The sequence below is a fragment of the Massilia sp. CFBP9012 genome, assembly GCF_034045115.1.
Taxonomy (GTDB): Bacteria; Pseudomonadota; Gammaproteobacteria; order Burkholderiales; family Burkholderiaceae_D; genus Telluria.
This window is the reverse complement of record NZ_JAXCWM010000007.1, coordinates 287,433-343,591: the sequence shown is the minus strand read 5'-3', so window position 1 is coordinate 343,591 and position 56,159 is coordinate 287,433. Positions and strand designations below refer to the sequence as shown.

The window sequence follows — 56,159 nt, the reverse complement described above, 5'->3', positions numbered from 1 at the left end:
AAGACCCCTCACTGCGTTCGCGCGGTTCAGGAGCCGGCGTCGTGTCCAGCGACTACTTCCTTAACAAGCTTGCTAGCGCTGGTCTCGAACCCGTATGGGTGCTGGCCGGCGAGAAGAACGTGTATGCAGGCCAAGATATCAGCGTCTCTAGCGGTGGATTCGGAGGGCGCCTGTATCACACCACGGCCTTCGCGATGGATGCCGGTATCTTGACGTCATTTGGCACGCGGACTGATTTTCATACACCCAGTGTGGATCAACTTGAGAAGCTGAAGGGTTGATGGGCTATCAGCTAAATCGGAGAGTGGCGGAGGTTAGTGAGAACAGGTGGCGGCACCCGATGGATGATCTCGCCCGTCACCCAACCGTCATCGCTCGACGCGAGAAAGGCAACGATCGGCGCGATGTCCTGCACCTGGCCGACGCGGCCGAGCGGTGTCCGTTCCTCGTTCCAGGCCTGGAAGTCGGATCCGATCGCCCCTGCGGTGTGGGTGCCTTCGGTGTCGACCAGGCCGGGATTGACGGCATTGACCCGGATGCCGCGCGGGCCGAGTTCGCGCGCGAGCACACCGGTGATGGTGTCGATCGCGCCCTTCGTGCCACTGTAGATGGCGCTCTCGGCCGGGAGAACGCTCGTGACGTTGGAACTGATGTTGATGATGCTGCCGCCCTCTCCAAGATGCGGCGCGGCGGCGGTGCTGACCAGCAGCGGGCCGAGCACGTTGATGTCGAACTGCTTGCGATAAAGTTCTTCGGTAGTCTCTTCGATCCCGGCGAACTGGTAGACGCCGGAGTTGTTCACCACGATGTCCAGGCGCCCGAAATGCTCGATCGCCGCATTGACCAGAGCCTCGACCTCCGTCTTTTTGGTAACGTCCGCGCCCACCGCCACAGCAATCCCGCCAGCAGCTTCGATGTCGGCGACCACCTTGTCCGCACCACTCCTGCTCGAGGCGTAATTGACCACGACCTTCGCGCCATCGGCCGCGAGCCGGCGGGCGATGCCCGCGCCGATCCCTTTCGACGCGCCCGTCACGATGGCGACCTTGCCTGATAACTTGTTCATGTCTTGCGATCCCGGATGAGGCCAGCCCGGAATGGGCAGGCACGGTTGAAGCGCCATGGTGACCTCTACAATATTGTTTGAGAACTGCCATCCATGTATATTCCAAGTACATTTTTGAACGGGTATCGACGACATGGAGTGGAATGACGTCCGCATCTTCCTGGCAGTCGTGCGCAGCGGATCGTTCGGCGCAGCCGCCAGGACGCTGGGTGTGAGCCATCCGACCGTCGGTCGCCGGATCAAGGCGTTGGAGGACGAGGCGGAGCAGGCGCTGTTTCGCCGCACCAGGGATGGACTGGTCCTCACTGACGCCGGGGATGGCGTGCTGGCGCTGGCGGAATCCATGGAAAATTCCGCGATGGCCATGGAAAGACGTTTGGCGGGCAATCACGAACGACTCGAAGGCATTTTGCGGATATCTTCAGCAGAGTGGTTTGCAGGCTATGTCCTGACGCCAGTCCTGGCCGAATTGACGCGCCGCCATCCGGCCGTCGTGCCGGAAGTCATCGCCAGCTACCGCTTGCTCGATCTGTCGCGGCGCGAGGCCGATGTGGCGTTTCGTCTCGTCCCTTTCAGCGAACCGGACATCGTCCAGCGCCGCCTGATGAGCATTCCATATGGCCTGTATGGCTCGGCAGATACCGCATCTGCACTGCAGGCCGATCCGGCTTCGGTGGGGCTGATTCTGATGAATACGGCGCAGTCCCATTTTCCCGATGTCGCCTGGCTGCTCGACAGGTTTCCTTCGTCGCGGAGGGTCTTCACGAGCACGAGCCGTGCCGTCCAGGCGCAGATGTGCCTGCGCGGCATGGGCATTGCAGTGCTGCCAAGGCCGCTTGGCGATGCCCTATCTGGATTGCAGCGCATCGACCTGCCGGATCACCCCCCGAGCCGGGATATCTGGGTGGGCTACCACCACGACTTGCGGCATATGGACCGCCTGCGCGCGATGCTGGATATCGCCGATACGGTGCTGTCGCATATCGCGACCGCGACGCCATGATCGGATCGTGCTGAAAACAGCACGAATGATCAATGACCGTGCCGGACCGTATAGGTAACCTTCTCTCATTTCAATCCATCGAATGGGGAGCAGCAGTGAAATGATCGAATTTCCCGAAGACCTGGATCTGCGACGGCTCATCCGCTTTTCACCAGACGACGGCTCGATCTGGCTGTCTGAAAGCCGTATGCTGTTGCTCCATGCGGCTTCCTTGGGCGGCTTGCGCGAAGAAATGATGAATTCGGTCGGCAAGGAATTCACACGGCGCATGTTCACCCGCATGGGATTTGCGTCGGGCACGCGCGATGCTGAACTGGCGCGCAAGATTCGTGGCAACCTGACGATCGAAGAAGCGTTTGCAACGGGGCCGCAGATGCACATGCTCGAGGGCGGCGTACAGGTCATTCCCGTGCTCGGCCATATGGACGTCGACAAAGGCGAATTCCATGGAGAGTTCATCTGGCGTAACTCGTGGGAGGCAGATGCCCACGTCAATTCCTTCGGTCCGCAACAGGACGCCGTATGCTGGAGCCTGATCGGTTACGCCTCCGGCTATACGTCTGCCTTCATGGGACGCTTTATCCTGTTCAAGGAAACCAAGTGCATAGGCTGTTCGGACGACGAATGCAGGATCGTGGGCAAGCCTGTGGAGGAATGGCCTGACGCGCAAGACTTCACGCCTTACTTCGAGCCTGAGTCCATCGTGTCTCAGCTGCTCGAGCTTTCATCCCAGGTCGACATGCTGCGCAGTAGCTTGAAGACATATCGCAGCCTCGAGGACATGGTCGGCGAATCGCCAAGCTTCAGGCAGGCCTATCGCCTTGTCGAGAAAGCTGCCGAGACCAATGTAACGGTACTGTTGTCAGGTGAAACCGGTGTCGGCAAGGAACGCTTCGCGCGCGCCATCCATCACCGGAGCCGGCGTGCAGACAAGGCTTTCGTGACGATCAATTGCGCCGCGCTTCCGCACGACCTGATCGAGGCGGAGCTGTTCGGCGTCGAGAGGGGCGCTTTTACGGGCGCCACCAGCTCACGCGCGGGCAAGTTCGAACGTGCCGACGGAGGGACGCTCTTCCTCGACGAACTCGGCGAGCTGCCACTTGCCTCGCAGGCGAAATTGCTGCGCGCGCTGCAGGAAGGTGAAATCGAGCGGCTCGGCGACGAACGCCCGCGCAAGGTGGATGTGCGTATCGTCGCGGCCACCAACGTCGACCTGCCGGAGGCTGTCAAGGCTGGACGCTTCCGCGCTGATTTGTACTATCGCTTGAGCGTCTACCCCATCCTCATCCCCCCATTGCGAGACCGCCGCAGCGATATTCCGTCGATGGTTTCTATGATGGTCGACAAGTTCTGCGCGCTGCACGAAAAGCGCGTTGCAGGCGTGACCGACCAGGCAATGCAGGCACTGGTCGCATACAGCTGGCCTGGCAATGTGCGAGAACTTGGGAACATGATCGAACGCGGGGTCATCCTGGCGGCGCAGGGCGATTGGATCGAGAGCCGCGACCTGTTTCCAAACTTCGTGCTTCCGGACATGGGGCGGGTTGCAGTCGACAAAGCCGGGGCACTTGAAAACCCTGAGCAAGAACGTAAAAGCAATCTGTGTGACCAGATTCTCCAGAGTCAAATGTCGCTTGAAGACATAGAGGATATGGTGTTGCGCGAAGCGGTCGTACGCTGCAAGGGCAACCTGTCCGGCGCCGCGCGGATGCTGGGCATCACCAGGCCGCAGCTCAGTTACCGGCTAAAGCGTTCCAGAATCGACAGCGCCGAAGATCCCGTACAAATGTGAGTTCACCGGACCGGCAAGCGTTTCAAACGGGTGGCGCCTTGTCGAAATATTCGGTGAGGAGGTCGGTCAGGATGCGAACCTTCTGGGTCGTGCGCTGGCCAGGCGGGCGCACGACATAGGCGCCGGCTGGCGGCAAGGGATGCCGACGCAGGACCGGTACCAGCGCCCCCGCATCCAGATGGTCGCGCACGAGCCCTGTGGGAAGGCAGGCGATGCCCAGTCCGGCCAGCGTGGCAGCAAGCAGGGCGAAGCAATTGTCGGCTTTGAAGCGTCCTTGCGGGCGCACCGTGACGTCGGTGTCTCCATCTCTGAGATGCCAGGCTTCCGTTCCCTGCATGAGGGCCTGGTGGTGGTGGAGTTCTTCCAGTGTCTCGGGGGAGCCAGCCTTCTCGACGTAGGCCGGGCTGGCCACCAGCGTCCTGTAGATCGGGCCGATGCGTCGCGCGACCAGGTTCGAGTCTTGCAGGTAGCCGAGCCGGATCGCGCAATCGTAGCCCTCCCCGATGAGATCGACGACCTGGTCGCTGTAGCAGGTGTGGATGTTGAGCAGTGGATGGCGCCGCGCCATGTCGGCGATTACCGGCGCGAAATGTGTCGAGCCCAGGGACAGCGGCGCGGCAATACGCAAGCGTCCGCACAGCTCGCCCGCCGGATGAATCGCTTCCCGGGCCAGATCGATCTCGGCACAGGCCCGGGACGCATAGTGCATGAAGGTCGCGCCTGCTTCCGTCAGCGCCGCGCCACGGGTCGTACGCGACAGCAGTTGCAGCCCCAGCTCGTCTTCAAGACGGGCGAGGCGGCGGCTCACGACCGATTTTGACAGGCTGAGCCGCGATGCCGCCGGCGATATACCGCCTGCGCCGGCAACTTCGACGAAGGTCTGCAGTACGTCGATGTCCACTTTCATGCTCCCGTCTCGTCCACGCCGCCTTGCCCACCATTGAGGATCAGCATGCTGCTCACTTGCCCTTGCCAACTTCAAATGCCGGCGCGTCCGGATCGGTCTTGACGATCCAGCTGCCGCTTTGCCGGAACGACGCTGCGGACGCATAAGTGTCTTCCATGAACTGGAAATACTGGATTTGACCGTTCCTGACTTTCGCGAGGATCGAGAATGGTGAACGGAACGTCGTGCCGACCGCCACCGAACGGTAGGTGAACGTCCCGAACACGGCGACGCTCTCGCCGCTACCAAACATGTCGGTGACCTTGAAGTCCTCGATTTTCCAGTATTTGGCCACGCGGCTGAAGGTGTCGCTGAATCCTTCCGGACCTTTCGACGTTCCCGCCCAGGGCTCGATCTTCTTCAGCTCCGGGTTGTCGAAGTTCAGCGAGACATAGGTTGCGTCGGGGGCGACCAGGCGCCTGGCTGCGGCGCCGACCTTGTCAGGTGCGGTATTTTCAAGAAACTCCTTGACGACATCGAGCGCCACTCGCTGTTCCTGGGCGAACGCGGCAGGTGGGACGAGCAGGACACCGATGGCAATCAGGCCGGCGCCGATCGACGCCACGTTCGCTGGGAATGCGCTCCGCGCAGGGCCTGTGCTGGCAGTCACGAGTAATGTGTTCATGTTGGTTCTTTCGTTGCAGATTAAAGTTGGGTATCGCCCAGGTCTCTATTGCAAACGTCGTGCCAACATTGCTTTTGTGTGATGCAGCATGCCATTTTTTGCGGTGAAGATATCCTCGCAACGTAAAAATATGCTGCGCCGCAGCATCGCACTGCCCCAAATCGGTTTAACCATTTGGTTAATTTTTCCTGCTGCCGAGCGCGAAAGTCTTCTAGATGATCAAACGCGCTTTCCGTTCAGGCGATCGCGCCCCCATCGGCGGTGAGGATCGCTCCGGTGATCACGCTGGCTGCCGGACTGGCCAGGAACACTACCGCGTTCGCGACTTCCTTCGGCTCGCCAAAACGTCCCAGGGCTGTCATGCCGCGTTGGAAATCGGCGGCCGGGCCGTCGGCGGGATTCGCATCGGTGTCGGTAGAGCCGGGCTGCACGAGATTGACGGTGATTCCCTGCGGACCGAGTTCACGCGCGAGTCCGCGGGTGAACGAGACCAAGGCCGACTTGGACATCGCATACGCGGTCACGCCCGGAAACGGCACCCGTTCCGCCAGCCCCGAACCGATGGAGACGATGCGGCCGCCCGCGCCCAGATGCGGGATGACGGCCTTGGCATATACGAGCGGACCGCGTACGTTCACATCCATCATCGCCTGGTAGGCATCGATGTCGAGGTCCGCGATCATTCCATTGAGGCCAACGCCTGCGCTGTTGACGAGGATATCCAGTCCACCGAGTGCGCCAACGGCCAGGTCGACGGAGCGCGCAATCGCTTCAGGATCGGCACTGTCAGCCTGGATGGCGAAGGCGCGGCGGCCCAGGCCTTCGATGGCGGCGCTCATCGCGTTCGCCTTGTCGGCTGCGTGGCGGTAGGTGAACGCGACGTCGGCGCCATTTTCGGCCAGCGCCAATGCGATTGCCGCGCCGATTCCGCGCGAGGCTCCGGTTACCAGTGCACGCTTCCCTTTTAAATCAATCATTCTTCAGCTCCCATATCGCGTTTGTCGGACTGCGGGCCCATGCATCATCGATTCATACGGCCACGGAGCATCCTAGCGTTCTGCAACATGCGCACCTAGCCACGGGACTGGCCAAACTGTGTTGCGAAGATCCGAACGTTCGCGATCGGGTTGCATGTCGGGCTACGCACCTTCGCCTCGGATAGCGCTACCGCAACGTGGTGATGAACCGCACAATGGCCAATCACGCAATGCCGTGTTCGTGCGGCCTGTCCCGCAGATCCACCCCGTTACTACAAGGAGCGCCAAGACCATGACCACCGAAAAAATCCGCAATCCACATACCGATCACCTCCTGACGCCCCAGAATGCGGCGCTGATCATCATCGACTACCAGCCGGTCCAGGTCTCGTCGATCCGCTCGATGCCGCGCGACGAGTTGGTGTTCAATATCGTGAGCACTGCCAAGGCGGCGTTGAACTACGAGCTGCCCATCATCCACTCGACCGTCAATGTCGCAACCGGCCGCAACAAGCCGCCGATCGCCGAGCTGCAGGAGGTGCTTGGCCACCTGCCGACCTACGACCGTACCTCCATCAACAGCTGGGAAGATATCGAGTTCAAGGAGGCGGTCAAGGCGCTCGGCCGCAAGAAGCTGATCATGACCGCGCTCTGGACCGAGGCCTGCCTGACCTTCCCGGCGCTCGACGCGATTCAGGAAGGCTACGAAGTCTACGTGCCAGTCGATGCGGTGGGCGGCACCTCGCTCGGTGCGCACGAGGCGGCCTTGCGCCGCATGGAGCAGGCCGGCGTGAAGCTCATCAGCCGGGTCCAGATGTACTGCGAGCTCCAGCGCGACTGGTCGCGCGCTGCGACGGTGCCGGGCTTCATGGGCGTGTTCGAGAACCACGACGGCTTCAACGCCGAAAAGGCGATGCACGACGCGGCCAAAAAGTAAGCCGCCAGTCCGATGGCGGCCGTACGCGAGGCCGCCCCGTGATCGAACATCAAGGAGTGAAGCGAATGAGCGAATTATTCATCGTCGTCGGAATCACGGCGAAATACGGCAAGGAAGACGCGCTGCGCCGCGACCTGGCCAGCCTGGTCGAACCTTCGCGCAAGGAGGACGACAACCTGCGTTACGACCTGTTCGAAGACAAGGACACGCCAGGGCACTTCGTGTTCGTGGAAGAGTGGGCATCCACCGAGGCGCGCGACCGGCATCATGAGCACGGCCCGCACATCGTGCGTTTCCACGAGAACGGCGTGGACAACGTCGAGAGGACGGAATTCGCACGCGTGCTCAGGCGCGTCGCCTGAGCTCCCGCACGCAAGAGCAGAATCGTGCTATCTCCAGCAGGAACGGTCAGTGACTGTGCTGGACCGTATAGGTAACCTCTTCCCCATCAACCGCTGCCCAGTCCGGTTTGCCGACCGGACCCGCGCAGCGTGGTGTTCTTATAAATCCACAACTGGGGAATGACAGTGACACGAATAATCCTGATCGGATGCATGCTGGCGGCCGGCCTGGCTAATGCTTACGCCCAAGTCAAACAAGAAACGTCAGGCGCCGACCTGATCGTCCACAACGCCAAGATTCACACCGGCAATCCGGCCCAACCCGAAGCTTCCGCCGTGGCCGTCAAGAATGGCCGCATCTATTCGGTCGGCACCGATGCCGAAGTGCTGGGCCTGAAGAACGCCAACACGAAGATCATCGATTCGCGCGGCCGCCGCCTCATCCCGGGCATCATCGACGCCCATACCCACGTCCTTAATGAACTCGGATACAACTACACCTTGCGCTGGGACGGCGTGCCGACCTTGCGCGAGGCCCTGGCAATGCTCGGCGAGCAAGCCAAGCGCACGCCGGAAGGTCAGTGGGTGAAGGTGGTTGGCGGCTGGTCGCCCTACCAGTTCAAGGAGAACCGCTACCCTACCATGGACGAACTGAGCAAGGCCGTCCCCAATCGCCCGCTGATCGTGCAGTATGCCTACAACCGCGCCTTCATGAACCAGCAGGCGATGGATGCTTTCGGCGTGGGCACCGACAAGTTCCCCAATCTGCCAGGCACCGTGCTGGAGCGGGATACGCAAGGCCGCTACACCGGCGTGGTCGAGGGCTACACGTTTACCTTCATCGCCATGGAAACCATGGTCCCGCAGCTTTCCCGCGAGGAAGAAGTCAGCTCGCTGGTCCAGATCGTCAATACCCTCAACCGCGTCGGGATCACCTCGATCGTCGATGCCGGGACGGGTTTCCGCGGCTATCCCAAGGCCGTGCCCACCGTGGACGCTCTGGCCCGCGACAACCGCCTCAACATCCGCATGCCCTTCATGGACATCCAGTTCGGCGAAGGCGCCGACTTCAATGTGGTGGACGCGCAGATCACGGCGATCACGAAGACGGCGCCGATCGGTCCCGGGCATAACCTGCACCCGCACCTGGACCACGGTTTCTCCTACCAGGGCGCCGGCGAGCTGCTGTCGGTCGAGGTGCACGATCACGAGAACTTCGACCGTCCGACGCTCGTCATCGAGCCGGCCAAGATGCGCCAGCTGGTGGAGCGTGATATTTCCAAGCTGGTCCAGCGCCGTATTCCCTTCCGCGAGCACATCACCTACGACGAGAACATCACGCCCTTCCTCGATGCGCTCGAAGAGCTCAACAAAAAGACGCCGCTCGACGGCCTGCGCTGGAGTCTGGAGCACGCCGAGACGATCAGCCCGGCGAACATCGCCAGGGTGAAGGCGCTGGGCGGCGGCATCGCGCTGGACACCAAGATGGCCATGCATGGCGACAGCTTCGTCAAGACCCATGGCCGCGACAAGGCCTTGCAGACGCCGCGCCTGCGCCACCTCGTCGACAGCGGCGTGCCGCTGGCCATGACCACCGACGCCTTCCGTGCAGCCTCGTTCAATCCGTGGATCGGCATCAGCTGGATGGTGTCGGGCAAGTCCATCTCCGGCGCTGAAATCCTTGCCAAGGACAATCGCCTGACGCGCGCCGAAGCGCTGGGACTGTTCACCCGCAAGGCGGCGTGGTTCACCAGCACCGAATCCGAAATGGGCATGATTGCGCCCGGCTATCTCGCCGACTTCGCGCTGCTGGACAAGGACTATTTCACGGTGCCGGAATCCCAGATCAAGTCGGTCTCCTCGGTCCTGACCATCATGGATGGCCGTGTGGTGTACGGCGCCCAGGATTATCAGGCGCTGTCGCCGGCATTGCCCGAGATCCTGCCCGCGTGGTCGCCGATCAAGCACTTCGGCGGCTATTACCAGGCTCGGTGAGGTGAACCTGCGCGCGGCGTGGCTCGGCCTCCCCTTGCTGCTGGCGGCCGACGCCGCGCTGGCGCAGTTCCGGCCATTGCGCTTCGACGACGATGTCAGGGCCCAGCGCCAGGGATGCGCCGAGGACGGCAGCCGCGCCGCATGCTGGAAGGACCGTCCGCTCGCCGATCACGTGCGTTTGACGATGGGCGGCGACCTGCGCCTGCGCTACGAGCACACCGGCAATCCGCGCTACGGGCTGCAAGCCCAGGACCGCTGGGGTGTGCTGATGCATCGCAGTTCCGTCTTCGCCGACCTGCGCCTGGGAGAACACTGGCGCGGCTTCGCCCAGCTGGCTAGCTCGACCACCAACGGCCGCGCCGCAGGCCCGTCCCCGGTGGACGAGAACCGGCTCGACCCGACCAACCTGTTCGTCGAATGGCAGTCAAGCGGGGAAGGCGCAGGCCGCGTCGGCATCCGGGCCGGCATCCAGGAGCTGCAGTTCGGCACGGGGCGCGTCATCGATGCGCGCGAGGGGCCCAATGTGCGGCGCAGCTTCGAAGCCGTCCGCGCCTATGCGGCGGGCGGCGCCTGGCGTGTGGATGCCTTCGCCGCGGCGCCGCGCCAGAACCTTCCGGGCGGTTTCGATGACACGCGCTCGCCGACGCAGAAGCTGCGCGGCGTGTACGCGACCCGCACCGGCGGCCTCACTTCCTGGGACCTCTACGCCCTGCATTATGAAGACACCGCTGCCCGTTACGTCCAGGGCCAGGCGCACGAACGCCGCTGGACGGTCGGCGCCCGCCTGTTCGGCGGCCGCGAAGCCTGGGACTGGAATTGGGAGTCCGCATTGCAGGGCGGGCACTTCGGCGATGCCGATATCCGCGCCTGGTCGCTCGCCACCGACACCGGTTACACCTTCGATGGCGTGGCCGGCCGGCCGCGGCTGGCGCTGCTCCTCGCCGTCGCCAGCGGCGACAAGGACCCCGACGACAACCGCCTCGGCACCCTCAATCCCATTTACCCGCGCGGTAATTATTTTGGCGACGAAGCGACGCTCGGCCCGCGCAACTTCTTCAACATCCATCCGGCGCTGACGGTGCAACTGGCGCCACGGGTCCAGCTGAACGCCAGCCTCGACTTCTTCTGGCGCCACAGCACCCGCGACGGCGTGTATGCTCCCAATGGCATGCTGATCGGGCCGGCCGGCGATAGCCGTGCGCGCTACGTGGCGACCATCGCCTCGCTCGGCGCCACCTGGACGCTGGCCCCGGGCTGGTCGTCGACGGCGGTTCTCGCCTACGGACAGCCAGGCAGCTTCCTGCGCGAGACCGGCGCCGACGATGCGCTGAGCTTCGTCAGCATCGGCGTACAATACCGGTGGTGACCCATATGTCGAACGCACATGACCTTCCCGAGAATGTGGCCGGGCTGACGTCCTCCAACCATTGCTGGAATGGCGTCCACGTCGAGCGGCACGAGTACACCTGCACGGGCAGGGTCCTGTTTCCGGTCGAGCGCAATCAGGCATTGACCTGGCTTGGCGCCCAGCTCGAGGAAGTCGGACGAGATTACATCGAGGCCAGGCTGGCGCCCGATACCCCCAATCCACATGACTACAAGGTGCGGCCCCTGTATATCGCGCCGGCGGACATGGCGCTATGGGCGCATTCCTCGGATGCGCGCTATCTGAAGTGTGCGACGTTCAGCTTCGATGCCAACCTGCTCCAGGAGAGCCTGGGAATAGCCGACTCGCTGCGCGTGATCGACGTTCCCCGGTTCCGCTTTTCGGATGACCGCCTGTGGACCTTGATCGGCTTGCTGACGAATGCGATCGGCGACCCCGATCCCACCGCCCAGCTGTACGGCGACTCGCTCACCGCGGCGATTGCGGCAACGCTGTTCGAACGGCCCAAGGAGGCCAAAGGCAGCCAGCCCGGGCTCTCGGCAATCCAGCTCAAGGATGCGATCGGCTATCTCGAGGTCAAGATGCCGGCGCGGGTCGAGCTCGCGGCACTCGCGCAATTGGCCGGTTTGTCGCAGTCGCATTACTGCCGCGCCTTCAAGGCGTCGACCGGGCTGGCGCCGTATCAGTGGCAGTTGCAAAAGCGTGTCGAGCGCGCCAAGAACCTGATGTTGAACACCAACGGCTGCCTGGAGGATGTCGCTGTAGCCACCGGTTTCGCGGATGCGGTGCACTTCGGCCGGACCTTTCGCAAGATGACCGGCGCGACGCCAGCGGCATGGCGGCTGGACAAGCTTACATAGCTGCCGCGTTGCGCATCGCGCGACACGACATCGCCACTTTCGTGGCTAGATCGCGCTCAGGCAGGCAAGGATAATGACCCTGAACTACAAGGAGGATAGCCCAATGTTCGAACGAACGATCGATCGTGTCACCAGCATTCCCCCACTGGGCCCCGGTTTCGACGGCGAGCGGCACAAGGCCGCCCTGGTGGTGGCGCCCGGCAACCTGCCCGCCACCGATCCGTTCTTCCTGATGGCCGATGACAATATCACGCAGGGAGGGCCGTTTGGCGAGGCGCACCCCCATGCCGGCCTCGAGACCGTCACCTTCATGTTGAACGGCACGATGGAAGATACCGGCGGGCGGCTGGAGGAAGGCGATGTCGAATGGATGACGTCCGGCAGCGGCATCGTCCATGCCGAAGACACGCTGGTGTCCAGCGGCATGCGCCTGTTCCAGCTGTGGCTGATCCTGCCCGAGGCCCAGCGCAATATGGCGCCGCGGGTGCAGGTCCTGCGGCGCGCGGCGATGCCGGTGCACACCGAGCCTGGCGTCGTGGCGACGGTCTACAGCGGCAGGTCGGGCGACGCGGCGGCGCCGACATTGAATGCGGTTCCGGTGACCCTGATCGACATCCGGCTGGCGCCGGGGGCGGTCTTCGCGGCGCATGTTGCCGCCTCGTATAACGCCTTCGTGGTGGCGCTCGAGGGAGATCTGGAAGCCGGCGCGACGTCCAGGAAACTCGCCAAGGGTACGGTCGGCTGGACGGGCCCGATGGGCGACGGCGACAGCGCGCTCCAGTTGCGCGCCGGGGACGATGGCGCGCGCCTGCTGCTGTATGCGGGCCAGCCGCAGAACATCGCGGTGGTGGCGAAAGGTCCCTTCATCGCCGGCTCCACCGAAGAACTGGCCGGCTATTACGCCGCTTACCGCCACGGTAAATTCCCCCATGCGGGTACGATGCGGCCCATTGCTTCTTACGCATAGTTGCGCTTGGTGCGCAAAGCCTGGGGTTTTGCAATGCTCGTGCACCACGCATAGTTCTGGGAAGAACTAAATCCTGTATAGTCGGGTTCCTGACCGACTGCTTTCGCGCGTCCACGTCACCAGGGGCGCCGCGCCGTGCCTGCCGGTGTCTGGATTGCCATTGTCACGCCATGAACACCGAGAACCCCGATCTGATGTACCGCCTGCTCGTCCAGGGGGTGGTCGACTACGCCATCTACATGCTCACGCCCGCCGGCGTCGTCTCCAGCTGGAACGCCGGCGCCCAGCGCGCCAAGGGCTATAGCGCCGGCGAGATCGTCGGCCGCCACTATGCCTGCTTCTACGGCGCCGAGGACCGCGACGCCGGCCTGCCCGACATCAACCTCGAGATCGCCACCCGCACCGGCCGCTTCGAAGACCAGGGCTGGCGCGTGCGCAAGGATGGCAGCGCGTTCTGGGCCCACGTCGTGATCGACGCCATCCGCGGCGACGACGGCGCCCTGGTCGGCTTTGCCAAGATCACGCGCGACATCACCGAACGCCACCAGCAGCAGCGCAAGCTGGTCGAGGCCAAGGAGCTGGCCGAAGCCTATAGCCGCCAGATGGCGTCGCTGTCGGACTTCCTCGATTCGGTGATCGCCAACATCCCGGCCAGCGTGCTGGTGCTGGACGTCGCATCGCGCACCATCCTGCTGGCCAACCAGCAGGCGCAGCGCCTGTTCGCCCAGGCCTATGTCGACCTGAAGGGCCTGCCCGTCGGCGATTGCCTGAGCCCGAGCGTGGCCGAGTATGTCGAGCGCCAGACGGCGCATGCGGCGCCCACCAGGGTCGGGCTGGACGACGCCGTGCTGGTGGAGACCTCGGTCGGCCCGCGCAGCCTGCGCAGCCGCACGGTGCCGGGCAAGCAGCCCAATGGCGAGGGTGAGTACGTGCTGATCATCACCGAAGACGTGACCGACGAGCTGGCCGCCTATGCGCAAATCCACCACATGGCGCAGCACGACGGCCTGACCAATCTGCCCAACCGCAACCTGTTCAACGAACGCCTCAACAATGCGCTCGCGTCCAGCGCGGAGGATGGGTCCGGCGTGGGCATCCTGTGCCTCGACCTGGACAATTTCAAGAACATCAACGACGCCTATGGCCATGGCTTTGGCGACAAGATCCTCTTGACGCTGGCCAGCCGCCTGCGCAAATGCCTGCGCGACCAGGACACGCTGGCGCGCCTGGGCGGCGACGAATTCGCCGTGGTCCTGCCCCGCATCAAGCGCCTGGAAGAAGCGCAGCAGGCCGCGCAGCGCCTGATCGAGGCGGTGGCGCCGGCATTCTCGATCGACGGCCACAGCTTCGCGGTCGGCATCAGCGTCGGCATCGCGCTGTCCACGCCCGCCGGCAACACGGCCGAGCAATTGCTGCAGTACTCAGACATGGCCTTGTATGAAGCCAAGCGCAACGGCCGCAACCGCCATGAGGTGTTCCGGCCCGAGATGGAGGCGGCGGCGCGGGTGCGGCGCCAGATCGAGATCGACCTGCGCCGCGCGCTGCACCGCGGCGAGCTGCAGATGCACTACCAGCCGATCGTCGAGAAGGCGGGCAACCGCATCTCGGGCTATGAGGCGTTGATGCGCTGGCACCATCCGGAACGCGGTCCGATCGCGCCGATGGACTTCATCCCGATCGCCGAAGAAACCGGCCTGATCCACGAACTCGGCGCCCGCGCGCTCAACCTCGCTTGCCAGGAAGCGGCGACCTGGACCAATGGCGAAACGATCGCCGTCAACCTGTCGCCGATCCAGTTCAAGAGCAGCGAACTGGTGAGCATGGTGGCGCTGGCGCTGGCCGATTCGGGCCTGGCGGCCGAGCGGCTGGAACTGGAGATCACCGAGTCGGTGTTGCTCGACAATAGCGACGGCAATATCCGCACCCTGAAGGCCCTGAAGAAACTGGGCGTGCGCATTTCGCTCGACGACTTCGGCACCGGCTATTCCTCGCTGAGCTATCTGCGCTCCTTCCCCTTCGACAAGATCAAGATCGACAAGTCGTTCGTGCAAGAGATCGGACAGAGCCGGGAAGCGATGGCGATCATCCGCGCCATCACCGGCCTCTCGAGCAGCCTGCTGATCGAGACGACGGCCGAGGGTGTGGAAACCGAGGAGCAGCTGCGGCGCCTGATGGAAGAAGGCTGCTCGCACTTCCAGGGCTATCTGTTCGGGCGTCCGGAAGCGGCCGAGAACCGGATGCAGCAGCTCGACTGGCCGGTGGTCTGAGCTGGCCGGCAGGCGCGACAACAGGTCACCACCACCACCACCACATCGAAAGGAGCAAGACCATGAGTCTGATATTTCTGGAACCGGGCGACCCCGAGCTGGTGTTCGGTGCCGACAGCAACGGCAGCCTGATCGATGCCCAGTGGCGCGATCAGGAAGCGTTGAATGGTATTGGCCCCTGCATCGAACTTGTTTCCATGCACCAGGGAATGAAACAGCAGATGACGACCGACGTGTCCAACTCGGCGCGTACCTCCGGCCGGCCCGTCATCACCGAATTCACCTGCGTGAAATACGTCGACATGACCTCGGTGAAACTGTATGAGCTATGCCTGCGCGCTCAGCCGCTCGATACCACCGGCAAGCAACCGACCCGGCTGCACCTCCTGCGTCAGACGGACGACCAGCTCCGCAAGCTGATGACGATCGAGTTGCGCAGCGCCATCATCAGCGAGATACAGCTGCAGACCCACCCGAACGACATGCCGACCGAGCAATTCAAGCTCAATTTCACCGAAATCATGTGGTTCCATACCGAGCAGCAGCGGGGCGGGACCGATGCCCCACTCAAGCGCGCGGCCGGCTGGAGCCTGGCGCGCAATCGTCCGATCGGCGCCTTTACCTCCTGAGGGTTGTCATGCACCCATTGCCTGAACGCACCCAGCCCGAAGGCTGGGGCGTGCATACGCTCGAGATCGACCGCGCCGCCCTGGCCGAGGGCACGCTGCGGGTGACGCGCCTGGAATGCGTGCTGCCCGACGGCACGCTCGTGACCCATCCGCATGCGGACGACAGCGGGCCGCTGTCGCTGTCATTGGACGAGCGCGGTTTCCCGCAGCGTATCCACGTGACCAGGCGTACGCGTGTCGAGCTGGTGGCGGCCGCGCCGGATGCCGCCCCGCCTGAGGCGTCGCGCGGCTGTCCGCTGCTGCAGATCGAGCGCGACGAGCAGGGCCGGCCCAGGCTGGCCGTTTATCACCCGCCCATGCTGCGGCTGGGCGCCGCCGATTTCCATGGTGAGATGGGACTGCATCATCGTCTCGATGCGCTGGTGGAGCGTCTGTGGAATAGATTGCAGGACTTGTGCCACGCCGACGAGGCGCCGCCGGAAGTCGAGCTCAGCGGCATGGCTGCGCGTCATCGCGCTGCCGCGATCGCCCTCGCCGCCGCCGTGCCGCCGCTCGGGGCTTGCGTGACCGATCCTGCCACGCATCCGCGCGCGGCCTACCTCGCCCTGGCCGGGGCGGCCGGCGCCCTGTCTGCGCTCGACGGGCGTCCCGTGCCCTACCGGATGCAGCCCTATCTCCACAGCGACTGCATCGGCTGTTTCGCCGATGCCCTGCGCTACCTGGATGCGCGCCTCGACACGGTGCGCAGCATCTCGGAGCGGACGCGCTTCAGCATCGTCAAGGGTGGCTTCGCGCGGCGCCTGCCGCAGGATGCCGGCAATGCGCTGATCGTCGAGCTGCGGCCGCAGCCGGGCCAGACCGTGGCCGATGCCGGCCGCTGGCTGGCCAGCGCCAGCATCGCCGCCAGCGACATGCTGTCCACGGTCCAGCGCCTGCGCCAGCGGCCGAGCGTGCGCCAGGTGAGCGAGGACGAGGCGCGCCGCCTTGGCCTGCCGCTGGACGCCGCGCTGTTCTGGATCCGGAACGACCGCATCCACAGCGAAGGGCGCGACGCCTTCCAGCCGGGCGAGACCCTGCTGATCCAGGGTGAGGATCGGCGCGGCATGCCTGTCCAGCTCTTCCTGCTCCAGTTCAGAAACGTGATGACGACAACGCAGTCCATCCCATCTTTCGCACAGACACAGGATCGTCCATGATCGACCAACACCTCATCCAGCGCGCCGAGCAGGCCTTGTCCAAAGCCTGCGGCATGCCATTCGAACAACTGCTGGCGCCGATCGAGGGCAATGTCATCGCTGGCCGTACCGGGCGGGCTGCCGCCGACGGTGGCGTCGCCAAGGCGATCCGCCAGTGGCGCGCCCCTGACAACCCCGACTCGCCGATGGCCATGCAGCAGCGCGAAATGGGGGGGCCAAACTGGGACAGGGCGATGCGCATATCCTGTGACGCCCTGGCTCACCATGGCAAGGACCTGCAGGTGGCGGTCTGGCTGCTCGAAGCCCAGATCCATCGCCACGACTTTGCGGCGGTCGCCGGCGCCTTGCACCTCATGGTGCGGCTGTGCGAGCGGTACTGGGAAGACCTGCATCCCCGCTCGGACGATGGCGCCTATGCGCGTCGCGCCAATCTTTTCAGCTGGATCAACCACAAGCTGGCGCCTGCCGTGCGCGAGGCGCCGCTGGCCTTCGACCGCCAGGGCCAGCCCTATGCGCTGATCGATTGGGTGCGTGCGCGTCGCCATGAGCAACAGCGCCAGGCCGATCCGGGCAGGGTGGGAGATGGCCCGACCGGCGCCCAACTGGCCGATGCGCTCGCCACGCTGCCGGACGACGCCTGCGCCGACATGGAGCGCGACCTGGCCGACGCCCTCGCGATGGTGCAACACCTGTCCGATATGCTCAACCCGAAGCTGGCCGAGGACGCTGTGTCGTTCACCCTCTTCGCGGGCGTGCTCGAGCAGGCGCGCGGCCTGCTCGAGGAGGAACTGCAGCGGCGCGGCCTGCCGCGCCATGCGCGGCCGACCGCCCCGCCGCCGGCGCCACCCGCCGCCGCGCCGGAGGATGCCAGCGAAGCCCGCGATGCCGGCAACGCAGGGCCGGCGCCGCGCGTCATCCGCGACCGCGCCGAGGCCTATGCGCTGCTGGAGCAGGTGACCAGCTTCCTGCAGGAGACCGAGCCGCACAGCCCGGTACCCTGCCTGGTACGGCGCGCCGCCGAATGGGGGCAACTGAGTGCCGCCGAGCTGTACCAGGAGCTGTTCGTGCGCAGGGGCGGTCACGTCCACATCTTCGATGTCATGGACCTGGACGCTGCCGGGCAGGCCGGCAAGGAACGCTGAAAACAGCGATGGCACGGCCGTCATGACGTTCCACCAGCGCGGACTCGGTACTACTACTGAGTCCGCCACAGGTCGAATACTGAGACGGCCAAGTTTACCGACAGTGGTCCGCGCAAGCCTGATTTGTTTGGGCTATACTCCGCTCAGTCCTCTATAGGACTTCCCGCTCAATGGACGCCAGGGATATCGACTGGCCTGCCTGACAACCCATGTCAGCGCGTCATATCCGTGTTGCCTGCAAGGCCGGTCTGACTGTCATGCAGTTCACCGTTGCCTCGCCTTCGCACTGCGTCGGTTGCCGAGTTTTGTTGCTGTTCTCCAGGATCGCGACAGGTCCCGACAACCCGTTCCTTATCGGTGCTTCGATACCGCCAGCAGGCGGTGTGGAAACATTCCTTTACCGAGCCGTTGAACTTTTTAAATCTGATTGCATGCCAGGCCATCGCAAACATTTTTCAGGTGATACTCGTATGCGTAGCTCGCTTCTAGTTGTCCTTTCTTGCTTCATCGTTGCATCTTGCAGCAAAGCACCCGCTCCTTCCAATGACAAGCCGGTCGATGTCGTCCTGATCGGCGCCGGCGTCATGAGCGCCACCCTCGGCACCATGCTCAAGGAACTCGACCCCGAACTGACGATCGAGATGTTCGAGCGCATGGATTCGGTCTCGGCCGAAAGCTCCGACGCGATGAACAATGCCGGCACCGGTCACTCCGGTTTCGCCGAGCTGAACTACACGCCCGAAATGCCGGACGGCACCATCGACACCAAGAAGGCCGTCGACATTAACGAACAGTTCGAGATCTCGAAGCAGTTCTGGGCCTACCAGGTCAAGAAGGAATACCTGGGCGCGCCGAACACCTTCATCAACAACGTGCCGCACATGGCCTTTGTCTGGGGTGACGACAACATCAACTACCTGCGCAAGCGCTACGCCGCGCTGCAAAAGGAAAACCTGTTCAAGGGCATGCTGTTCAGCGAAGACCACGAGACGATCCGCAAGTGGGCGCCGCTGGTCATGAACGGCCGTGACGCGAACCAGAAAGTGGCCGCGACCCGCATGGACATCGGTACCGACGTCAACTACGGCACCCTGACCCGCAGCATGGTCAAGCACCTGACCGGCACCCACGGCATGACCCTGAACCTGCGCAGCCAGGTCGAAGACATCAAGCGTGGCAAGGATGGCCTGTGGAATGTGACCGTCAAGAACCTGGCGGACAACCAGCTCAAGACCGTGAGCGCGAAGTTCGTGTTCATCGGCGCCGGCGGCGGCGCGCTGCCGCTGCTGGAAAAGACCGGCATTCCTGAAGCCAAGGGCTACGGCGGCGTCCCGGTCGGCGGCCAATGGCTGGTGACCACCAACCAGTCGCTGATCGAAGCGCACCACGCCAAGGTGTACGGCAAGGCTTCGGTCGGTTCGCCGCCGATGTCGGTTCCCCACCTCGACACCCGCATCATCGACGGCAAGAAAGCCCTGCTGTTCGGACCGTTCGCGACCTTCTCGACCAAGTTCCTCAAGAACGGTTCGTGGGTCGACCTGCCGGCCTCGATCGGCACCGGCAACGTGCGTCCGATGGTTCAGGCTGGCATCGACAACATCCCGCTGACCAAGTACCTGGTCGAGCAGGTGATGAACTCGCAGGAAGACCGCGTGGCCACCCTGCGTGAGTACCTGCCGGAAGCCAAGCTGGAAGACTGGGAACTGGTCAACGCCGGCCAGCGCGTCCAGATCGTCAAGGACGACCCGAAGAAGGGCGGCCTGCTGCAGTTCGGTACCGAAGTGGTTGCCTCGGCTGACGGCTCCGTGACCGCCCTGCTGGGCGCCTCGCCAGGCGCCTCGACCGCCGCGCCGATCATGCTCAAGGTGCTCAAGGCATCGGCCTTCCGCGACAAGCTGGAAACGCCTGCATGGCAAGCGAAGATGCACGAAATGATTCCTTCGTACGGCCGTCACCTGAACGACGACCCGGCCTTCGCCAACCAGATCCGCCAGCAGAGCAGCGCTGCGCTGGGCCTGAAGGCGTTCACGCTGGATGTGCCGGCGGCAACGCAGGAGTAATGGTGTAGCAGCGATTAAGTTCGCTGCAAAAAGCCGTCGTCCCCGCGAAGGCGGGGACCCAAGTTTGCAAGAGCTGTCGAAACGCTTGCAAGCTTCGCTGCACTAAACACGTCGTCCCCGCGAAGGCGGGGACCTAAGTTTGCAAGAGCTGTCTAAACGCTTGCAGAACTTGGGTCCCCGCCTTCGCGGGGACGACGTGTTTATGCCAACTGGTTTTTCTTATTTGCGCGCGCGCAGCGTTTCGAGTTCGGCGCGCAGATTGCTGCGCTCGGTGCGCGAGTTGTCGAGCGTGGTGCGCAATTCCTTGACCTCGGCCGCCAGGTTGTCGCGTTCGGTCGTGACGCCAATCAACTCCATCTGTGCGCGCAGGCGCGCATCCGATTCGCCTGCGGTGGCCGCCACATTGCGCTCGAGCTGCTGGCGCAGGTCGGCCAGCTGGGCATCCTTGCCGTCGATCGCCAATTGATCCTTGGCCTTGCCGACCAGCGCGTCGGCCGCGATCTGGCGCGCATTGCGCAGCTCGGCCGTCAGGCGCTCGATCTCTTCGTTGCGTTCGTCTGCGATCAGCTGGGCCTGTTCGCGCGCGACCCGCGCATCGCTCAGTTCAGTGTTCAGGCCATCGCGTTCGGCTTCGAGTTCATTCCCCGCCGCGAGCAGCGCATCCATATCGCTTTCGGCGCGTGCCAGCGCATCGCGCATGCCGGCGCCGGCATCCTGCGCATACTGCTGGGCCCAGCGGCCCAGTTCGGCCAGCAGCTCGGGCGGCATCTCGGCCCTGGGCGTCTCGACCGGTTTGGCATGGCTGGCGCGCCAGGTGGCCAGGTGCTGGTGGATGGTCTTGGTCGAGCCGGCGCCGATCAGGCCGCGCACCGCCTCGATCGTGACTTGCTGCTTGTCGTTCTGGAGCGTGTCGGCCGCCTCGATGACGTCGCCGAGCGTCACGTCCAGGTGTGCCATATCCGTTTTCATACCGCGTGAGGATGTTCGTTGTAGGGCTGTCCATCATACGCTAGACAGTGGTTTAGTTGCTCGAAAGCATCGCACGATGCGGCCGAGTGTCGCGGATTTGCCGCTATCCGAGGCCTAGGCCGGGTTTGTCGATGTCATGGTGGCAAAATTCTCATCCAGCCAGGCGCCCAGTGCCTCGTTTCCCGGGCCGTCGAGATGCGGCAGCATCGCCGCGTACCAGGCGCGCCCGTCCTCCTGGCCCAGCACGGCGCGAACGATGGGCAGGCTGTTCTGCAGGAAGATGCCGAACAGCGGCACCCGGCGCACGAACAGCAAGGTCGCGTCAAGGCAACCCAGGCCCGTATAGAGCGCGCGCATCTGTTCGAGATACGGCATCGCCCGCGCCGCCTGGCCGGACTGGGTCAGGGCCGAGATGAAGCTGGTTACGAGCTGCGGGTCCGGCATCTCGCGCGAGGTGGCATTGCGTTCGCGCGCCCAGGCGATCCACTCTTCGCCGCGCGCAGTGTCGCCCGTCATGGCGCAGCAGCATCCGGTTTGCATGGCATTGAAGGCGCTCGGCTCTTCGTCGCACAAGGCATTCCAGTAGCGCTGCGATTCGGTCCAACGCCCCAGGCGCGCGCTGGCCATCGCGCACAGGCGGATCGCATCGATGCGCAAGCCGTCCTGCGTGGCAGCGACATGGGGCGTGGCGCCGGCCAGCGCTTCCTCCAGGCGGCCGGCGCCAAGATGGTCGATGGCGTCGACCAGTTGCGGCGGGTCGGCCGGCGCCTGTCCGGTTTCCATCGCGGCCGGTGCGCTGCATTCTGCAACGATCCGTTCTGCATCCATGCCCGGCAGCCGCAGGTAGGCGATGACGGGGCGCGTGGTCTTCTTGTCCTTTTTTTCGCCAGGTTCGACCTGCACATTGTCGATCGAGACGAACGGGTCGCCTTCGGTGCGATACAGCGTCACCGCGCTGTAGCGTGCGGCGTCCGCCTCGACGCCGGCGCCGAGGATCGAAAACAGTTCACCGGGCGCGGTCTCGAGCCGGTGCACGACGACGTGCGGCTCCTCGATCCAGGCGAATCTGCTCGGCAGCTCGAACGGCGTCGCCCAGCCGCCGGTCAGTTCACAGAACGGTTCTTCGGCCGCGCCGCGCGCCAGCGAGCGGGGCAAGGTGGCCAACAGGATGAATTCGACGATCCAGCTGGCCACGAGCGCGCTGCCCTCGATCCGCATCCCCGCGACGTGGCGTACTTCGTTCTCGGCCAGCAGCATCCCGAAGCGCCACATGTCCAGGGGAGCCGCGAGCAGCGAGGCGAAGCTGCCGGCGTCGGCGATGGCAAGCCAGGCGGCCCAGTGGGCGTACCAGCCCGCGACGCCGATCGCCAGGCCCAATCGGCCCATCCACATGGGGTTGCGCGCCTTGGCCTGGCGCGCCACCTGGCGCGCGGCCACGCCCATGACGACCGCAAACACGCACATGGCGAACCAGTTGAGCAGGACGAGCGGCGAGTGGATCGTCAGCCAGGCATACAGCCAGGCCGGGATCACGACCAACAGCGCGCAGGCAGCCGTCGCGACGATCGCTTGCGCCGGCAGGCGGCCCGACGGCACGTAGTAGGCTGAGCTCATGGCGTGTCCTCTCGCTTGGGCGCGGGGCGGACCAGGGCCAGCGCGCGCAAGTCCGGCGTGTCGTTGCCCACGCAGAGCAGCGGCGCATCCTGTTCGAGCGCGGCGTGCGCGGCCAGCGCCAGCGCGGCGACGAAGGGCACGGCGCCGCATGCGCCGCAGGCCGGGCCGAGGCGGACGATGTCGCTGGCGTTGTCGAGGTGTGGCGTGGTGGCGCCGCCGAACTCCATCAGTTCGAGCGCGTGGCGCGTGTCGGCGCCGGTATCGGCGACGACCATCGCGATGGCGGCCGGTGCGATCGCCGTGCCCTGGAGCAGGCGCCCGGCGAGCGTGTTCAGGCGCTGCGGCGACAGGCGTTTGAGGCTGGTGGATGCAAGATCGCAGGCGTCGGCTTCCAGGCTGACGTGCGCGATGCCGGCGCCGTCCGCGGCCGGCGCCAGCAGCAGGCCGGCCGCGCCTTCGCCGGGGATGCGGCCGCGCGGGTGAAAGGAGGTAAACAGCGTGCCGTTGGCCGACCAGCGATCGACCGTCTGCTGGCCGACGTGGGAGCAGAAGGCGAGCAGGATCGTCGCGGCGGGCGCCGACGTTCTTTCCGCTTGCTGCGCCAGCCGGGCAATGAACGGCGCCGGGGCTGCCGGCTCGGCCACGTCGATGCGGGCTGCAGGCCAGCCAGCCTGCGCCAGCACCTGCCTGTACCACATCGATGCCGCCTGGCGTCGATCCACCTGCCAGTCATCCGGCAGCGCCAGGGCCAGTTGCAGCGTGAAAGGCGCGCCTTCGTCTGGCGCCGGCAGCCCTGCCGCGCGGTCGGCGAGCTCGCGCAGGACCGCCGTGCCAAGGACGAGTGCGCGCCACATCTCGTCGCTGAAACGCGGCGCCGGCGTGGCATAGCTGTCCAGCCAGCCGGCGATCTCTTCGCGCACCGCTGCGTCCCCGGCCTGTTCGCAGCGCGCGCTCATGACCGGTAAACCGTCGTCGTCGACCAGTTCGCGGTCAAGGTCGGCATCGACCTTGTTGGCGGCAAGCGCGGCGCCCAGTTCGTCGGCGGAGGCGCCGTGCGGCGTGCGCAGCGCGCTGGCGAGGATCGACAAGGTCGGGCAAGCTCGTTCCAGGACGGCGTCCTGCTGCACTGCCGGGGCGGCGGCGGACTGCGCGACAGGCTGGCGCGCTAGCAGCCTGCCGCCGATGCGGTTGAACCAGCCCGGGGACGGCGCTGCCGTGGTCGTGGTGGTGGACATGGGCTCAGACCTGGTCGATGGTGGTTTGCTGGCCGGCGATCAGCGTCGCGCCGCAGGCGGTCTTGTCGCCATGCCGCGCCGCCGCCTTGCCGTCGACGATCAGGGTCGCATCGCCTTCGATGATCGGCCCGGGGCCGTGCTTGGGGCAGCTCGTCCTGTCGCCCATGCGGGCGATGCCGACGCCGTCGATATCGCTGTGGGGCGAGGCTTCCAGTACGACGCCGCCGTGCGAGGTCTTGTCGCCTAGTCTGATCAGTGCTCCTGCCATGGTCGCTTTCCTCCTTTTTCAGGACATCACCGCCAGCAGCTCGAGCCTGAGCTCCTTCATGCCGGCCGGGACGTAGATCGAGATCGACTGCGCCTTGAGCATGCGCTCGTACATCGGCCCTTTCGCCTCGAGGATGAAGTAGCAGGTATCGGGCCGCACGGGGATCGCCGCCGGCGGTTGCGGCGTGTACTGCAGGCGCACGCCGGGCAGGGCCGAGAGCACGAACTTCTCGACGTCGTCCGGTGCGCCGACCTTGAAGCGCAGCGGCGCCACATCGACCAGTTCCACCGCCGGGATGTCGGCCGAGACGGCGATGTAGAAGGTGGTGTCGTCGTCGATCTTGCCCGAGTCGAGCATGCCGATGTGGTAGCAGGGCCGCACCTCGTTGAGGGCAATGCCGAAGTACTTGGCCGAGATGACCGTGTCGAGCAGCTCGCGGATGATCTGGTGCAGCCTGGCGAAGGCGGGACCGGGATCGTGGTGCTGGTAAGAAGGCAGGTCGGACAGGGTCCAGCTCTTGGAAAAGGTCATCAGGCCGCCGGCCACGTCCAGCAGCGCCTCGAACACGCGTTCCGGGTGCAGCGCCGGGTGGTTGAAGTGGTGCGACAGCGCCGCATAGGCCGAACTGGCCGTGTGCAGCAGCCAGAACGACGACATGTCGCCCGAGCGGAATTCGATGACGTTGCGGGTCGGCTCGCGGTGGTGGCCGTACAGCGCGCCGACCTTGGCCTGCAGCGCGTCGAGCAGGCGGCGCAGCTGCTGGAACAGGGCCGGGGCGGCGCCCAGCGACATCGACGGCGGCACCAGCGCCGGATCGAGCTCGAAGCCGCCGGTGGCGCTTCTGCGCACGCGCAGCAAGGGAAAATGGATGTAGGCGTCGCGCGGCTCGAATTCGGACACCAGGCGCAGCGCGCGCTTCAGGTAGGCCAGCTGCACCGGCGCCGCCTGCGTGTAGAGGTCGGGCGTCTCCTCGTTGGCCTGGATGAAACGTGTCGTGCTGGCGGACTGCGTGGCCACTTGCCCCGGCTGGACGAAGTTGGCATTGAAGGGCTTCAGTCCCGGCAGCGCCGCGTAATACGTCACGGCCTGCACCGACTGCTGCAGGCCGCTCAGGTCGACGGTGCCGGGCAGCTCGTCGAGGCCGGGCGCTTCATACAGCTCGCCGTCCTGGAAGCGCAGCGATAGTCCCAGCACGCGCAGCATGCCGCTGGCGAGGGCTTCGCGGTCGATCTCGAGCCCGTCGACCCCCCATGCATACGGATGCGCCGCCTTGACGCCCTTGTACAGGCAATGCTCGTGATAGGCGTCCTGGCGCTGGAAGTGCTGCGGGCGCAGCAGCAGACCTTCGCCCCAGAGAACTTTGCTGGTCATGGCTGTCGTTCCTTCACCTTGTTCTGTGCGAAAGGAAACGATAACGACGAGATGGTGTTGCGCATGTGAACTTGATCAAAGGTTGGCGCTGAACATCGTGGCAACATGCGATTGGTTTTCAGTGCGCAACACCAGCGTGTGCCAACGAGGGGGGATCGATGAAAGGATTCACGCCGGACCTGTTCGACCGCCTGCTCGGCCAACCGCTGCGCAATGGCGTGGTGGTCGCGCGCCTGAACGTCGAGGAACTGAAGGATGCGGTGGCGCGCGACCTCGAAGCCCTGCTCAACACCCGCTCGACCATCCAGGACGGCGCGCTGGTCGGCTTTGCCGAATGCGGCCAGTCGATGGTCGGCTATGGGCTGTGCGATTTCGCGGACCGCTCGCTATCGAGTCCCCTTGATCGCGCCCACATCTGCACCTGCATCGAAAAGACCATCGCGCGTCATGAGCCGCGGCTGCAGAACGTGAAGGCGCTGCTCGAGATGCAGGGCGATGGCGGCGCGCCCTCGGTCAATCGCCTGAGTTTCTCGATCACGGCGGTGCTGGTGGGGAGCATGTCGCAGGAGCCGGTCAATTTCGACGCGGTGCTGCAGCCGTCCACGCTCCAGTACAGCATCCGCAAGGCCGGCCGCGCGGGCGCGGGCAATGCCGCCGGCGCGGCATCATCCACGGCGGCGGGAGCCTGAGTTGGACCAACTGCTGCCCTATTACGAAAGCGAACTGGCCTACCTGCGGCGCAACCTGCGTGAATTCGCCGAACGCTATCCGCGCATCGCCGGCCGCCTGTTGATCAGCGGCGAGGTATGCGAAGACCCGCATACCGAACGCATGATCGAGTCGTTCGCCTTCCTGAACGCCCGCATCGCCAAGCGCCTGGACGACGACTATCCCGAGTTCACCGAGGCGCTGTTCGATGTGCTGTATCCGCACTACCTGCGGCCCTTTCCATCGTGCTCGATCGCGCACCTGGACGTCGCCGCCGCGGCCAGGCAGCAGACCACGGTGAACACCATCCCGCGCGGCACCAAGCTGACTACGCGCCCGGTGCGCGGCGTGGCTTGCATCTTCCGCACCGTGTACCCGGTCGCGATGGCGCCGCTGGTCCTCCACCGCGCGGTGTTCTCGCCGATCATTCACGCGCCGGATGCGGTGCGCCTGCCGCCCGGCGCCAGCGCGAGCATCAGCCTGTCCCTGAACGTCGTCTGCGATGGGGGCGGCCTCGAGGCGATCGACCTGCCGGCGCTGCGCCTGTTCCTCGATGGCGAACCCTCGTTCTGCGCGGCCCTGCGCGATGCGCTGCTGGCGCGCACCGTCGCGGCCTACGTGCAGCCCGAGGGCGGCCACTGGATCGCCCTGCCGGCGCTGCCGGTGCGCGCCGCCGGCTTCGTCGAGGACGACGCCCTGATCGACTTCCCGGCCCGTTCCCACACCGCCTACCGCCTGCTGACCGAATACTTCTGCTTTCCCGAGAAGTTCAACTTCGTCGACCTCGACCTGGCGCTGCTGGCGCGCAGCCTGCCCGCGGGCACGCGCCGCATCACCGTGCACCTGGCCCTGAACGGGATCCGCAGCGACTCGAACCTGGCGCGCATGCTGTCCACCCTGTCGACCAACAACCTGGTGGCGGGCTGCACGCCGGTGATCAACCTGTTCGCCCAGCGCGGCGAACCGATCCGCCTGACCCATGCCACGGCCAGCTATCCGGTGCTGGCCGATGCGCGCCGCGCCTATGCCTACGAGGTCAATGCGATCGACGAGGTCAACCTGGTGCGCCAGACGCCGCAGGGCGAGACGGTGGTGCGCTTTCAGCCCTTTTATTCGCTCAAGCATGCGCAGACGCCCGAGCAGAACGGACATTACTGGGCCATGCGCCGCGACGACACGATGGCCGAGCGCAGCCCGGGCTTCGAGACCCAGATCTCGATCGTCGACATCGACTTCGACCCGGCCGACGTCGAGACCACGACCCTGAACCTGGAGCTGACCTGCACCAACCGCGACCTGCCGCTGCTGCTCAGCTACGGCCAGCCGGGCGGCGACCTGTTCCTCGAAGGCGGCTCGGGGGTGCGCGAGATTTCCTTCCTGCGCAAACCCAGCCCCACCTGGCGCTTCGCGCGCGGCCGCAGCGCGCACTGGCGCCTGATCTCGCTGCTCTCGCTCAACCACCTGTCGCTGGCCGACGGCGGCGTCGACGCCTTCCGCGAGATGCTGGCCCTGCACGACTTGCCGCGCTCGGCGGCGTCGACGCGCCAGGTCGGCGGCATCATGGCGATCGCCTATACGCCCACCAGCGCCTGGCTGTCCGGGAACCCCTTCAACTGCCTGGTGCGCGGGGTCGAAGTGCGTATCGCGATCGATGAAGAGGCGTTCGTGGGGAGCGGCATCCATGCCTTCGCCCACATCGTCGAGCGCTTCCTGGCGCTGTACGTGCACGCCAACAGCTTCACCCAGCTGGTGATCGTGTCCCACCAATCCGGAGAGGAGCTGCTGCGATGCGGGCCGAGAAGCGGAGAACTGAGTCTCCTGTAATCGAACGCCTGCTGCGCGAGCCGTGGCGCTTCGAGTTCTTCCAGGCGGTGCGCGTGCTCGAGCTGTGGCTCAAGCGCCGCGGCCGGGGGCCGCACGGCCTGGTGGCGGACATGCTGCGGTTCCGGAACACCCTCTCCCTGGGTTTCCCGGCCAGCCAGATCGAAGCCATCGAGCCCGAGCTGCGCGACCTCGAGGTCGGCATGCCCTTCGAGCTGCCGATCGACGCCGCCGCGCTGGGCGAGGCGGTGCGCGAAGGGACCTTGCGCCATGTGCACCTGACTCCCGCCTTCATGGGCCTGCTGGGCGGGCATGGCGTGCTGCCGGCCCACTACACCGAGCGCATCGCCGAGCACGGGGCGCGCCACAAGAACGAAGACGAGGACGACGGCCCGCGCGCCTTCCTGGACGCGTTCTCGAACCGCTCGCTGGCGCTGTTCTACGGCGCCTGGCGCAAGTACCGCTTGCCGTTCAAGTACCAGCTGGACGGCCAGGATGCTTTCCTGCCCCTGCTCCTGTCCCTGGCCGGCCTGGGCGACGCCGCGCTGCGCCGGCGCCTGGCGGACGAAGCCGACGGCGCCGTGCTGGACGAATCGATCGGGTATTTCGCGGCCGCGATCCGGCATCAATCGGTGTCCGCCGTGCAGCTGGCGCGGGTGCTGTCGGAATACTTCGGCGAGCAGGTCGAGGCCGAGCAGTTCATCGGTTCCTGGTACGACGTGCCGCCGGCGCAGCAGACCACGCTGGGCCAGGACAGCGCCGTCCTCGGCACGCGCGCGATCGCCGGCGCGCGCGTCTGGCAGCGCAGCCTGCGCCTGCGCCTGGTGGTGGGGCCGCTGGGGCATGCCGGTTTCCAGGGCTTCCTGCCGGGCGGCCTGGCGGCGCGGGCCTTGGGGAGCGTGCTGGCGCTGTTCACCGGCGTCGCGCTCGAATACGAAGTCGAGGTGGTCCTGCGCGCCGCCGACGTCCACAACACCACGCTGGACGACCTGCATCCCGGCCGCCTTGGCTGGGACGCCTTCCTGGTGCTGGACGCCCCGCCGGGCGACCGTCACGACGTGCGCTATGCGCTGAACGCGGCCTGAACACCCCGGCCGGCCGGGCATCCTGCTCCCCTTGAGCTCCTGTCGAACGCACCCACCGGCGCCCGATGGCGTATCCTGATGATGTCAGGCTTTGCGCCTCAATGAACGGGAATGGTGATGAGCGAACGTATCATCTCGGCGATCAAGCTGGGCGGCCAGCAGCTGGCCGCCGTGGTTACGCTGCCGGGGCCGGAACGCTACGAGTACTTCATCAAGCGCGTCGCCGACGCGCGCGAGGTGTGGGGGCTGTACCAGGACGGCTGGGCCCTGGCCAAGACCGACGACGGCACCCTGGTGTTTCCGATGTGGCCGGCGAGCGACTACGCCAGCCTGTGCGCCGAATACGAATGGGACGGTTATGACGCCCAGGCCTTCTCGCTCGAGGAACTGATCGACGAACTGCTGCCGCAGCTGGAAGAAGACCGGGTCTTGCCCGGCGTGTTCTACACCCCGGGCGACAAGGGCATCACGCCCAGCGTGGTCCAGCTGATCGGCGATCTCGAAGATGAACTGAGGAGGACGTAGGGTTTACACCCGCCCCAGCAACTCCTCCACCACCTCCAGCTGCACCGGCTTGGTGAGATGGTGGTCGAAGCCGGCCTCGCTCGAGAGCTGGCGGTCGCTCTCGGCGCCCCAGCCGGTCAGGGCCACCAGCACGACTCCATCCAGTTCTTCCATGGCGCGCATCGCGCGCGCCGTATCGTAGCCGCTCATGCCCGGCATGCCGATATCGAGGAAGGCGACGCGCGGGCGAAACTCCCGCGCCGCCTCCAGCGCCCCGTGGCCGTCGTGCCCCACCCGGGGGACGTGGCCCGACGCTTCCAGGATCATCGACAGCGTCAGCGCGGCATCGACGTTGTCGTCCACCACCAGCACTTTCAGTCCGGCGCCGCCGTCGCGGCCCGGCGCGTCCCCGTCCTGCGGCGTGCAGCGCGCGCTCGGCCTCCTTGCGTTCGGCATCGAGCCGCACCTGCTCGGTGATGTCGCGCGAGATGACCAGCAAGCGCGTGTCCTGGCCGTCGCTTGCGGCGGTGCGGGTGATCCAGTGAATGACACGGAAATCTTGAAGATGCCGGTGAGAAAAGCACAAGCGTGCCGCTCCAGTGTCATCAAACTGTGACCAAACTGTCACGGAGTCGTCATGTTGCCTTACTACTATGCAGTGGCTTTCCTTTCCCACACTAAAAAACAGGATCCACTTCCGTGAACAAGCCGACCGATCTCGCCCGCATGCCTGTCGAACACGATGACATCGATTCGAACAACTCGTCGAACGAACACTTCAGCACCGTTCTCCAGACCCGCCTGAGCCGCCGCAACATGCTGCGCGGCGGTGCTGCAACGGCCGCGACCGCCCTGCTCGGCAGCTTCGGCCTGACCGCCTGCGGCGGTTCGGACGACGATCCTGTCACCCCGCCGCCACCTACCGGCACCAATCCGCCGCCGGCGCCGGTCGAAAAGCTGCTCGGCTTCACCGCCGTCGGCAAGAGCCTGGCCGATAAAGTGGTCGTCCCGGCCGGTTATACCGCCACCGTCCTGTACGCGCTGGGCGATCCGCTCACCAGCAGCACCCCGGCCTACAAGAACGACGGCACCGACACCGATTTCGAGAACCGCGCCGGCGACCACCACGACGGCATGGAATTCTTCTCGCTGTCCGACAGCGGCGGCGTCTCGACCAGCGGCGCCACCCGCGGCCTGCTGGCGATGAACCACGAAGCCACCACCAACGAAGGCCTGCCGTCGTACTTCGTGCACGCCAATGGCGGCACGAATGCGCTGCCGCGCCCGGCCCTTGAGGTGGACAAGGAAATGGCCCTGCACGGCCTGTCGGTCCTCGAAGTGCGCAGCAACGGCGGCAAGTGGGAATACCTGTCGGGTTCGACCTTCAACCGCCGCGTGCACCAGCAGACCGAAGTCCAGCTGTCGGGTCCTGTGCGCGGCAATGCCCTGGTCAAGACCAAGTACTCGCCGGACGGCACCAAGTTCCGCGGCACGATCAACAACTGCGGCACCGGCCGCACCCCATGGAACACCTATCTGTCGGGCGAGGAAAACTGGGCCGGCTACTTCACCCGCTCGGCGACCGACAACGCCGCGCGCGGTGACAAGAGCGTCGCTTCGCTCAACCGCTACGGCATGTCGCAGGGCGCGGCCTCGCGTCACGGCTGGGAAACCGGCGGCGCCGACGACAAGTACCAGCGCTGGGACCTGAGCAAGAAGGGCACCTCGACGGACGGCAGCGACGACTATCGCAATGAACTCAATGGCGAAGGCTATATCGTCGAGATGGACGCCTACGACAAGACCCGCGCGATCAAGAAGCGCACCGCGCTGGGCCGCTTCGCCCACGAAAGCGCCTCGTTCGGCCGCCTGGAAGCCGGCAAGCCGCTGGCCGTCTACATGGGCGACGATTCACGCGGCGAATACATCTATAAATTCGTCTCCACCGCACCGTGGAACCCGGCCGACTCGGTCGCCACCGACCGCATCGCCACCGGCGACAAATACCTCGACAGCGGCAAGCTGTACGTGGCCAAGTTCAACGCCGACGGCAAGGGCCAGTGGATCGAGCTGACCATCGCCAACGCCGCCATCGCCGCTTACGCGACCTACAAGTTCGCCGACCAGGCCGACGTGCTGGTCAACGCCCGCCTGGCCGCCGACGCCGTCGGCGCGACCAAGATGGACCGTCCTGAATGGTGCGCGGTGAACCCGGCCAACGGCGAGATCTACTACACGCTGACCAACAACAGCAACCGCCGCGTCGAGCCGAGCAGCTCGAGCCAGGTCGCCCCGGACGCCGCCAACCCGCGTTCGTACACCGACATGAAAGGCACCACCGCCCAGCTGGGCAACTCGAACGGCCACATCATCCGCGTGCGTGAAGACGCCGCCGGTTCGACCGCCACCAGCTTCGCCTGGGACGTCTACCTGTTCGGCGCCGAAGCCGCCGCCGATGCGTCGCGCATCAACCTGTCGGGGTTGACCGCCGACCAGGACTTCTCGAGCCCGGACGGCCTGGCCTTCAGCACCTCGACCGGCATCTGCTGGTTCCAGACCGACGATGGCGCCTACACCGATGTCACCAACTGCATGATGGTGGCCGGCCTGCCGGGCAAGGTGGGCGATGGCAAGAAGGTCTCCCTGAGCTATCCGAAGACCGACGGCTCGACCCTGAACGTCGACACCTTCGTGGGCAAGGCCGCCAGCGCCGATACGCTCAAGCGCTTCCTGGTCGGCCCGGTCGGCTGCGAACTGACCGGCATCACCGAGACCCCGGACGGCAAGGCGCTGTTCGTCAACATCCAGCACCCGGGCGAGACCACCGCCGCCGCGAATATCGGCGACGCCAGCAAGTACACCAGCCAGTGGCCGGCGAACGCGGGCTACGGCGCCGGCAAGCGTCCGCGCTCGGCGACCCTGGTCATCACCAAGAACGACGGTGGCCGCATCGGTTCGTAATGTAAGGACCTCCCAACCGTAAGGCCGAACGGGCCGGTTGCGCAAGCAGCCGGCCCTTTCCTTTTATGACGCGCAAGACGGTATTGTTCGCGCCATGTCAGCATCGAGCGGACCGACCAACGAGGAGCCGCCATGCCTGCCCTGCCGCTATCGACCTACCTGCGCCTCGTGCGCGCCAGCGCCGCCTACGACGTCATCCAGATCCTGCCCTTCGCTACGCCCTGGACCTTCACCCTGCTGCTCGACCGTCTGTCGGCGCTGAACGTGTGGCTGGGCGGCGCACCACTGCCGCCGTTCGCGCCGCTGCACCTGTTGTTGTCCTCTCTCCTTGGCACCCTGGTGCTGCTGTGGTGCGCCGTGCGCCTGAAGGAACCGAACCTCCGCCTGGGTCGCTTCGACGGCCTCGGGCGCCTGCTGTTCGCGTTCTGGATAGGCTGGGCGATGCTGAAGGCGGATCTGCCGGTGCTGTGGCTGTTCCTGGTCCCCGAGCTGCTGTGGGGCGTGGCGCAGTGGTGGCCGGTCGCTCAGGCGAGCGGCAGCAGCACGCCGCGCGCCGCCTTCACCAGCGACATTCCCATGCGCTCCAGCCGCGGCGGCTGAATGCGCCAGGCGTGCCAGTACAGCGGCACGTCGTGGAACAAGTCCGGGGCCAGGTCGACCAGTTCTCCATTCTCGAGAAAGGCGCCGCATTGCTCCTCCGGCAGCATGCCGTAGCCCATGCCGTGGCGTACCGCGTGGACGAAGGGATCGCTGGCCGGCACGTAGTGAAACGGATAGGCGCCGTCCGGCAGGCCGAAGTGGGTGAGCAAAAATGAAGACTGCATCGCATCCTTGCGGTCGAACACCACCAGCGGCGCGCGCTGGGCCGCCGCGCGCGTCATCCCGTCCGGGAACCAGCGCCGCGCGAAGTCGCTCGAGGCCACCATCCGGTAGCGCATCACGCCGAGCGGGCTGGCGCTGCAGCCGCGCATCGGCTCGGTCTCGCCCGAGATACAGGCCACCGCATGGCCGCCCTCCAGCAGCGCGAAGGTATGGCCCTGGTTGTCGAGGACGAATTCGACCAGCAAGCCTTCCGCATCCAGGATCGGCGCCAGCACCGGCAGCAGCCAGGTCGCCAGCGTGTCGTTGTTGACGGCCAGCGTGACCCGCGCCGGGCCGGGGTCATCCTTCATCCCGGCCAAGAATTCCGATTCGAGCAGCGTCGAGCGGCGCAGATATTGCAGCAGCCGCGTGCCGGGCGCGGTCGGGCGGCAGGGACGGCTGCGCACCAGCAGCGGCGTGCCCAGCTCTTGCTCGAGCGCCGCGATGCGTTGCGAGATCGCCGACGGCGTCACCTTGAGCTGGGCGGCGGCGCTCTCCAGGCTGCCGCAATCGATGGCGGCCAGGAAGGCGGCGCTGCGGCGGGGATCGATGGTCATGGGTTAGATTTTCTTAAGTAGCCTGAATAATCATGAATATAATTGAATCAGGCCCGCCGGGCTGGGATAGTGGCGCTTTCACGAAGGAGGCGGCCATGTTCTCGCACCAGGTTTATCTACAAGGGTTGGTCCTGGGCGCCGGCCTCATCATGGGCATTGGCGCCCAGAATGCCCATGTGCTGCGCACGGCGGTGCGCGGCCGGCACGTGCTGCCGACCGTCGTCACCTGCATCGTGGTCGACGTGATCCTGATCGCCGCCGGCACCGCCGGCCTTGGCGCCCTGATCGAGGCCTCGCCGCTCCTGATGGCGGTGGCGCGCTATGGCGGCGCCGCCTTCCTGATCTGGTATGGCCTGCGCTGCTGGCGCAGCAGCCTGCGCGGCGGCGCTTCGCTGGCGGCCGACCCGTCGGCGCAGGCCCAGACCCTCGGCGCGGCGCTGGCGAGCGTGCTGGCGCTGTCGCTGCTCAATCCGCACGTCTATCTCGACACCGTGGTGCTGCTGGGCGCCGTCGGCAGCAGCCTGGCGGCCGAGCAGCGTAGTTCCTTCGCGCTGGGCGCCATCACGGCCTCGATCCTGTGGTTCACGGCGATCGGCGTCGGCGCCCAGCGCTTCGCCCCGGTGCTGGCGCGGCCGACGGTGTGGCGGGTGTTCGAGGCGCTGACCGGCGCCATGATGCTGGTGCTGGCGGCGTTGCTGCTGATAGACAGCTGAGCAAAATAGTGGATGGGCGGCAAGCTTATCGGTGTAAAGTTGTTATTTACCCATCCACCGCCCGGAGGCTGCTTGAACCGCTTGACCCTGAAAGTCCTGACCCTTTGCCTGGCCGCCGCCGGCCTGTCTTCCGCCCACGCCGCGGATGTCATCATCACCGCCGACCGCCTGCTCGACGTCAAGAGCGGCCGCATGATCCAGAACCCCGAGATCCTGGTGCGCGACGGGAAGGTCGTCAGCCTCAAGCCCGACGCCGCCACGCCGGCCGCCGCCGACGCGACCCGCATCGCCCTGCCCGGCATGACCCTGCTGCCCGGCCTGATCGACATGCACGTGCACCTCGATGCCGACCCGACCTACGGCGGCTACAAGGGCCTGGAATACAACGACCGCTTCTGGTCGGCGCTGGCCGTGGCCCATGCGGGCAAGACGCTCGATGCGGGCTTCACCACGGTGCGCAACCTGGGCGCCTCGGACTGGAACGACGTCGGCCTGGGCCAGGCGATCGCCGCCGGCAAGGTGCGCGGTCCGCGCATCGTGCCGGCCGCCTGGTCGTTCGGCGCGACCGGCGGCCATTGCGACAGCACCTACTTCCCGCCGTCGATGGAAGAGAAGAACAAATACAACGCCGACAGTCCGGACGAAGTACGCAAGTCGGTGCGCGAACTGCGCAAGTACGGCGCCCAGGTGATCAAGGTCTGCGCCACCGGCGGCGTCTTCTCGCGCAACACCGAACCGGGCCAGCAGCAGATGACGCTGGCCGAACTGCGCGCCGCTGCGGAAGAAGCGCACCAGTGGGGCCTGCAGGTGGCCGCCCACGCCCACGGCGCGGCCGGCATCAAGGATGCGATCCGGGCCGGCATCAACACGATCGAGCATGCCAGCCTGATCGACGACGAAGGCATCCTTCTCGCCAAGAAGCACGGCGCCTGGCTGGCCATGGACATCTATAACGGCAGCTACACGGCGGCCGAGGGCAAGAAGAACGGCGTGCTGGAAGATAATCTGCGCAAGGACCGCGAAGTAACGGAGCTGCAGCGCCAGAACTTCAGGAAGGCGCATGCGGCCGGGGTCAAGATGGTGTTCAGCACCGACGCCGGCGTGCACCCGCACGGCGGCAACGCCAAGCAGTTCGCCGTCATGGTCCAGTACGGGATGACGCCGCTGCAGGCGATCCAGACCGCCACCGTCAACGCGGCCGAGGCGCTGGCGCGCAAGGACGTCGGCGTCGTCGAGCCGGGCCGCTATGCCGACATCGTGGCGGTCAAGGGCGATCCGACGGTCGACGTCACCCTGCTGGAAGCGCCAGCGGTCGTGATCCAGGGCGGCGCCATCGTCAAGGGCGGCGCGATCTAAAGACCGCCCAGGCGCTCCAGGGGCTCCAACAGCGGAGCGCAGCGGTCCTTCACGAGCGCATGCAACAGCTTCACCGCGGGCGAGAATTGCTTGCGGTGCGGGCACACCAGGTTCAAGGGGGTGGCTTCGCCGGGGACTTCCGGCAAGATCACCTCCAGCCTTCCCTCCGCTACGTCGGCGCACACATCCAGCCAGGACTTGTAGGCGATGCCTTCGCCGGCGACGGCCCAGCGCCGCACCACGTCGGCGTCGTCGCTGACCAGCGATCCCTTGACCTGCACCATCTGGTCTCCTTCAGGCAGTGGAAAGCACCAGCGGTCATAGATGCGCCCGCGCAGGCGGTAGGCCAGGCAGGCGTGCGAGGCCAGCCCGGCCAGCGTTTGCGGGCGGCCGTGCCGTTCCAGGTAAGCGGGAGAAGCGATCAGCACGCGCCGGTTCTCTGGCGCCACCGGCAGCGCGATGAAGCTGGCGTCGTCGATCTGGCCGTAGCGCAGCGCGATGTCGACCGGATCGCGGAACACGTCCGCCACCTGGTCCGACACCAGCAGCTGGATGTCCAGGCCCGGGTGCGCGCGCCGGAACTCCCCGATCCACGGCAGCAGCACGTTGCGGCCGAAATCCGACGGCGCCGCCACCTGCAAGGTGCCGGTCACGGATGCATTCTCGCCGCGCATGCCCTCATGGCCGTCGCGTAGGGCCTGCAGCGCATCCTGGGCAAAGGGCAGGTAGCGCTTGCCCTCGTCGGTCAGGCGCAGGCTGCGCGTCGAGCGCGCGAACAGGCGCACGTCGAGTTCGCGTTCCATCCTCTGAATCGCCGCGCTGGCCTGGCCGGGCAGCAGGTTCACTTCGCGCGCGGCCTGCGAAAAGCTGCCCAGGGCGGCGGCGCGCACGAACAGCGACAGGTCGTCGAGGCGGATCATTTTCTCTCCCACAGTGAAAGTGAAACCCTGCGGTGGCGCTGTTTCGCGGCCCGGCTCTTCTCTAGAATCGTTGTCACTGTATTGCCCCCACTTTATTCCTGGAGAAGAAAATGAAAGCGATAGTCTATACCCAACACGGCCTGCCCATTGACGACCCGCAGGCCCTGGTCGACACCGAACTGCCCATGCCGCTGGCCGGCCCGCACGACCTGCTGGTCGAAGTGCGCGCCGTCTCGGTCAACCCGGTCGATACCAAGATCCGCCAGGGTTCCGCGGTGAGCGAGCCACGTGTGCTGGGCTGGGACGCCAGTGGCATCGTGCGCGCCGTCGGCGCCAACGTGACCCTGTTCTCGCCTGGCGATGAGGTGTTCTATGCCGGCTCGATCGTCCGTCCCGGCTCCAACAGCCAGTTCCAGACCGTCGACGAGCGCATCGTCGGCAAGAAGCCCGCGAATCTCGGCTTCGCCGAGGCGGCCGCCCTGCCCCTGACGTCGATCACGGCCTGGGAGTTGCTGTTCGACCGCCTGCGCGTGCCGGAAGGCGGCGGCGAAGGCAAGTCGCTGCTGATCGTCGGCGCCGGCGGTGGCGTCGGTTCGATCCTGACCCAGCTCGCGCGCCGGCTCACCAAGCTGACCGTGATCGGCAGCGCCTCGCGCGACGCCACCCGCGAATGGGTGACCAAACTCGGCGCCCACCACACGGTCGACCACACCCGCCGCATGCAGCCGCAGCTCGAAGAGCTGGGCTTCGCCAACGTCGATATCGTGATCAGCCTGACCCATACCGACCGCCATTACGAGGACATCATCGAAGCGCTGGCGCCGCAGGGCCAGCTGGCGCTGATCGACGATCCGGCCACGCTCGACGCGGTGCCGCTCAAGCGCAAGTCGATCTCGCTGCACTGGGAGCTGATGTTCACCCGCTCGATGTTCGAAACGGCCGATATGGTGCGCCAGCACGAGCTCTTGAACCGGGTGGCCGCGATGATCGAGGACGGCGCCCTGACCACCACGCTGGGCGAGCACTTCGGCACGATCAATGCCGCCAACCTGCGCCGCGCCCACGCCCTCATCGAGAGCAACCGGGCGATCGGAAAAATCGTGCTCGAAAACTTTTAAGTCTCAGATCGCTTAAGATCGTTGGATTGACCATCAGAAGGAGCACCATGAATATCCTGTCGGCCGCACAAAAACGCCATACCGCCAAAGCCTACGATGCAGAGCGCCGCATCCCCGAGGAAGTGATGCAGCAAGTGTACGACCTGCTGCGCAACAGCCCGTCGTCGGTCAATTCGCAGCCGTGGCACTTCGTCGTGGCCAACACGCCGGAAGGCCGTGCGCGCATCGCCAAGGCGGCGCAGGGCGGCTTTTCCTATAACGCGGCCAAGATCCTTGACGCCTCGCACGTGATCGTGCTGTGCTCACGAATCGACATGGACGAGGCGCACCTGGAAGCGCTGCTGGACCAGGAACAAGGCGATGGGCGCTTTCGCGACGCTGCCGCACGTGCCGGCCAGGACGGCGCCCGCCGCGGCTACGTCAACCAGCACCGCTTCGGCGGCAAGGACGTGGCGCAGTGGCTCGAGAAGCAGGTCTACCTGGCGCTGGGCACCGCGCTGCTCGGCGCGGCCACGCTCGAGATCAATGCGACCCCGATGGAAGGCTTCGACCAGAAGATCCTGGACGAGGAATTCGGCCTGAATGCGAAAGGCCTGACCAGCCTGGTGCTGGTGAGCTTCGGCTATTCGTCGGAAAGCGACTTCAATGCCGGCCTGCCGAAATCGCGCCTGACGCAGGAAGCGACCTTCACCTTCATCTGATCGTGTGACTTTGCCACCTGCGGGTGGCTTGTGAAAACGGCGTGCAGCGATGCACGCCGTTTTTTTGCGTCCTGCCCTCGGATCGGCCTTACACATGATGGCTCAAATTGAGGGATATACGTCCAGTTGGCCACGCCCCATCTCCGTAGACTGTTTTCATCGACAACGAAACACCAGGGAGAACAACATGAGCACGACCGCACAAGCCACCACCGCCCTGATCACCGGCGCCTCGACCGGCATCGGCGCCCGCTATGCCCAACGCCTGGCCGAACGCGGCTACGACCTGGTGCTGGTGGCGCGCAACCGGCAACGCCTCGAGCAGGTCGCCGCCCGGCTGCGCGCCGAGACCGGCCGCAAGGTCGACATCCTGGTCGCCGACCTCACCCAAAGCGCCGACCTGCGCCGCGTGGAAGAGCGCCTGGCAGGCGATGCGTCGATCACGCTGTTGCTGAACAATGCCGGCCTGGGAGCCACCGCCAGCATGCTCGATTCGAGCGTCGAAGACCTCGACCGCATGATCGCGCTGAACGTGACGGCGCTGACCCGCCTGACGCGCGCCGTCGTGCCGCGCCTGGTGGCGCGCGGCCAGGGCACCATCATCAATATCTCGTCGATCGCCGCCGTCGCTCCCGAGGTGCTCAACGGCACCTACGGCGGCAGCAAGGCCTTCGTGCTGGCACTCACCCAGTCGCTGCAGCACGAGGTCGGCGCCAAGGGCATCCAGGTCCAGGCCGTGCTGCCGGGCGCCACCGCCACCGAATTCTGGGACCACGCCGGGGTGCCGGTCGCGCACCTGCCGCAAGAGATCGTGATGCCCGTGAATGACATGGTCGACGCCGCCCTCGCCGGCCTGGATCAGGGAGAAGTGATCACCATCCCGGCCCTGCCGGACAGCGCCGACTGGGACGCCTTCGAGAACGCCCGCCGCGCGTTGGGGCCAAACCTGTCGCACACCAGGCCGGCGCCGCGCTACAGCGTTGCCCTGACCGAAGCCGCCTGACTGTCGGGGCGACGAGTCGCGAGCCCGATCCTGCGCATCAGGGATCGAGCGGATCCCAGGGATCGACGCGCAGCGAGCGCACCGACGGCGTGAACTCTACCTCGTACGGCGAGTGGCGCTTGCCGACGGTGCCCGGATCGTAGCCGAGTTCCGCCGGATTGCGGGCCGCGAATTCGGGGCTGGAGATGTAGCGGCTCTGGCTTGAATTGGCGACGATCAGCGTCGGCTTGTCCAGCGGCGCGCCCATCGCGTGCAGGCGCCGGGTGGCGTTGCGCAGATTGGTCGTCGTGTGGCGCGCATAGGGCTCGATCACAATGCGCTCGGCGGGAATCCCGAAGCGTTCGACCAGTGTCCTGCGCATCTCCACCGCCTCGACATAAGTCGATCCTTTCGGGTGCACGGCGGCGCCGCTGGTGATGATGAAGGCCACATCGCCCTGCATGAAGCGGCGCGCGGCCAGTTGCAGGTGCAGCTTGCTGCGCGCGCTGATCGACAGCGCCGGATTCTCGGGGCCGACGCCGGGGATGATGATCGCCGAGTAGCGGTAGCGCTGCCAGTCGGTCTTGCCCGCCAGCGCGAACGGCGCCGCGTTGTGGGCTTGGTCGAGCGGCTCGAACAGCACCGCGTCGCGCCGTTCGTTGGCGTCGATCAGGGCGATGGCCAGCGCGATGCTGGGGTCCAGCCGCACCGCCGGGTCGTGCTTGCCGGCGTCTGCCAGCCAGATCGCATCGGCCACCGATGCCTTGAAGCCGGCGCCGTCGACCTTCTCGACGGGGCCGTCGATCATCGGATAGCGTGATTGCGTGCCGAAGCCGTAGGTCTGCAGCACGGCGTTCAGGCCGCGCAGCTCGCGTACCACCTGGGCCCTGGCGCCGTCATCGGCCATGCCGGGTTGCTTGCCGGACGCCGGCGCCGAGGAGGCCCCCGCCGCTACCGCGTCCATCTCGGCATCGGTCCAGGTGGCCGCCAGCAACAGGCACTTTGGCGCCAGCTCGCAGGCGTCGATCCGCTTCCTGCGTTGCTCCAGCACGGCGGCCAGGGTGGCAGGAGCGCGCTCGGGCTGGATCGAGGTCACCAGCGGGAACATGCGGCCCGCCATCAGCGACCAGTGGCGGTCGACCGCGGGTGCGGCGTGCAGGGGGAGTGCGGCAGCCAGCGCTGCCGTGAGCATGAGATGTTTGATCATCGTGTTACCAAGCCTTGCTGATGGAGAAGCGCGCGCTGCGTCCGAACACCGGACGGCCATAGATCGCCACGCTATTGCCCTGGCCCGCCAGGGCGTCGGTGCGGGTATTGCCCTCGGTGAGGCCTTTTTCGTTCGTCAGGTTGTCGCCGGTGAGCTGGAACTGCCAGTCGCCGCGCGTGACGGTCACGCCCGCGCCGATCGTGTGGAACGAAGGCAGCTCGGTCGCGTTGAAGAAGTCGACGTAGCGCTTGCCCATATAGGCCACGCTGCCGTAGACGTCGACCTGGTTGCCGGCGATGCCGAAGCTGTAGCTGGGGCGGATGTTGCCGAACACCTTGGGCTGGCGGATCAGCTGGTTGCCGATGATGCGCGACGGGTCGGCGCCGGTGGCGCTGGCGAAGTCGCGGTATTCGGGTTCCTGCACCGTCAGCGAGGCGTTCAGCACGAAGCGGTCGGTCAGGTACCAGGCGCCGTCGGCCTCGGCGCCCTGCACCACGGCCTTGCCGTAGAACGGCACGGTCTGGTCATTGCGGCCGGTGGCCGGGTTGAAGGCCACGAACGAGGCGTTGAGCGGATCGAAGTTGGTGCGGAAGGCGGTCACGTACAGGTAGGAGCGCCCGAAGTTGGCCTTGACGCCCACCTCGTACTGGTCGGCCTTGGTGGTGAGCACCAGCGGGTCGACCGACGAGGCCACGTTCATCGTCGGCGGCACTTCCAGGTGCGACACGCGCGCGTAGCCGCCCAGGTTCGCGGTGAAGTCGTAGTTGGCGCCCAGGGTCCAGTTGGTGGTGCGCGGCTTGTAGACGTGCGACTGGCGCGCGCCGGTGAAGCGGCGCGTGGTGTCGTCGGCCAGGGTCGTGCCGTCGCCCAGGTTGGCCTGCGCGGTCAGCAGTGCGTAACCGTCGTAGCGGTAACGCTCGGTGCGCACGCCGGCATCCAGGCGCAGCTGGTCGTTCACGGTCCAGGTGTCGTTCAGGTACAGCGCCCCCATGCGTGCTTCGACGTCGCCCTGGTTCAGGGTTGTCGTGTAGCGCAGCACGCCGTTGTTGGTGACCGAACCGAGCACCGCGCCGGACTCCGAATACGCCACCAGGTCGAGGGTGCGCGGCTGGCCCTTCACTTCGATCAGCATGTCGTTGTACACCGACTTGCTGGTGGTGCCGTAGGCGCTGGCATAGAAGCCGGCCTTCACGTCATGGCTGCCCATGCCGGTCTCGAAGGTGCGCGTCAGGTTGACGTCGGCCTGGTGCGAATAGAAGGTGGCGCCCATGGCCCGGTACTGGCCCTGCATCACCAGGCCCGAGTCGCTCGCCGGGTCATAGGCTTGTGCGCCATTGCTGCCGGCGACCGCATAGCCCAGGCGCGCGACCGGCCCGAAGGCGGCCCTGGCGGAGTTCATGAAGCCGTTGGCGAAGGTGTTCGCGTCGGCCGGATTGGAGGTGGAGTAGAAGGCGTCGAAATTGAGCTTGCCGCGGGTGGCGCCGGCCTTGGCCGACAACTGCCAGGCGCCGAGGTCGCCCTCGTACTGCAGGCCCAGGTTGCCGAATTCGAGGTGGCGGCCGTCGGCCAGGTCGCGCGTTTCGGTCTGCAAGGTGCCGGCGCCGTTCAGGTATTGCTGCGGCACGCTGCGCAGGGACGGCGAATTCATCGTGCCGTCGAAATAATCGATGTAGCGGTCGAGCGAGACCGCCGGATTGCGCGGATCCGAGACCGGGATCGGCAGGTAGAAAGTATTGTGGTCGTTCAGGTAGTTGGCGCTCAGCTTCCAGGTGCCGCTGTCCGTCACGTGCTTGATGTTGGCGCGGATCTGGCCGCCGCGGTCGTTCGGGAAGCCGTTGTCGCGGTGGCCGTCGTCCTCGCGAATGAAACCGCCGACGGCGTAATAGGTCTTGTCGTCGATCTTGCCCGACTGGTAGGCATCCAGGCGCTTGAGGCCCGTCGTGCCGACCGTGACCCGGGCCTTGCCCATGGTTTTCTCGGAGCCGGTGACGGTGGTGTTGTTGACGATGGCGGCGGCCTGGCTGGCATAGATCGGCGCCGGGCCGCCGCGCACGATTTCCACGTTCCTGGTCATCAGGTCGTAGCGGTTCATGCTGTCGCCGCGGAAGAAGAAGCCGTTAATCTCGGTCATCAGGGGCAGCCCGTCCTGCTGGAACAGGGCGTAGCCGTCGTCGGTCGGGATGCCGCGCACGCGGGTCACGTTCTGCACTTCGCCGCCGGTGGCCTCGACCTGGATGCCAGGCATCTTGCCCAGCAGGTCGGCCATGTTCAGCGGCGCCAGTTTCTGGATGTCTCCCTGCGACAGCGAGTTCACCGCATACGACACGTCGAAGCGGCGCTGCGGGCGCGCCGAACCGGTGACCACCACCACCTGGGCATCGCTGACGGCATCGGCGTCCTGGCTGGCGGCCGGCGCCGGGGTTGCCGCCGCAGGGGCTTCCTGGGCTGCGGCGCAGGGGCCGAGCACCGCGAGGGCGCCGAGTGCGCAATGCAGCGCGAGGGTCATTCTTGTCTTGATCATGGAATAGTCCTGGATGGAATAAAGTCAACATGAGCAGAATACGGAGCGATTTTGACTGGATTATTTATTACTCGTAAAATAAATAAAATTCATAAACACGAAGACCGGACGATGAAAGCTGCGCGCCTGCATTTGCCCTCCGAAGAGAAACGCCTGCTCTGGCACCTGCGCATGAAAGGCCCGATGCCGCGCACGGAACTGGCGCTGTCCCTGCAGGTCAGCAACTCCGCACTGACCAAGCTGTCGCACAACCTGATCAGCCTGGGCCTGGTGGAAGAACGGGAACCCGCCGAGGCGCCCACGCGCGGCCGGCCTACCATCCCGCTCGGCATCTCGTCCCAGGGTGGTTTCGCCGCGGGCGCGACGGTGCACAAGGGCGTGCTGGAGATCGCCTTGGTGGACTTCTCGGGCGAGATCATCGCGCTCGTCAGCGAACAGATCGGCACGCCGAGCCCGGCCGAATTTTCCGCCATCGTGCAACGCCACCTGGACGTACTGGGCGTGCGCCATCGCCTGCTGGGCCAGCGCTTCTTCGGCATTGGCGTAGGCCTGCCCGGTTCGCCGCGCTCACGTACGGGCGACTCGTGGCATACGGTCAAGGAGCTGCCCGGTTGGAACGACGTGCCGCTGGGGCAGATGCTGGGCGAGGCGCTCGGCACGGCAGTCTTGCTGGAGAACGATGCCAACGCGGCGGCCATGGCCGAGTACTACCTGAGCAGCGCCGGGCGCAAGGCCTCCACCGTGGTCGTGATCCTGCTCGGCTACGGCATCGGCGCCGGTGTGATCGAGGATGGGCGACTGGTCAAGGGCGGTTTCGGCGGCGCCGGTGAAATCGGGATGCTCTATCCCGGCCACCTGCCGCGTCCGAGCACGCTGGACTTGCTGGCGGTGCTGCGCGAAGCCGGCTGCGGCATCGAGTCGGTGGCCCGTTTCGACGAGATCACGGCAGGTTTCGAGGCGGTCGTCGAGGGCTGGCTCGACCGCGCCGCCAGTCAGCTGGAAGTGCTGGTCAACAGTGCGATCGCCTGGTTCGATCCCGAAGACATCGTGTTTTCGAGTCCTTTGCCGGCCTCGGTGGTGGCGCGCCTGGCCGAGCGCCTGAATGCCATGCCGCTGTGCTGGCCCGCCGAGCGGCCGGGGCAGATCCGCATCTCGGCGCTGGGCGGCAGCGCCATCGCGCTGGGCGCCGCGCTGCTGCCGATCCATGCGGCGACGACGCTGGCAGCGGGCTGACATCAGGCTGTCATCCACGCCGGCTATCCTCGCAGGATGCCAGACCTCCGCGCATGCGCCGCCCAGCTGAACCGCGACCGCCACGTCGTCGGCTACGCATCGGGTAACTTCGGCAAGGCGATTTTCCTTGGCAGCATCGATGTCACGCTGCTGTTCCTGCTGACCGACATCATCGGCATGCCCGCGGCAGAGGTCAGCCTGCTCATGCTGATCGTCTTCCTGGGCGACCTCGCGTTCGATATCGGCGCCGGCATGCTGGCATGTCACGCCGACCGGCATGGCATCGGCTATCCGCGCCTGATCGCCTTGTGCGTCCTGCCCTGCGCCTGTGCCTTCGGCGCGCTGTATGCCTTACCGTTCTTGCAGGCGCAAGGCTTCCTCCTCATCGCCACCCTGTTGCTGCTGCTGCGCGGCAGCTACGCCCTGATCGACGTGCCGCACAACGCCCTGCTGGCGCGGGTGACCGTGGACAGCCACGCGCGCGGCCGCGCTTCCGGCTACCGCACCCTGTTCAGCGCCGCCGCCAGCGTGGTCGTGGCCACCGTGATCGCGCCGTCGATGAATGCCGCGGCGGGACCGGCGGCCCCGGTGCGCATGGCGTGGCTGGGCCTGTGGGCGGGCATACTGTTTTGCGCGACCCTGCTGCTGGCGGCATGGTCGTCGCGCGCCGCCGGCCAGCCGCGCGGTGCGCTTGCGCGCCAGGCCCTGGCCAGCGGCTGGTGGCCAAGACACGACCGCCTGTTCGGCGCGATCGCAGTGGTGGCGGTGGTGACCGGCTTCGCGATCCCGATGTTCGGCAAGACCCTGCTCTACCTGTGCACCTATGTGCTGCACGATGCCGGCTTCGCCAGCCGGGTGCTCCTGACGCTGGCCCTGAGCGGCATCGCCGGCGCCACCCTGTGGATTTCGCTGGTGCCGCGCCACGACAAGACCACGCTGCTGGCGCTGAGCCATGGCGTGGCCGCCACCGGCATCGTGCTGTTCGCCTGTGCGGGCGAACACCAGGCGCTGCTGCTGGCATGCGCGGCACTGGCCGGCGTCGGTGTGGCCGGGGTGGCCATGTTGCCCTGGGGGATCCTGGCGGACATCGTTGATTTTTCGGAGTTCCGTTACCGCGAGCGCAGCGAGACGGCGGCGTTCGCCGCCATTCTGGTCCTGCTCAAGGCCGGCGGCATGGCCGCGCTGGCGACGATCGGCTGGACGCTCGGGCAACTGGGCTACGTGCCGGGCGCCGTCCAGACGCCGGCTGTCGTGCTGGGACTCAAGGCACTGGCGTTCGGCGTGCCCGTGCTGGGCTCATGCATCGCCATCCTGGTGCTGCTGCGGCTGGACATCGGCCACGCGATGCACGCGCGGGTACGCCGTGTTAACGGCCTGCGCCGACTGGCGCGCCAAGGCCAGGCGATGTAGTTGGCCCGGCACGGCGCAGCAGCTTTTCCATGAACACCGACTTGAGGTCGACCCCGCAGCGGTGCGGATACAACTCTTCGCGCAGCGACAGGAAGCCGGCGCGTTCGTAGAACGGCACCGCATTGAGCGAGGCCGACAGGAACATGCGGGGCAGGCCCCGCTGGCATGCCATCGATTCCAGCTGCTGCAGCAATTGCAGGGCGATGCCGCGGCCCTGGTGGCTCGGCTCGACGAAGGCGGCATTGATTTCGCCGGTCTCCAGGTTGAGCACGGCGTAGCCGACGATGCGCCCGTCTTCCTCCGCCACGACAGCCCCACCGGCCTGGACCAGCAGCGGCAGCGAGGCGGGCGCCGGGGCGGCGCACCAGAGGTCGATCACCGCAGCCGGGTAATGGGCGGAACAACCGGCGCGCACCGCCCGGGTGCGCAATTCCCACAATGTCGACAGGTCGGCCGGGGTAGCCGGGCGGCGCGATGGCATGGCGTCTCCTTGAACAAAGGCTATAAATGCATGTTACACCGGCCGGAATGGCCATTCCCGTCGAGCAGCCGTGCGCGCTTCACGCGCCGTTCGAGGATATGCTTGACGCATGCATCATCGATTTCTTCACCCGGAGGAAAACAATGAAACGCGCACTTCTGGCCACCGTATTATCGATCGTGGCCGCCACTGCTTCCGCCCACCACGGCTGGAGCGAATACGACGCCAAGCAACCCCAGCAGCTGACCGGCACGATCGAGGAATCCGGTTACCAGCAGCCCCACGGCTTCGTGCGCCTGAAAACGGCGGACAAGACCTGGCTCGTGGTGCTGGCCCCGCCCGGCCGCATGGAAAACCGCGGCCTGGCCAAGGACATGCTGTCGGTCGGCAACAAAGTGACCGTCTACGGTTATCCCAAGCGCAGCAAGGCCGATGAGTTGCGCGCCGAGCGCATCACCGTCGGCGACAAGGTCACGGAGCTGCGCTGAGCTTCGCGCCGGGTTTTGTCCAGGATGCGGCCGCCTGGGCCGCCTCGACGCCGCTGGCCCAGGCCCTGCGCGACGATGCCTGGCTGTATCCGATCGTCGAGATCGTCCACATCGTCGGCTTCACTGCGCTGGTGGGGGCGGCGGCGATGTTCGACCTGCGCCTGCTCGGCTGCGGCCGCAGCCTGCCGGTGCAGGCGCTGGCGCGCCACCTGCTGCCGTGGTCCTGGTTCGGCCTTCTGCTGATCGTGCCGAGCGGCTTGCTGATGTTCTCCACTCAGCCCGAGCTGCTGGCGAACGGGGTGTTCCTGCTCAAGCTGGCGTTGATCGTGGCGGCCGGCGTGAACGCACTCGTCTTTCATGCTGGTCCCTGGCGCGGGGCAGCCCGCTGGACGGATGCTGTGCCGGCCTGGGCCCGGCTGCATGCGGCGCTGTCGCTGCTGCTCTGGATCGCCGTGATCGCGTGCGGGCGCTTGCTTGCCTATGTCTGATGCGCATTCGACAGCGAACTGGCATCCTTCGTGCTACAGTTTGCTGCCGCTTTTTCAGCCAATCACGATGCTCAAACAGTTCTCCATCTTCGCCGTCGCCTGCTCCATCGCCTGCGTGAGCGCCGGCGCCGCCCAGGCCGCGCTGCCGGTCTATGGCTTTGTCGTCAAGAATACCTACCCCCACGATTCCCAGGCCTTCACCCAAGGCCTGTTCTACCGCGACGGCCACCTGTACGAAAGCACCGGCCAGTATGGCCGTTCGACGATCCGCAAGGTGGAACTCAAGACCGGCAAGGTGGTGCAGAAGGCCGACTTGCCGAAGGAGGTGTTTGGCGAAGGCTCGACTGCAGTGGGCAACCACCTGATCGGCCTGACCTGGACCTCGCAGGTCGGTTATGTGTTCGACCTCAAGACCTTCAAGCTCAAGCAGAGCTTCAAGTACGAGGGAGAAGGCTGGGGCCTGGCCAGCGATGCGAAGCAGCTGTACATGAGCGACGGCAGTTCCTTCATCCGCATCCTCGATCCGAAGACGATGAAAGAGCTGCGCCGGGTGCAGGTGATGGCCGAGGGCCGCCCGGTCGACCGCCTGAACGAACTGGAAATGGTCGATGGCGAGCTGTACTCGAACATCTGGGGCAGCGAACTCATCGCCCGCATCGATCCCGACAGCGGCAAGGTGCTGGGGGTGATCGACCTGACCGGCCTGCTGCCGCCAGACCAGCGCGGCACCAAGGAGGTCGATGCGGTCCTCAACGGCATCGCCTGGGACAGCAAGGGCAAGCGCCTGTTCGTCACCGGCAAGCTGTGGCCCAAGCTGTTCGAGATCGAGCTGGTGCCAAAGCTTCGACGTTGATCAGGAGCGGTCGATGACGTCGATCACGACCTTGCCGAAATGCGCGCCGGACGCCATGTGGCGATACGCCTCCCGCGCCTGGCCGAACGGGAACACGCGGTCGATCACCGGCTTGACGCCGCCCACGTCCACGAAACGCATCACGTCTTCCAGCATGGCGCGGCTGCCGACATAGATGCCCACCAGGCGCTTGGCACTGGCCAGCAGCGAGGCCGGATTGACTTCGCCGCCGAAGCCGCTGACGCCGCCGATGACGGCAACCGTCCCGCCCATCGCGGCGCTCGATACCGATTTGTTCACCGTGCCCTTGCCCCCAACTTCCAGCACCACCTGGGCGCCGGCGCCATGGGTGAGGTGCAGCACCTCGTCATGCCACTCGGGAATCGCCTGGTAATTGATTGTGTGGTGGGCGCCCAGCGCGCGCGCCCGCGCCAGCTTGTCGTCGCTGGACGACGTGACGATGGTGCGCAGGCCTGCCGCGCGCGCCAGTTGCAGGCCCAGGATCGAGACGCCGCCGGTGCCCAGCAGCAGCACGGTATCGCCCGGCTTGATGTGGTTGCTGGAGACGAAGATCGCGTTCCAGGCGGTGACCGCGGCGCAAGGCATGGTGGACGCCTCGATGAAGGACAGGCCGGCCGGGACGATGGCCAGCCCGTCCTCGTGCAGGATGACTTCTTCGGCCAGCATGCCGTCGATGTCGCCGCCCAGGCCGTGACGCACTTTGTCAGGCGTCGGTCCGCCTTCCAGCCAGTGCGGGAAGAAGGAACCGGCCACGCGGTCGCCCACCTGCACCCGCGTCACGCCGGGACCGACCGCCAGCACTTCGCCGGCGCCGTCCGAGCATGGGATGACGGGATCCTCGACCGACACCAGGTAGTTGCCGCTGGCGACCATCAGGTCGCGGTAGTTGAGCGAGACGGCATGCACGCGAATGCGCACTTCGCCGAGGCCAAGGTCGCGTTCCGGGTAGTCGATGCACTGGAGGCCGTCGATGTTTGCGCCATGAAGAATCTGGTAAGCCCGCATGCGTAAATCCCCTTCTGGTTGATCGGTACGCGGGCCATTGTACGCGGCTGTCCAAGGGCGGGACGCCCGCTAGTCGTGTTTGTCGAGCGCAGGCTTTAATGATAAATTTAGATTCTTGGTTGCAACTCGCAGAGGTAGGAAATGGAAGAACAAGCAGCTTGGAAATTGCTTAAGACTGTACTCGCGGTATCCGGTCTTATTGCTTTTGGCATGGGCGCCTGGGGAGGATGGGCGATGGCGCAAAAGATATTTTTATGAGAAAAATGCAGCCGGCTCCCTCTACATCGGCTTGGCCACCATCAGCCAGAAAATCACGATGAACGCCGCAAACGCCGGTACGCCCAGCGTCACCCAGATCCTGAAGTAACGCCAGTACAGCGCCGGCAAGGCAGTATCGGTACGCGCCGCCTCTGCCGCCAGATCGCGCATGCGGATCTGCAGCCACACCACCGGCAGCCAGCAGGCGCCGGCGATCGCGTACAGGATGATCGACCACATGAGCCACTTGCTGTGCAGCGGATAGCCGGCCAGATACACCATATAGAAACCGGTCAGCGGCTGCAGGATGGCGGTGGTGGCCGTAAACAGCCAGTCGGCGATGACGACGTATTTCGCCACCACCGCGATCGCGCGCACGTCGCGGCTGACGTTCGCGACCAGCATGTACCAGGCCGACCCGATTCCGGTGCCGAACAGCAGCGTCGACGAGACGATGTGCAGCCATTTCAGCACCACGTAATCCATTACTTTTCCTCGAGTTGGTACAGCAGCCAGATCGCGGCCAGCATCGGCAGGTTCTTGGTCAGCGGGCCGTAGGGGTGAAGCAGGAATTCAGGCAGCTTGAACGCGATCACGATCGTATAAAAACCGATCAGGCCCAGTTGCGCCAGCCACAGCCACCGCCGCCGCGCCAGGAACAGGATGCCCAGTCCCAGCAGCAGGTCGAAGGTGGCGGCGCCATACAGCATCCATGGCTGCAGGTCGGGAGGGATGCCGGTGCGCGCCAGCAGCGCGTAGCTGGCCTCGACCGGATACAGGCCGAAGGACACGATCGCGGTCAGGATCCATACCGCCGCGATGCTGTAGCGAAGCATCGGCAGTAGCCAGCCGAGCTTGGCGCGTGCGCGTTCGCCGTCCGGGTCGCCGATGAATTCATCTGGCGCGCGCGGCAGATGGCCGAGCAGCACCGCCGTCTGTATGACGTCGGCCGTGTTGTCGCGGTCCAGCATGCCCAGCGCATCGCGGCTGATGAGCACGCCGGGCAGGATCGCGGCCGCGAGCCGCGCCACCGGTCCCGGCAGGGGCAACATGCGCTGGCGCCCCATGCCCATGCGCGAGCGCAGCAGGCCGAGATAGTCGGTGAACGACATCGCCTGCGGCCCCACCAGCGGCACCCGCATCGAGGTGCCGGCGCCCGGCATCATCGGCAGGCGGTGCTTGAGCAGGCCGACGATGGCCAGCACCAGGTCGTCGACGTGGATCGGCTGCACCAGCTGCGGCTTGCTGCCGAAGCGCACCGTGAACGGCATGCTGGCCAGGCTGCGGAAGGTGCGCGCGCTGGCGCCGTCGCGGCCGTACACGAGCGATGGCTGCACGATGTAGGAGCGCAGCGGCAAGCCGGCCAGGTAGTCGTCGGCATCGCGCTTGGACAGGTGGTAGGGCGACTGCGCGTCGCGGTCGGCGCCCAGGGCCGACAGTTGAATGACCATCTGCACATCGTGCGATTCGGCGCAGGCGGCGAACAGCGCGCGCGGCGTGTCGCGGTGCAGGCGGGCGAAATCCTGGCGAGCGCTTTCGCGAAAAATCCCTACCGTGTTGATCACGGCGTCGACGTGCGACAGGCGCGCCTGCCAGGTAGATTTATCGGTATCTTTGGAAAAATCGGCGTGGATATAGCTTAAGCGCGGGTCATGGCTTTTCGGAAGCTTCGCTTCAGGTGCTCTCAGCGCACACACGACGTGGTGGCCTTCGGTGAGCAAGGCCTGTAGCAGATGTTGCCCGATAAAACCGCTTGCGCCCGTCAGCAAAATCCGCATCCGTGCTTCCCTTCACATCGAGTAAAAGAGGATTGTATGGAAAATAAGGCATTACAGCGCGCACTCATCTCTGGCGCGACCTCGAGCGTGCTCTCGACGGTGGCGATGGCCCTGGTCGGCAAGATCCAGTCAGGCAGCGCCTTCGCACCAACCAATGCCGTCAGCCACTATGTCCATGGTCAAAAAGCAGGCTATCGCGACCGCTTCTCGCTGCGTTACACGGTGCCCGGCTACCTGATTCACCATGCCAGCGCGACCTTCTGGTCATTCGTGTTCGAACGTGCGCTGGGAGGCGTAATGGACGGCAAGAATCCAATGGCCATCGCCGCGTCCTCGGCGGCCACGTCGGCATTCGCCGCCTTCACCGACTACAAGCTCACGCCCAGGGCTTTGCAACCGGGGTATGAAAAGCGCATGTCGCGCAATGCGCTGGGCGTGGTGTATGTGGGATTTGCGATTGGCCTGGCGATCGGGGCCATCCTGACGCGCAAGGACCAGCCTTTGACACCAGGATGAGTGGCGTGGGCAGGTCGCCCGCGCCGACGAGAACATCAGTGTGCGGCCGCCTTCTTGCCGCGCATGCGCTGCACCAGGGTCACCACGCCCAGCACCGCAGCACCCACCAGCACGCCGACCAGGGCATCGAACAGGATCGGCGCCAGGAAGGCCAGCACCCCGCCAACTGCCGGCACATCGGTTACCGCGGCGGCCAGGCCCTGCGAAAAGTGGTGCAGCGCCGGCACCCCATGCGAGATGATGCCGCCGCCGACCAGGAACATGGCGGCGGTGCCGACCACCGCCAGCGTCTTCATCAGGCGTGGCGCGGCGGCCAGCAGACCCCTGCCCAGACCGCGGGCGGCCTGGCTCTGGCTCTTGCTCAGGTGCAGGCCGGCATCATCCATCTTGACGATGGCGGCAACCAGGCCATAGACGCCGACCGTCATCACCAAGGCAATGACGACCAGCACTGCCGCCTGCTGGCCGAGCGCCATGCCGGCCACGACGCCGAGCGAGATCACGATGATCTCGGCCGACAGGATGAAGTCGGTGCGCACCGCACCCTTGATCTTGTCCTTTTCCATCTGGACGATGTCGACTGCCTGGTTGGCCACGGTCGCCTCGTGCTGCGCCTTGTGCTGGGCATCGTCGCCCGCGCTGTGCAGATATTTGTGCGCGATCTTCTCGAAGCCCTCGAAGCACAGGAAGGCGCCGCCAATCATCAGCAGCGGCGTGATCAGCCAGGGCAGGAAGACCGAGATCGCCAGGGCGGCCGGCACCAGGATCGCCTTGTTGACCATCGATCCCTTGGCCACCGCCCACACCACCGGCAGCTCGCGGTCTGCCTTCACGCCCGAGACTTGCTGCGCATTGAGCGCCAGGTCGTCGCCCAGCACGCCCGCGGTCTTCTTGGCAGCGACCTTGCTCATCGCGGCCACGTCGTCAAGGATGGTCGCGATATCGTCCAGGAGTGCAAGTAAGCCGACTCCAGCCATGGTTATGCTCCTTCATATCAAGTTGATACGATATTAACCGAGCCGCCAAATGCTGGCTACACGCTTCGCGGCGCCGTTCGGCGCGGCTTTTTGCGTTTCATGCCTGGAAATCTGCATCTCGTCGCTTTTGCCGGGTAACCGGCGGTCTGCATACGTATAGTGCAACGCTGAAGGTTGCGGCACTGCAGCCTCGTCCCCCCAACGAAGGAGATCATCCAATGAATACCGAGTCGATCCAGCCTGCCGCTTCCGCTTCCAATTCTGTCTCCGCTCCGGTTCGCCGCGCCCGCCCGCCGAAGCGCAAGACCCGCATCACGATCTATCTCGACGACGAGGTGCTGAAGGAATTCCGCAACCTGTCCGAGCGTTGCGGCACCGGTTACCAGACCCTGATCAACGCCGCGTTACGCAACCGTTTGAACGGTCCGGTCATCGAATCTGGCGTCGCATAAGGCTTCCTTTCAAATTTCCCTCGGGGCGCGGCATTACATATAGCAATATTTATGCTAATCTTCCCGCTCTTTTAACCCCGGAGGGATTTATGAAAAAAGGCGAACTGATCGCAGAATTCGCGAAGCGCACCGAGATGTCGGGCGCTGCCGCTGGCGAAGCCGTGAACACCATCATCGAGATCATTACCGAGCGCCTGAAAAAGGGCGACACGGTGGGCATCACCGGCTTCGGCACCTTCTCGGTGACCAAGCGCGCCGCACGCAAGGGCCGCAACCCTGCGACCGGCGAAGTGATCAAGATCGCGGCGTCGAAGAGCCCGCGTTTCTCGGCTGGCGCGACCCTGAAGGCAGCGGTCAACCCGACCAAGAAGAAGTAATCAGTACCCGGCCTCGCGTCGCGGCCCGTTCGCGGGTCGCACGCGCTGGCTGAATTCGGCCGATCAGGCACGAATTCGACATGTTTGTCGTCGTCTCCGCCTTCCCTCGCAGTACCATCCGTCTTTCCACCTTTCATTGTTCCACCACCATGAGCTTCGCTACCTGGATCGCCTTCGTCATCGCCGGTTCGCTGATCGCCATTTCGCCCGGCTCCGGCGCGGTCCTGTCGATGTCGCATGGCCTGGCCTACGGCCTCAGGAAGGCCAGCGCGACCGTCCTCGGCCTGCAGCTGGGCCTGGTCCTGGTGCTCGTCATCGCCGGCGCCGGCGTCGGTTCGCTGCTGCTGGCATCCTCGGTCGCCTTCACGGCGGTCAAGGTGATCGGCGCGCTGTACCTGATCTACCTTGGCGTGAGCCAGTGGCGCACCGCTCCGGCGCCCGGCCCGATGGCGTCGACCGCCGGCCTGGAAGCGCATCCGTCCTTCGGCAAGCGCGTGCTGACCGGTTTTCTCACCAATACGACGAACCCCAAGGGCATCATCTTCATGGTCGCCGTGCTGCCGCAGTTCATTTCCAAGGATGCGCCGCTGCTCACCCAGCTGGCGATCCTGGGTGTGACCATGGTGGCGATCGACTCGATCGTGATGCACGGCTACGCCGCCCTGGCCGCCTCGATGCAGCGCTTCATGCGCGATCCGCGCCATATGCGCCTGCAGAACCGCGTGTTCGGCGCGGTGCTGGTGCTGATCGGCTCGATGCTATTCTTCGTCAAGCGCCAGCCGGCCTGAATGTGCCATGAGGCCGGCTACTATTTCTGTTACGCCGGCAGATGCAACTTTGTGTAACCCGCGTTGTCCATGCGGGAGCTCAAGCGTTGTAATGAGGTTGAATCACCCCGTCCGCGTTCCATCCTGGAGCATGTCATGACCCATCGCCTCGTCCATACCGCCGCCCTGCTCGCTCTGGCTGCGATTTCTACCTGCGCGTCCGCGCAGACCGTGCTGCAGACCGACCCGCCAGGGCAGGTCGAGGTCACTGGCAACGGCGTCATCGAGACCGAGCCGCCGGGCCGGGTAGGCCGCGTTTCGCTGGTCCAGGGCAAGGTCGAAATTGGCGGCGATATTGGCACCGAGAGCAGCGCCGCCGTGGTCAACTGGCCGGTCACCACCCGCAACCTCGTCACGACCGCGCCCGGCGCCCGCACCGAGATCCGCATCGGTTCCACCTCGATCCGCCTGGACGGCGACAGCTCGCTCGAGCTCACCGAACTGGACGACGACAGTCTGCGCCTGCGCCTGCACTTCGGCAGCGCCAGCATCCGCGTCATGAACAGCGAGGTGGTGCCCGAGTTCGAACTGCGCACCGCGCAGGCGACCGTGCGCCTGACCCAGCCGGGCCGCCTGCGCGTGGATGCCGACCGCGTGCCCGACACCAGCGTGGTGAGCGTGCTCGATGGCGAGGCCCAGGTCGACGGCGCCGGCGCCAGCCTCACCGTCCGCGCCGGCCGCAGCGCTGAAGTGCGCGACGAGGACGTGCGCACCCTGCAGGCGCGGCGCGACGAATTCGACGACTGGGCCCTCACGCGCGACCAGACCCTGGTGGCCGAGCAGTCCTCGCGCTACATCGGCACCGAAATGACCGGCTACGAAGAGCTTGACCGCCACGGCAGCTGGAGCACGCATTCCGACTACGGCAGCCTGTGGACGCCGACCGTGGTGGCATCCGACTGGACGCCCTACCGCGACGGCCAGTGGAGCTATATCGCGCCCTGGGGCTGGACCTGGGTCGACAATGCACCATGGGGCTATGCGCCCTTCCACTACGGCCGCTGGGTGCAGGTGCACAACCGCTGGGCCTGGGCTCCGGGCCGCCTCGAGCGGCGGCCGGTGTGGTCGCCGGCGCTGGTCGGCTGGGTCGGCGGCAACAACTGGAGCGTCGGCTTCGCCTCGCACAACCTGCACGCGCATGGCTGGTATCCGCTCAGCCCCTATGATCGCTACGTGCCCGGCTACCGCCTGTCCAACGAGCGCCTGCGGCGCCTGAACGACTGGCGCCACGCCACCCGCCGCGCGGCCCAGCAACGGCCGGGACACCACGGCCTGACCGTGGTGCCGCGCGAGCACTTCGGCGGCCGTGGACCGGTGGTCGTGCCGCGCGCGC

54 protein-coding genes (2 of these 54 cut by a window edge) are annotated in these 56,159 nt (G+C 65.8%); 35 read left to right on the top strand and 19 right to left on the bottom strand.

All coding sequences use genetic code 11. The annotated features are described in order from the left end of the window. Positions 1-281, top strand: partial view of an NACHT domain-containing protein gene (locus SOM61_RS14180; RefSeq protein ID WP_320474688.1) — the end only. 4,189 nt of this gene lie to the left of the window's left edge; 281 of the gene's 4,470 nt are visible here — the last part of the coding sequence; its start codon lies beyond the left edge, outside the window; it ends in the stop codon at positions 279-281. Positions 282-292: 11 nt separating this feature from the next. On the opposite strand, the gene SOM61_RS14175 is transcribed toward SOM61_RS14180, so the two are convergent. Further along, positions 293-1,066 (bottom strand): glucose 1-dehydrogenase, encoded by a 774-nt coding sequence (locus tag SOM61_RS14175; protein WP_320474687.1) that lies wholly within the window; start codon positions 1,064-1,066, stop codon positions 293-295. A 133-nt stretch (positions 1,067-1,199) separates the two neighbouring features. Here SOM61_RS14175 and SOM61_RS14170 point away from each other — a divergent pair, with 133 nt between their 5' ends. Then, positions 1,200-2,069, top strand: a complete 870-nt coding sequence (locus tag SOM61_RS14170; protein ID WP_320474686.1) for a LysR family transcriptional regulator — start codon at positions 1,200-1,202, stop codon at positions 2,067-2,069. Positions 2,070-2,169: 100 nt separating this feature from the next. Then, positions 2,170-3,861, top strand: coding sequence for a sigma-54-dependent Fis family transcriptional regulator (locus tag SOM61_RS14165; protein WP_320474685.1), 1,692 nt, complete (start codon positions 2,170-2,172; stop codon positions 3,859-3,861). Positions 3,862-3,883: 22 nt separating this feature from the next. Here the strand turns inward: SOM61_RS14165 and SOM61_RS14160 are convergent, their stop codons facing one another. The 3 genes from SOM61_RS14160 to SOM61_RS14150 all read right to left on the bottom strand — a co-directional run bounded on the left by SOM61_RS14160 (position 3,884) and on the right by SOM61_RS14150 (position 6,409). Continuing rightward, a complete protein-coding gene (locus tag SOM61_RS14160) occupies positions 3,884-4,768 on the bottom strand; it encodes a LysR family transcriptional regulator (protein WP_320474684.1) in 885 nt (294 codons plus the stop codon). Positions 4,769-4,820: 52 nt separating this feature from the next. Continuing rightward, on the bottom strand, positions 4,821-5,432 hold the full coding sequence (locus SOM61_RS14155; protein ID WP_320474683.1) for a nuclear transport factor 2 family protein: 612 nt from the start codon (positions 5,430-5,432) through the stop codon (positions 4,821-4,823). 236 nt (positions 5,433-5,668) lie between these two features. Then, positions 5,669-6,409, bottom strand: coding sequence for an SDR family NAD(P)-dependent oxidoreductase (locus SOM61_RS14150; RefSeq protein ID WP_320474682.1), 741 nt, complete (start codon positions 6,407-6,409; stop codon positions 5,669-5,671). Between the two features lie 292 nt (positions 6,410-6,701). Here SOM61_RS14150 and SOM61_RS14145 point away from each other — a divergent pair, with 292 nt between their 5' ends. The 11 genes from SOM61_RS14145 (at position 6,702) to mqo (ending at position 20,190) form a co-directional block, all read left to right on the top strand. Beyond that, a complete protein-coding gene (locus tag SOM61_RS14145; protein WP_320468492.1) occupies positions 6,702-7,346 on the top strand; it encodes a hydrolase in 645 nt (214 codons plus the stop codon). A gap of 65 nt (positions 7,347-7,411) precedes the next feature. After that, positions 7,412-7,708, top strand: a complete 297-nt coding sequence (locus tag SOM61_RS14140; protein ID WP_320474681.1) for a putative quinol monooxygenase — start codon at positions 7,412-7,414, stop codon at positions 7,706-7,708. A gap of 165 nt (positions 7,709-7,873) precedes the next feature. After that, entirely contained in the window at positions 7,874-9,682 is a 1,809-nt protein-coding gene (locus SOM61_RS14135) for an amidohydrolase (RefSeq protein WP_320474680.1), read from the top strand. Between the two features lies 1 nt (position 9,683). Next, positions 9,684-11,048: an alginate export family protein gene (locus SOM61_RS14130; protein WP_320474679.1), complete on the top strand. Its 1,365-nt coding sequence runs from the start codon at positions 9,684-9,686 to the stop codon at positions 11,046-11,048. Between the two features lie 5 nt (positions 11,049-11,053). Then, complete coding sequence (locus tag SOM61_RS14125; RefSeq protein WP_320474678.1) at positions 11,054-11,929, top strand: helix-turn-helix domain-containing protein; 876 nt, start codon at positions 11,054-11,056, stop codon at positions 11,927-11,929. Positions 11,930-12,032: 103 nt separating this feature from the next. Continuing rightward, positions 12,033-12,896, top strand: a complete 864-nt coding sequence (locus tag SOM61_RS14120; RefSeq protein ID WP_320474677.1) for a pirin family protein — start codon at positions 12,033-12,035, stop codon at positions 12,894-12,896. Between the two features lie 170 nt (positions 12,897-13,066). Further along, positions 13,067-15,163 carry a putative bifunctional diguanylate cyclase/phosphodiesterase gene (locus SOM61_RS14115; RefSeq protein ID WP_320474676.1) on the top strand — a complete coding sequence of 699 codons (2,097 nt, stop codon included), beginning with the start codon at positions 13,067-13,069 and terminating at the stop codon, positions 15,161-15,163. Positions 15,164-15,225: 62 nt separating this feature from the next. Further along, on the top strand, positions 15,226-15,792 hold the full coding sequence (locus SOM61_RS14110; RefSeq protein ID WP_320474675.1) for a type VI secretion system tube protein Hcp: 567 nt from the start codon (positions 15,226-15,228) through the stop codon (positions 15,790-15,792). A gap of 8 nt (positions 15,793-15,800) precedes the next feature. Continuing rightward, positions 15,801-16,988 carry a type VI secretion system baseplate subunit TssK gene (gene tssK, locus SOM61_RS14105; protein ID WP_320474674.1) on the top strand — a complete coding sequence of 396 codons (1,188 nt, stop codon included), beginning with the start codon at positions 15,801-15,803 and terminating at the stop codon, positions 16,986-16,988. Next, complete coding sequence (gene tssA, locus SOM61_RS14100; RefSeq protein ID WP_320474673.1) at positions 16,985-18,130, top strand: type VI secretion system protein TssA; 1,146 nt, start codon at positions 16,985-16,987, stop codon at positions 18,128-18,130. The genes tssK (SOM61_RS14105) and tssA overlap by 4 nt, the downstream gene beginning before the upstream one ends. 431 nt (positions 18,131-18,561) lie before the next feature. Continuing rightward, positions 18,562-20,190, top strand: coding sequence for a malate dehydrogenase (quinone) (gene mqo, locus SOM61_RS14095; protein WP_414674990.1), 1,629 nt, complete (start codon positions 18,562-18,564; stop codon positions 20,188-20,190). Between the two features lie 219 nt (positions 20,191-20,409). Here mqo and SOM61_RS14090 read toward each other — a convergent pair whose 3' ends face one another. The 5 genes from SOM61_RS14090 to tssK (SOM61_RS14070) form a co-directional block, all read right to left on the bottom strand. Then, a complete protein-coding gene (locus SOM61_RS14090) occupies positions 20,410-21,147 on the bottom strand; it encodes a DNA-binding protein (protein WP_320474671.1) in 738 nt (245 codons plus the stop codon). A 126-nt stretch (positions 21,148-21,273) separates the two neighbouring features. Beyond that, on the bottom strand, positions 21,274-22,773 hold the full coding sequence (locus SOM61_RS14085) for a hypothetical protein (RefSeq protein WP_320474670.1): 1,500 nt from the start codon (positions 22,771-22,773) through the stop codon (positions 21,274-21,276). Then, on the bottom strand, positions 22,770-24,008 hold the full coding sequence (locus SOM61_RS14080; RefSeq protein WP_320474669.1) for a hypothetical protein: 1,239 nt from the start codon (positions 24,006-24,008) through the stop codon (positions 22,770-22,772). Before SOM61_RS14080 ends, SOM61_RS14085 begins: the two co-directional genes overlap by 4 nt. 4 nt (positions 24,009-24,012) lie before the next feature. Continuing rightward, positions 24,013-24,276, bottom strand: coding sequence for a PAAR domain-containing protein (locus SOM61_RS14075; RefSeq protein WP_123070953.1), 264 nt, complete (start codon positions 24,274-24,276; stop codon positions 24,013-24,015). 18 nt (positions 24,277-24,294) lie between these two features. Beyond that, positions 24,295-25,647, bottom strand: a complete 1,353-nt coding sequence (tssK, locus tag SOM61_RS14070; RefSeq protein ID WP_320474668.1) for a type VI secretion system baseplate subunit TssK — start codon at positions 25,645-25,647, stop codon at positions 24,295-24,297. Positions 25,648-25,805: 158 nt separating this feature from the next. On the opposite strand from tssK (SOM61_RS14070), the gene tssE reads away from it, so the two are divergent. From tssE to SOM61_RS14050, 4 genes are all read left to right on the top strand, one after another. Then, the gene (gene tssE / locus SOM61_RS14065) at positions 25,806-26,336 is read left to right on the top strand and encodes a type VI secretion system baseplate subunit TssE (protein WP_320474667.1); all 531 of its coding nucleotides are present in this window, start codon (positions 25,806-25,808) and stop codon (positions 26,334-26,336) included. A 1-nt stretch (position 26,337) separates the two neighbouring features. Next, the gene (gene tssF, locus SOM61_RS14060; protein WP_320474666.1) at positions 26,338-28,179 is read left to right on the top strand and encodes a type VI secretion system baseplate subunit TssF; all 1,842 of its coding nucleotides are present in this window, start codon (positions 26,338-26,340) and stop codon (positions 28,177-28,179) included. Further along, a complete protein-coding gene (gene tssG / locus SOM61_RS14055) occupies positions 28,143-29,261 on the top strand; it encodes a type VI secretion system baseplate subunit TssG (RefSeq protein ID WP_320474665.1) in 1,119 nt (372 codons plus the stop codon). The genes tssF and tssG overlap by 37 nt, the downstream gene beginning before the upstream one ends. 117 nt (positions 29,262-29,378) lie before the next feature. Continuing rightward, positions 29,379-29,786, top strand: a complete 408-nt coding sequence (locus tag SOM61_RS14050) for a DUF2750 domain-containing protein (protein ID WP_005664212.1) — start codon at positions 29,379-29,381, stop codon at positions 29,784-29,786. Between the two features lie 3 nt (positions 29,787-29,789). Here the strand turns inward: SOM61_RS14050 and SOM61_RS14045 are convergent, their stop codons facing one another. Further along, positions 29,790-30,221 (bottom strand): response regulator, encoded by a 432-nt coding sequence (locus SOM61_RS14045; protein ID WP_320474664.1) that lies wholly within the window; start codon positions 30,219-30,221, stop codon positions 29,790-29,792. Positions 30,222-30,464: 243 nt separating this feature from the next. Here SOM61_RS14045 and SOM61_RS14040 point away from each other — a divergent pair, with 243 nt between their 5' ends. Both SOM61_RS14040 and SOM61_RS14035 read left to right on the top strand, forming a co-directional pair. After that, on the top strand, positions 30,465-32,726 hold the full coding sequence (locus SOM61_RS14040) for a PhoX family protein (protein WP_414674988.1): 2,262 nt from the start codon (positions 30,465-30,467) through the stop codon (positions 32,724-32,726). A 132-nt stretch (positions 32,727-32,858) separates the two neighbouring features. Next, complete coding sequence (locus SOM61_RS14035) at positions 32,859-33,326, top strand: hypothetical protein (RefSeq protein WP_320474663.1); 468 nt, start codon at positions 32,859-32,861, stop codon at positions 33,324-33,326. Here the strand turns inward: SOM61_RS14035 and SOM61_RS14030 are convergent. After that, positions 33,251-34,144, bottom strand: coding sequence for a LysR family transcriptional regulator ArgP (locus SOM61_RS14030; protein ID WP_320474662.1), 894 nt, complete (start codon positions 34,142-34,144; stop codon positions 33,251-33,253). The two genes, SOM61_RS14035 and SOM61_RS14030, sit on opposite strands and share 76 nt — an antisense overlap. A gap of 95 nt (positions 34,145-34,239) precedes the next feature. Here SOM61_RS14030 and SOM61_RS14025 point away from each other — a divergent pair, with 95 nt between their 5' ends. Both SOM61_RS14025 and SOM61_RS14020 read left to right on the top strand, forming a co-directional pair. After that, positions 34,240-34,857 (top strand): LysE/ArgO family amino acid transporter, encoded by a 618-nt coding sequence (locus tag SOM61_RS14025; RefSeq protein WP_320474661.1) that lies wholly within the window; start codon positions 34,240-34,242, stop codon positions 34,855-34,857. A gap of 72 nt (positions 34,858-34,929) precedes the next feature. Further along, the gene (locus tag SOM61_RS14020; protein ID WP_320474660.1) at positions 34,930-36,213 is read left to right on the top strand and encodes a Xaa-Pro dipeptidase; all 1,284 of its coding nucleotides are present in this window, start codon (positions 34,930-34,932) and stop codon (positions 36,211-36,213) included. On the opposite strand, the gene SOM61_RS14015 is transcribed toward SOM61_RS14020, so the two are convergent. Further along, on the bottom strand, positions 36,210-37,133 hold the full coding sequence (locus tag SOM61_RS14015) for a LysR family transcriptional regulator (RefSeq protein ID WP_320474659.1): 924 nt from the start codon (positions 37,131-37,133) through the stop codon (positions 36,210-36,212). The two genes, SOM61_RS14020 and SOM61_RS14015, sit on opposite strands and share 4 nt — an antisense overlap. A 110-nt stretch (positions 37,134-37,243) precedes the next feature. Between SOM61_RS14015 and SOM61_RS14010 the strand changes: the two genes are divergently transcribed. From SOM61_RS14010 to SOM61_RS14000, 3 genes are all read left to right on the top strand, one after another. Then, positions 37,244-38,251: a zinc-binding alcohol dehydrogenase family protein gene (locus SOM61_RS14010; protein ID WP_320474658.1), complete on the top strand. Its 1,008-nt coding sequence runs from the start codon at positions 37,244-37,246 to the stop codon at positions 38,249-38,251. A gap of 47 nt (positions 38,252-38,298) precedes the next feature. Further along, complete coding sequence (gene nfsB / locus SOM61_RS14005; protein ID WP_320474657.1) at positions 38,299-38,952, top strand: oxygen-insensitive NAD(P)H nitroreductase; 654 nt, start codon at positions 38,299-38,301, stop codon at positions 38,950-38,952. Positions 38,953-39,139: 187 nt separating this feature from the next. Next, positions 39,140-39,955: an SDR family NAD(P)-dependent oxidoreductase gene (locus tag SOM61_RS14000; RefSeq protein ID WP_320474656.1), complete on the top strand. Its 816-nt coding sequence runs from the start codon at positions 39,140-39,142 to the stop codon at positions 39,953-39,955. A gap of 37 nt (positions 39,956-39,992) precedes the next feature. Here SOM61_RS14000 and SOM61_RS13995 read toward each other — a convergent pair whose 3' ends face one another. Together SOM61_RS13995 and SOM61_RS13990 are read right to left on the bottom strand one after the other, a co-directional pair. Continuing rightward, positions 39,993-41,141, bottom strand: coding sequence for a YdcF family protein (locus SOM61_RS13995; RefSeq protein WP_320474655.1), 1,149 nt, complete (start codon positions 41,139-41,141; stop codon positions 39,993-39,995). A gap of 4 nt (positions 41,142-41,145) precedes the next feature. Beyond that, positions 41,146-43,662, bottom strand: coding sequence for a TonB-dependent receptor (locus SOM61_RS13990; protein ID WP_320474654.1), 2,517 nt, complete (start codon positions 43,660-43,662; stop codon positions 41,146-41,148). Positions 43,663-43,773: 111 nt separating this feature from the next. Between SOM61_RS13990 and SOM61_RS13985 the strand changes: the two genes are divergently transcribed. Both SOM61_RS13985 and SOM61_RS13980 read left to right on the top strand, forming a co-directional pair. Beyond that, positions 43,774-44,895, top strand: a complete 1,122-nt coding sequence (locus SOM61_RS13985; RefSeq protein WP_320474653.1) for an ROK family transcriptional regulator — start codon at positions 43,774-43,776, stop codon at positions 44,893-44,895. A gap of 36 nt (positions 44,896-44,931) precedes the next feature. Beyond that, complete coding sequence (locus SOM61_RS13980; protein ID WP_320474652.1) at positions 44,932-46,305, top strand: MFS transporter; 1,374 nt, start codon at positions 44,932-44,934, stop codon at positions 46,303-46,305. On the opposite strand, the gene SOM61_RS13975 is transcribed toward SOM61_RS13980, so the two are convergent. Then, on the bottom strand, positions 46,262-46,786 hold the full coding sequence (locus SOM61_RS13975) for a GNAT family N-acetyltransferase (protein ID WP_320474651.1): 525 nt from the start codon (positions 46,784-46,786) through the stop codon (positions 46,262-46,264). The genes SOM61_RS13980 and SOM61_RS13975 overlap by 44 nt on opposite strands. Before the next feature lie 143 nt (positions 46,787-46,929). On the opposite strand from SOM61_RS13975, the gene SOM61_RS13970 reads away from it, so the two are divergent. From SOM61_RS13970 to SOM61_RS13960, 3 genes are all read left to right on the top strand, one after another. After that, positions 46,930-47,274 carry a DUF6152 family protein gene (locus SOM61_RS13970; protein WP_320474650.1) on the top strand — a complete coding sequence of 115 codons (345 nt, stop codon included), beginning with the start codon at positions 46,930-46,932 and terminating at the stop codon, positions 47,272-47,274. Beyond that, a complete protein-coding gene (locus SOM61_RS13965) occupies positions 47,271-47,762 on the top strand; it encodes a DUF6644 family protein (RefSeq protein WP_320474713.1) in 492 nt (163 codons plus the stop codon). Before SOM61_RS13970 ends, SOM61_RS13965 begins: the two co-directional genes overlap by 4 nt. Positions 47,763-47,829: 67 nt before the next feature. Continuing rightward, on the top strand, positions 47,830-48,615 hold the full coding sequence (locus tag SOM61_RS13960; protein WP_320474649.1) for a glutaminyl-peptide cyclotransferase: 786 nt from the start codon (positions 47,830-47,832) through the stop codon (positions 48,613-48,615). Here the strand turns inward: SOM61_RS13960 and SOM61_RS13955 are convergent, their stop codons facing one another. The 3 genes from SOM61_RS13955 to SOM61_RS13945 form a co-directional block, all read right to left on the bottom strand. Continuing rightward, on the bottom strand, positions 48,616-49,641 hold the full coding sequence (locus tag SOM61_RS13955) for a zinc-dependent alcohol dehydrogenase family protein (RefSeq protein ID WP_320474648.1): 1,026 nt from the start codon (positions 49,639-49,641) through the stop codon (positions 48,616-48,618). It abuts the gene before it with no gap. A 279-nt stretch (positions 49,642-49,920) separates the two neighbouring features. Next, positions 49,921-50,385 (bottom strand): DUF2269 family protein, encoded by a 465-nt coding sequence (locus SOM61_RS13950; protein ID WP_320474647.1) that lies wholly within the window; start codon positions 50,383-50,385, stop codon positions 49,921-49,923. After that, positions 50,385-51,620: an SDR family oxidoreductase gene (locus SOM61_RS13945; protein WP_320474646.1), complete on the bottom strand. Its 1,236-nt coding sequence runs from the start codon at positions 51,618-51,620 to the stop codon at positions 50,385-50,387. The genes SOM61_RS13950 and SOM61_RS13945 overlap by 1 nt, the downstream gene beginning before the upstream one ends. Positions 51,621-51,632: 12 nt before the next feature. On the opposite strand from SOM61_RS13945, the gene SOM61_RS13940 reads away from it, so the two are divergent. Next, complete coding sequence (locus SOM61_RS13940; protein WP_320474645.1) at positions 51,633-52,193, top strand: hypothetical protein; 561 nt, start codon at positions 51,633-51,635, stop codon at positions 52,191-52,193. 35 nt (positions 52,194-52,228) lie between these two features. Here the strand turns inward: SOM61_RS13940 and SOM61_RS13935 are convergent, their stop codons facing one another. Next, positions 52,229-53,170: a DUF808 domain-containing protein gene (locus SOM61_RS13935; RefSeq protein ID WP_320474644.1), complete on the bottom strand. Its 942-nt coding sequence runs from the start codon at positions 53,168-53,170 to the stop codon at positions 52,229-52,231. Positions 53,171-53,388: 218 nt separating this feature from the next. On the opposite strand from SOM61_RS13935, the gene SOM61_RS13930 reads away from it, so the two are divergent. The 4 genes from SOM61_RS13930 to SOM61_RS13915 form a co-directional block, all read left to right on the top strand. Further along, positions 53,389-53,622 carry a BrnA antitoxin family protein gene (locus SOM61_RS13930; RefSeq protein WP_320474643.1) on the top strand — a complete coding sequence of 78 codons (234 nt, stop codon included), beginning with the start codon at positions 53,389-53,391 and terminating at the stop codon, positions 53,620-53,622. 89 nt (positions 53,623-53,711) lie between these two features. After that, positions 53,712-53,999, top strand: a complete 288-nt coding sequence (locus tag SOM61_RS13925) for an HU family DNA-binding protein (protein ID WP_320474642.1) — start codon at positions 53,712-53,714, stop codon at positions 53,997-53,999. 149 nt (positions 54,000-54,148) lie between these two features. Further along, on the top strand, positions 54,149-54,787 hold the full coding sequence (locus SOM61_RS13920; protein WP_320474641.1) for a LysE family transporter: 639 nt from the start codon (positions 54,149-54,151) through the stop codon (positions 54,785-54,787). A gap of 135 nt (positions 54,788-54,922) precedes the next feature. Further along, positions 54,923-56,159, top strand: the 5' portion of a protein-coding gene (locus SOM61_RS13915) for a DUF6600 domain-containing protein (RefSeq protein WP_320474640.1). The gene runs 701 nt beyond the window's last position; the window shows 1,237 of its 1,938 coding nt (coding positions 1-1,237); its start codon is at positions 54,923-54,925; the stop codon falls past the right edge of the window.

Excerpts from the sequence above, each read along its gene's own strand:
- SOM61_RS14150 (WP_320474682.1), bottom strand. The coding sequence starts at position 6,409 with ATGATTGATTTAAAAGGGAAGCGTGCACTGGTAACCGGAGCCTCGCGC.
- nfsB (WP_320474657.1), top strand. The coding sequence starts at position 38,299 with ATGAATATCCTGTCGGCCGCACAAAAACGCCATACCGCCAAAGCCTAC.
- SOM61_RS13935 (WP_320474644.1), bottom strand. The coding sequence starts at position 53,170 with ATGGCTGGAGTCGGCTTACTTGCACTCCTGGACGATATCGCGACCATC.
- tssG (WP_320474665.1), top strand. The coding sequence starts at position 28,143 with ATGCGGGCCGAGAAGCGGAGAACTGAGTCTCCTGTAATCGAACGCCTG.
- SOM61_RS14025 (WP_320474661.1), top strand. The coding sequence starts at position 34,240 with ATGTTCTCGCACCAGGTTTATCTACAAGGGTTGGTCCTGGGCGCCGGC.
- tssA (WP_320474673.1), top strand. The coding sequence starts at position 16,985 with ATGATCGACCAACACCTCATCCAGCGCGCCGAGCAGGCCTTGTCCAAA.
- SOM61_RS14155 (WP_320474683.1), bottom strand. The coding sequence starts at position 5,432 with ATGAACACATTACTCGTGACTGCCAGCACAGGCCCTGCGCGGAGCGCA.
- SOM61_RS13975 (WP_320474651.1), bottom strand. The coding sequence starts at position 46,786 with ATGCCATCGCGCCGCCCGGCTACCCCGGCCGACCTGTCGACATTGTGG.
- SOM61_RS14145 (WP_320468492.1), top strand. The coding sequence starts at position 6,702 with ATGACCACCGAAAAAATCCGCAATCCACATACCGATCACCTCCTGACG.
- SOM61_RS14080 (WP_320474669.1), bottom strand. The coding sequence starts at position 24,008 with ATGTCCACCACCACGACCACGGCAGCGCCGTCCCCGGGCTGGTTCAAC.
- SOM61_RS13940 (WP_320474645.1), top strand. The coding sequence starts at position 51,633 with ATGTTGCCCGATAAAACCGCTTGCGCCCGTCAGCAAAATCCGCATCCG.
- SOM61_RS14140 (WP_320474681.1), top strand. The coding sequence starts at position 7,412 with ATGAGCGAATTATTCATCGTCGTCGGAATCACGGCGAAATACGGCAAG.
- tssE (WP_320474667.1), top strand. The coding sequence starts at position 25,806 with ATGAAAGGATTCACGCCGGACCTGTTCGACCGCCTGCTCGGCCAACCG.
- SOM61_RS14160 (WP_320474684.1), bottom strand. The coding sequence starts at position 4,768 with ATGAAAGTGGACATCGACGTACTGCAGACCTTCGTCGAAGTTGCCGGC.
- SOM61_RS13970 (WP_320474650.1), top strand. The coding sequence starts at position 46,930 with ATGAAACGCGCACTTCTGGCCACCGTATTATCGATCGTGGCCGCCACT.
- SOM61_RS14115 (WP_320474676.1), top strand. The coding sequence starts at position 13,067 with ATGAACACCGAGAACCCCGATCTGATGTACCGCCTGCTCGTCCAGGGG.
- SOM61_RS13920 (WP_320474641.1), top strand. The coding sequence starts at position 54,149 with ATGAGCTTCGCTACCTGGATCGCCTTCGTCATCGCCGGTTCGCTGATC.
- SOM61_RS13960 (WP_320474649.1), top strand. The coding sequence starts at position 47,830 with ATGCTCAAACAGTTCTCCATCTTCGCCGTCGCCTGCTCCATCGCCTGC.
- SOM61_RS14090 (WP_320474671.1), bottom strand. The coding sequence starts at position 21,147 with ATGGCACACCTGGACGTGACGCTCGGCGACGTCATCGAGGCGGCCGAC.
- tssK (WP_320474668.1), bottom strand. The coding sequence starts at position 25,647 with ATGACCAGCAAAGTTCTCTGGGGCGAAGGTCTGCTGCTGCGCCCGCAG.
- SOM61_RS14125 (WP_320474678.1), top strand. The coding sequence starts at position 11,054 with ATGTCGAACGCACATGACCTTCCCGAGAATGTGGCCGGGCTGACGTCC.
- SOM61_RS14010 (WP_320474658.1), top strand. The coding sequence starts at position 37,244 with ATGAAAGCGATAGTCTATACCCAACACGGCCTGCCCATTGACGACCCG.
- mqo (WP_414674990.1), top strand. The coding sequence starts at position 18,562 with ATGCCAGGCCATCGCAAACATTTTTCAGGTGATACTCGTATGCGTAGC.
- SOM61_RS14085 (WP_320474670.1), bottom strand. The coding sequence starts at position 22,773 with ATGAGCTCAGCCTACTACGTGCCGTCGGGCCGCCTGCCGGCGCAAGCG.
- SOM61_RS14030 (WP_320474662.1), bottom strand. The coding sequence starts at position 34,144 with ATGACCATCGATCCCCGCCGCAGCGCCGCCTTCCTGGCCGCCATCGAT.
- SOM61_RS13980 (WP_320474652.1), top strand. The coding sequence starts at position 44,932 with ATGCCAGACCTCCGCGCATGCGCCGCCCAGCTGAACCGCGACCGCCAC.
- SOM61_RS13950 (WP_320474647.1), bottom strand. The coding sequence starts at position 50,385 with ATGGATTACGTGGTGCTGAAATGGCTGCACATCGTCTCGTCGACGCTG.
- SOM61_RS14120 (WP_320474677.1), top strand. The coding sequence starts at position 12,033 with ATGTTCGAACGAACGATCGATCGTGTCACCAGCATTCCCCCACTGGGC.
- SOM61_RS14165 (WP_320474685.1), top strand. The coding sequence starts at position 2,170 with ATGATCGAATTTCCCGAAGACCTGGATCTGCGACGGCTCATCCGCTTT.
- SOM61_RS13930 (WP_320474643.1), top strand. The coding sequence starts at position 53,389 with ATGAATACCGAGTCGATCCAGCCTGCCGCTTCCGCTTCCAATTCTGTC.
- SOM61_RS13995 (WP_320474655.1), bottom strand. The coding sequence starts at position 41,141 with ATGATCAAACATCTCATGCTCACGGCAGCGCTGGCTGCCGCACTCCCC.
- SOM61_RS13955 (WP_320474648.1), bottom strand. The coding sequence starts at position 49,641 with ATGCGGGCTTACCAGATTCTTCATGGCGCAAACATCGACGGCCTCCAG.
- SOM61_RS14175 (WP_320474687.1), bottom strand. The coding sequence starts at position 1,066 with ATGAACAAGTTATCAGGCAAGGTCGCCATCGTGACGGGCGCGTCGAAA.
- SOM61_RS14170 (WP_320474686.1), top strand. The coding sequence starts at position 1,200 with ATGGAGTGGAATGACGTCCGCATCTTCCTGGCAGTCGTGCGCAGCGGA.
- SOM61_RS14050 (WP_005664212.1), top strand. The coding sequence starts at position 29,379 with ATGAGCGAACGTATCATCTCGGCGATCAAGCTGGGCGGCCAGCAGCTG.
- SOM61_RS13985 (WP_320474653.1), top strand. The coding sequence starts at position 43,774 with ATGAAAGCTGCGCGCCTGCATTTGCCCTCCGAAGAGAAACGCCTGCTC.
- SOM61_RS14045 (WP_320474664.1), bottom strand. The coding sequence starts at position 30,221 with ATGCCGAACGCAAGGAGGCCGAGCGCGCGCTGCACGCCGCAGGACGGG.
- SOM61_RS14035 (WP_320474663.1), top strand. The coding sequence starts at position 32,859 with ATGCCTGCCCTGCCGCTATCGACCTACCTGCGCCTCGTGCGCGCCAGC.
- SOM61_RS13925 (WP_320474642.1), top strand. The coding sequence starts at position 53,712 with ATGAAAAAAGGCGAACTGATCGCAGAATTCGCGAAGCGCACCGAGATG.
- SOM61_RS13990 (WP_320474654.1), bottom strand. The coding sequence starts at position 43,662 with ATGATCAAGACAAGAATGACCCTCGCGCTGCATTGCGCACTCGGCGCC.
- tssK (WP_320474674.1), top strand. The coding sequence starts at position 15,801 with ATGCACCCATTGCCTGAACGCACCCAGCCCGAAGGCTGGGGCGTGCAT.
- SOM61_RS14000 (WP_320474656.1), top strand. The coding sequence starts at position 39,140 with ATGAGCACGACCGCACAAGCCACCACCGCCCTGATCACCGGCGCCTCG.
- SOM61_RS14075 (WP_123070953.1), bottom strand. The coding sequence starts at position 24,276 with ATGGCAGGAGCACTGATCAGACTAGGCGACAAGACCTCGCACGGCGGC.
- SOM61_RS14015 (WP_320474659.1), bottom strand. The coding sequence starts at position 37,133 with ATGATCCGCCTCGACGACCTGTCGCTGTTCGTGCGCGCCGCCGCCCTG.
- SOM61_RS14110 (WP_320474675.1), top strand. The coding sequence starts at position 15,226 with ATGAGTCTGATATTTCTGGAACCGGGCGACCCCGAGCTGGTGTTCGGT.